Annotated in this window: 40 protein-coding genes and 2 pseudogenes (2 of these 42 running past the window's edge); 24 read left to right on the top strand and 18 right to left on the bottom strand. The window is 57.5% G+C overall.

Features of this window, described 5'->3' with window-relative positions; genetic code table 11:
• On the bottom strand, nucleotides 1-395 hold the 5' portion of the coding sequence (locus MKD49_RS05760) for a cob(I)yrinic acid a,c-diamide adenosyltransferase (protein ID WP_121043821.1). 160 nt of this gene lie to the left of the window's left edge; the window shows 395 of its 555 coding nt (coding positions 1-395); its start codon is at nucleotides 393-395; its stop codon lies off the left edge, out of view.
• Between the two features lie 305 nt (nucleotides 396-700).
• On the opposite strand from MKD49_RS05760, the gene MKD49_RS05755 reads away from it, so the two are divergent.
• The 7 genes from MKD49_RS05755 (at nucleotide 701) to MKD49_RS05725 (ending at nucleotide 11152) form a co-directional block, all read left to right on the top strand.
• Nucleotides 701-2116 (top strand): FAD-binding oxidoreductase, encoded by a 1416-nt coding sequence (locus MKD49_RS05755; protein ID WP_088755702.1) that lies wholly within the window; start codon nucleotides 701-703, stop codon nucleotides 2114-2116.
• A 125-nt stretch (nucleotides 2117-2241) separates the two neighbouring features.
• Complete coding sequence (locus MKD49_RS05750) at nucleotides 2242-3132, top strand: LysR substrate-binding domain-containing protein (RefSeq protein ID WP_121043818.1); 891 nt, start codon at nucleotides 2242-2244, stop codon at nucleotides 3130-3132.
• 249 nt (nucleotides 3133-3381) lie between these two features.
• Nucleotides 3382-4869: an FAD-linked oxidase C-terminal domain-containing protein gene (locus tag MKD49_RS05745; protein ID WP_252695725.1), complete on the top strand. Its 1488-nt coding sequence runs from the start codon at nucleotides 3382-3384 to the stop codon at nucleotides 4867-4869.
• A 2-nt stretch (nucleotides 4870-4871) separates the two neighbouring features.
• Entirely contained in the window at nucleotides 4872-5945 is a 1074-nt protein-coding gene (gene glcE / locus MKD49_RS05740; protein WP_252695724.1) for a glycolate oxidase subunit GlcE, read from the top strand.
• 24 nt (nucleotides 5946-5969) lie between these two features.
• Nucleotides 5970-7211: a glycolate oxidase subunit GlcF gene (gene glcF / locus MKD49_RS05735; RefSeq protein ID WP_252695723.1), complete on the top strand. Its 1242-nt coding sequence runs from the start codon at nucleotides 5970-5972 to the stop codon at nucleotides 7209-7211.
• Nucleotides 7212-7397: 186 nt separating this feature from the next.
• On the top strand, nucleotides 7398-9512 hold the full coding sequence (locus MKD49_RS05730; protein ID WP_252695722.1) for a phosphocholine-specific phospholipase C: 2115 nt from the start codon (nucleotides 7398-7400) through the stop codon (nucleotides 9510-9512).
• Between the two features lie 344 nt (nucleotides 9513-9856).
• Nucleotides 9857-11152, top strand: a complete 1296-nt coding sequence (locus MKD49_RS05725) for a dicarboxylate/amino acid:cation symporter (protein ID WP_121043809.1) — start codon at nucleotides 9857-9859, stop codon at nucleotides 11150-11152.
• An 81-nt stretch (nucleotides 11153-11233) separates the two neighbouring features.
• Here the strand turns inward: MKD49_RS05725 and MKD49_RS05720 are convergent, their stop codons facing one another.
• The 4 genes from MKD49_RS05720 to MKD49_RS05705 form a co-directional block, all read right to left on the bottom strand.
• Nucleotides 11234-11686, bottom strand: a complete 453-nt coding sequence (locus tag MKD49_RS05720) for a PPC domain-containing DNA-binding protein (protein WP_252695721.1) — start codon at nucleotides 11684-11686, stop codon at nucleotides 11234-11236.
• A 2-nt stretch (nucleotides 11687-11688) separates the two neighbouring features.
• The gene (locus MKD49_RS05715; protein ID WP_134136577.1) at nucleotides 11689-12258 is read right to left on the bottom strand and encodes a hypothetical protein; all 570 of its coding nucleotides are present in this window, start codon (nucleotides 12256-12258) and stop codon (nucleotides 11689-11691) included.
• The gene (locus tag MKD49_RS05710) at nucleotides 12255-13871 is read right to left on the bottom strand and encodes an acyl-CoA synthetase (RefSeq protein WP_371925442.1); all 1617 of its coding nucleotides are present in this window, start codon (nucleotides 13869-13871) and stop codon (nucleotides 12255-12257) included. Before MKD49_RS05710 ends, MKD49_RS05715 begins: the two co-directional genes overlap by 4 nt.
• Nucleotides 13872-13988: 117 nt before the next feature.
• Nucleotides 13989-15170 carry an acetyl-CoA acetyltransferase gene (locus MKD49_RS05705; protein ID WP_134136579.1) on the bottom strand — a complete coding sequence of 394 codons (1182 nt, stop codon included), beginning with the start codon at nucleotides 15168-15170 and terminating at the stop codon, nucleotides 13989-13991.
• Nucleotides 15171-15924: 754 nt separating this feature from the next.
• Between MKD49_RS05705 and MKD49_RS05700 the strand changes: the two genes are divergently transcribed.
• From MKD49_RS05700 to MKD49_RS05675, 6 genes are all read left to right on the top strand, one after another.
• The gene (locus tag MKD49_RS05700; protein ID WP_252695719.1) at nucleotides 15925-16959 is read left to right on the top strand and encodes a TRAP transporter substrate-binding protein; all 1035 of its coding nucleotides are present in this window, start codon (nucleotides 15925-15927) and stop codon (nucleotides 16957-16959) included.
• A 105-nt stretch (nucleotides 16960-17064) separates the two neighbouring features.
• Nucleotides 17065-18948: a TRAP transporter large permease subunit gene (locus tag MKD49_RS05695; protein WP_034329143.1), complete on the top strand. Its 1884-nt coding sequence runs from the start codon at nucleotides 17065-17067 to the stop codon at nucleotides 18946-18948.
• A gap of 117 nt (nucleotides 18949-19065) precedes the next feature.
• Nucleotides 19066-19836 carry an SDR family NAD(P)-dependent oxidoreductase gene (locus MKD49_RS05690; protein WP_252695718.1) on the top strand — a complete coding sequence of 257 codons (771 nt, stop codon included), beginning with the start codon at nucleotides 19066-19068 and terminating at the stop codon, nucleotides 19834-19836.
• Between the two features lie 10 nt (nucleotides 19837-19846).
• Complete coding sequence (locus tag MKD49_RS05685; protein WP_252695717.1) at nucleotides 19847-20647, top strand: SDR family NAD(P)-dependent oxidoreductase; 801 nt, start codon at nucleotides 19847-19849, stop codon at nucleotides 20645-20647.
• 198 nt (nucleotides 20648-20845) lie between these two features.
• Nucleotides 20846-21988 carry an ATP/GTP-binding protein gene (locus MKD49_RS05680; RefSeq protein ID WP_252695716.1) on the top strand — a complete coding sequence of 381 codons (1143 nt, stop codon included), beginning with the start codon at nucleotides 20846-20848 and terminating at the stop codon, nucleotides 21986-21988.
• The gene (locus tag MKD49_RS05675) at nucleotides 21985-22479 is read left to right on the top strand and encodes a hypothetical protein (protein WP_209582398.1); all 495 of its coding nucleotides are present in this window, start codon (nucleotides 21985-21987) and stop codon (nucleotides 22477-22479) included. Before MKD49_RS05680 ends, MKD49_RS05675 begins: the two co-directional genes overlap by 4 nt.
• A gap of 13 nt (nucleotides 22480-22492) precedes the next feature.
• Here MKD49_RS05675 and MKD49_RS05670 read toward each other — a convergent pair whose 3' ends face one another.
• Complete coding sequence (locus MKD49_RS05670) at nucleotides 22493-23389, bottom strand: LysR family transcriptional regulator (protein WP_039786956.1); 897 nt, start codon at nucleotides 23387-23389, stop codon at nucleotides 22493-22495.
• A 192-nt stretch (nucleotides 23390-23581) separates the two neighbouring features.
• Between MKD49_RS05670 and MKD49_RS05665 the strand changes: the two genes are divergently transcribed.
• The 4 genes from MKD49_RS05665 to MKD49_RS05650 all read left to right on the top strand — a co-directional run bounded on the left by MKD49_RS05665 (nucleotide 23582) and on the right by MKD49_RS05650 (nucleotide 28569).
• Nucleotides 23582-24709, top strand: coding sequence for a sigma-54-dependent Fis family transcriptional regulator (locus MKD49_RS05665; RefSeq protein WP_252695715.1), 1128 nt, complete (start codon nucleotides 23582-23584; stop codon nucleotides 24707-24709).
• 265 nt (nucleotides 24710-24974) lie between these two features.
• Entirely contained in the window at nucleotides 24975-27260 is a 2286-nt protein-coding gene (locus tag MKD49_RS05660) for an EAL domain-containing protein (protein WP_252695714.1), read from the top strand.
• Nucleotides 27257-28153, top strand: a complete 897-nt coding sequence (locus MKD49_RS05655; RefSeq protein ID WP_204725978.1) for a phosphate/phosphite/phosphonate ABC transporter substrate-binding protein — start codon at nucleotides 27257-27259, stop codon at nucleotides 28151-28153. The genes MKD49_RS05660 and MKD49_RS05655 overlap by 4 nt, the downstream gene beginning before the upstream one ends.
• Before the next feature lie 35 nt (nucleotides 28154-28188).
• Nucleotides 28189-28569 (top strand): gamma-glutamylcyclotransferase, encoded by a 381-nt coding sequence (locus MKD49_RS05650; RefSeq protein WP_252695713.1) that lies wholly within the window; start codon nucleotides 28189-28191, stop codon nucleotides 28567-28569.
• Between the two features lie 13 nt (nucleotides 28570-28582).
• Here MKD49_RS05650 and MKD49_RS05645 read toward each other — a convergent pair whose 3' ends face one another.
• Nucleotides 28583-29068: a glutathione peroxidase gene (locus MKD49_RS05645; RefSeq protein WP_252695712.1), complete on the bottom strand. Its 486-nt coding sequence runs from the start codon at nucleotides 29066-29068 to the stop codon at nucleotides 28583-28585.
• 85 nt (nucleotides 29069-29153) lie between these two features.
• Nucleotides 29154-29651: a type IV pilus twitching motility protein PilT gene (locus MKD49_RS05640; protein WP_371925440.1), complete on the bottom strand. Its 498-nt coding sequence runs from the start codon at nucleotides 29649-29651 to the stop codon at nucleotides 29154-29156.
• Here MKD49_RS05640 and MKD49_RS05635 point away from each other — a divergent pair.
• Nucleotides 29640-29897, top strand: coding sequence for a hypothetical protein (locus MKD49_RS05635; RefSeq protein WP_252695711.1), 258 nt, complete (start codon nucleotides 29640-29642; stop codon nucleotides 29895-29897). The two genes, MKD49_RS05640 and MKD49_RS05635, sit on opposite strands and share 12 nt — an antisense overlap.
• A 114-nt stretch (nucleotides 29898-30011) precedes the next feature.
• Here the strand turns inward: MKD49_RS05635 and MKD49_RS05630 are convergent.
• Nucleotides 30012-30098 (bottom strand): annotated as a pseudogene (locus tag MKD49_RS05630) (arsenical resistance protein ArsH); the annotation flags it as partial.
• 65 nt (nucleotides 30099-30163) lie between these two features.
• The gene (locus tag MKD49_RS05625) at nucleotides 30164-34258 is read right to left on the bottom strand and encodes a helix-turn-helix transcriptional regulator (protein WP_252695710.1); all 4095 of its coding nucleotides are present in this window, start codon (nucleotides 34256-34258) and stop codon (nucleotides 30164-30166) included.
• Between the two features lie 125 nt (nucleotides 34259-34383).
• Here MKD49_RS05625 and MKD49_RS26565 point away from each other — a divergent pair, with 125 nt between their 5' ends.
• On the top strand, nucleotides 34384-34857 hold the full coding sequence (locus MKD49_RS26565) for a transposase (protein ID WP_371925439.1): 474 nt from the start codon (nucleotides 34384-34386) through the stop codon (nucleotides 34855-34857).
• A 194-nt stretch (nucleotides 34858-35051) separates the two neighbouring features.
• Here the strand turns inward: MKD49_RS26565 and MKD49_RS05615 are convergent, their stop codons facing one another.
• Entirely contained in the window at nucleotides 35052-35399 is a 348-nt protein-coding gene (locus tag MKD49_RS05615) for a helix-turn-helix domain-containing protein (protein WP_252695708.1), read from the bottom strand.
• 1199 nt (nucleotides 35400-36598) lie between these two features.
• On the opposite strand from MKD49_RS05615, the gene MKD49_RS05605 reads away from it, so the two are divergent.
• The 3 genes and pseudogenes from MKD49_RS05605 to MKD49_RS05595 all read left to right on the top strand — a co-directional run bounded on the left by MKD49_RS05605 (nucleotide 36599) and on the right by MKD49_RS05595 (nucleotide 39723).
• Entirely contained in the window at nucleotides 36599-37906 is a 1308-nt protein-coding gene (locus tag MKD49_RS05605; RefSeq protein WP_252695706.1) for a HipA domain-containing protein, read from the top strand.
• A 166-nt stretch (nucleotides 37907-38072) separates the two neighbouring features.
• A pseudogene (locus MKD49_RS05600) lies at nucleotides 38073-39299 on the top strand (IS256 family transposase).
• A 76-nt stretch (nucleotides 39300-39375) separates the two neighbouring features.
• A complete protein-coding gene (locus MKD49_RS05595) occupies nucleotides 39376-39723 on the top strand; it encodes a helix-turn-helix domain-containing protein (protein ID WP_252695705.1) in 348 nt (115 codons plus the stop codon).
• Nucleotides 39724-40464: 741 nt separating this feature from the next.
• On the opposite strand, the gene MKD49_RS05590 is transcribed toward MKD49_RS05595, so the two are convergent.
• The 7 genes from MKD49_RS05590 to MKD49_RS05560 all read right to left on the bottom strand — a co-directional run bounded on the left by MKD49_RS05590 (nucleotide 40465) and on the right by MKD49_RS05560 (nucleotide 51100).
• A complete protein-coding gene (locus MKD49_RS05590; RefSeq protein WP_252695704.1) occupies nucleotides 40465-41493 on the bottom strand; it encodes a ComEC/Rec2 family competence protein in 1029 nt (342 codons plus the stop codon).
• A complete protein-coding gene (locus MKD49_RS05585; protein ID WP_252695703.1) occupies nucleotides 41486-43936 on the bottom strand; it encodes a hypothetical protein in 2451 nt (816 codons plus the stop codon). The genes MKD49_RS05590 and MKD49_RS05585 overlap by 8 nt, the downstream gene beginning before the upstream one ends.
• Before the next feature lie 416 nt (nucleotides 43937-44352).
• The gene (locus MKD49_RS05580) at nucleotides 44353-45453 is read right to left on the bottom strand and encodes a caspase family protein (RefSeq protein ID WP_252695702.1); all 1101 of its coding nucleotides are present in this window, start codon (nucleotides 45451-45453) and stop codon (nucleotides 44353-44355) included.
• 35 nt (nucleotides 45454-45488) lie between these two features.
• Nucleotides 45489-47978 (bottom strand): effector-associated domain EAD1-containing protein, encoded by a 2490-nt coding sequence (locus tag MKD49_RS05575; protein WP_252695701.1) that lies wholly within the window; start codon nucleotides 47976-47978, stop codon nucleotides 45489-45491.
• A gap of 4 nt (nucleotides 47979-47982) precedes the next feature.
• Nucleotides 47983-48819 carry a hypothetical protein gene (locus MKD49_RS05570; protein WP_252695700.1) on the bottom strand — a complete coding sequence of 279 codons (837 nt, stop codon included), beginning with the start codon at nucleotides 48817-48819 and terminating at the stop codon, nucleotides 47983-47985.
• Nucleotides 48820-48821: 2 nt separating this feature from the next.
• On the bottom strand, nucleotides 48822-49781 hold the full coding sequence (locus tag MKD49_RS05565; protein WP_252695699.1) for a hypothetical protein: 960 nt from the start codon (nucleotides 49779-49781) through the stop codon (nucleotides 48822-48824).
• Nucleotides 49781-51100, bottom strand: coding sequence for a GTPase-associated system all-helical protein GASH (locus tag MKD49_RS05560; protein ID WP_252695698.1), 1320 nt, complete (start codon nucleotides 51098-51100; stop codon nucleotides 49781-49783). The genes MKD49_RS05565 and MKD49_RS05560 overlap by 1 nt, the downstream gene beginning before the upstream one ends.
• Nucleotides 51101-51470: 370 nt before the next feature.
• On the opposite strand from MKD49_RS05560, the gene MKD49_RS05555 reads away from it, so the two are divergent.
• A complete protein-coding gene (locus MKD49_RS05555; RefSeq protein WP_252695697.1) occupies nucleotides 51471-52346 on the top strand; it encodes a hypothetical protein in 876 nt (291 codons plus the stop codon).
• Nucleotides 52347-52911: 565 nt separating this feature from the next.
• Nucleotides 52912-57671: the 5' portion of a hypothetical protein gene (locus MKD49_RS05550; protein ID WP_252695696.1), read on the top strand. Its footprint extends 13420 nt past the window's final position; the window shows 4760 of its 18180 coding nt (coding positions 1-4760); its start codon is at nucleotides 52912-52914; its stop codon lies beyond the right edge, outside the window.

Here is a 57671-nt window from a genome sequence, read left to right as displayed (position 1 = left end):
TCGGCGCGACGGCACACGGTGCGGCATACGTGCGCCAGCGCGGCCGTGCGCGAGCCACCCGGCAGGATGAATTCCTTGAGCGGGGGCAGGGTGGCGTTGTACTTTTCCAGCAGGGCGTCCAGCCGTGCCAGGTGCGCATCGGCCAGCACCGTATAGCCCGGGATGCACAGCTCGCCGCCCAGGTCGAAGAGGTCATGCTGGATCGACACCAGTTCCTCCCGCAGCGCGGCCGGCAGGGTCTCGCACAACAGCAGGCCCAGCTGCGAATTGAGCTCATCCACATCGCCCAGCGCCTGGATGCGCAGGTTGTCCTTGCCCACGCGGCTGCCATCGCCCAGTCCGGTGCTGCCATCATCGCCGGTGCGGGTGGCGATCTTCGAAAGTCGGTTGCCCATCATTGCTCCTTGTTGATCCGCCGGGGAGCTTAAGCGCAAGGCCCGTCCAAGGCAAGCGCTTCCCATGCGCTGCGAGCCGTGACGCGTCTGCTGGAAAAAGGCGTAAACAATTCACTTGATTTGTCCGATCACGCAGCATGGAGGGGGACATTTGCGCAAACTAAAGTCGGCAAGAGAGTAAAATTCATCGATTGGATCAGTGGTCAGTCCACTGGAGCGGCAGGGGACGCCGCTTCACCGGCCCTGCATCTTCCCCGCACAACACCATAAGAACACCGAGACACCAGACCCCTGAGAGACATTGCATGAACCACCTAGTTGACGCCCGGAAACTGAAACGCCCCGTGCCCCAGGCCCTGCTCGACGAGCTCAAGGCCCTCTTCGGCGAGCGCTGTTCCACCACCCTGGCCATGCGCGAGCACCACGGCCGCGACGAATCCTCCTACGATCCCATGCTGCCGGACGCCGTGGTCTTCGCCCACAGCACCGAGGAAGTCGCCGCCTTCGTCAAGCTCTGCAGCCAGTATGACACCCCCATCATCCCCTACGGCGCCGGCACCTCGCTGGAAGGCCATGTGCTGGCCCTGCAGGGCGGCGTGACGGTGGACCTGTCGCAGATGAACCAGGTCCTGGCCGTCAACGCCGAAGACCTGACGGCCACCGTCCAGGCCGGCGTCACGCGCAAGCAGCTGAACCAGGAGATCAAGGACACGGGCCTGTTCTTCCCCATCGATCCGGGCGCCGATGCCTCGCTGGGCGGGATGGCCTCGACCCGCGCGTCGGGCACCAATGCCGTGCGCTACGGCACGATGAAGGAAAACACGCTGACCCTGACGGTGGTCACGGCCCAAGGTGAGATCATCAAGACCGGCACCCGTGCCAAGAAATCCTCGGCCGGCTACGACCTGACCCGCGTCTATGTGGGCAGCGAAGGCACCCTCGGCATCATCACCGAAGTGACCGTGCGCCTGTATCCGCAGCCGGAAGCCATTTCGGCCGCGATCTGCTCCTTCCCCAGCGTGGCCGATGCGGTCAACACCGTCATCCAGACCATCCAGATGGGCGTGCCGCTGGCGCGTGTGGAACTGCTCGATGAAAACGGCGTGCGCGCCATCAATGCCCACGACAAGCTGAACCTGCCGGTCAATCCGCTGCTGCTGTTCGAATTCCACGGCAGCGAGAACGGCGTCAAGGAGCAAGCCGAGCTGGTGCAGGACATCGCCAAGGAATTCCATGCGCTCGGTTTCGAATGGGCCACCCGTCCCGAAGACCGCACCCGCCTCTGGACCGCCCGTCACAACGCCTACTTCGCACTGCTGCAACTGCGCCCCGGTGCGCGCGCGATTTCCACCGACTGCTGTGTGCCGATCTCGCGCCTGGCCGAATGCGTGCTGGCCACCAAGGCCGATTGCGAAGAGCAGGGGCTCATTCACGCCATCATCGGCCACGTCGGCGATGGCAACTTCCACGTGCAGATGATGGTGGACCCCAACGACCCGGCCGACATCGCTCGCGCCGAAGGCGTCAACGCCCGCATGGTGGCGCGTGCCCTCGGCATGGACGGTACCTGCACCGGCGAACACGGCGTGGGCCTGCACAAGATGGATTTCCTGATCCAGGAACACGGTGATGGCGCCATTGCCGTCATGCGCGCCATCAAGCATGCGCTCGATCCGAAGAACATCATGAACCCCGGCAAGATCCTGCGCTGGGAGCAGTGAGGTCGATGCATCACGCAGGCCAGGGGAGAAAAACTTAGTTTTACGCGCTTGGCCTTTTAGTTTTTCGGCAACGCAATGTTAGTTTTCATCAGTTTTGCTTGAACCGCAGCAGGAATCCACCATTCATGGCCACCCGCCTTCCCCCCGTTCACGCCCTGTCCGCCTTCGAAGCGGCAGCCCGTCACAACTCGTTTGCGATTGCCGCCGAGGAACTGTGCATCACCCCGTCGGCGCTGTCGCACCGGATCCGCCTGCTGGAAGACTTCGTGGGCGAGCGCCTGTTCTATCGCGATGGCCGTTCCATCGGCCTGTCCGAGTTCGGCCGCCGCTATCTCGATGTGGTGCGCAGCGCCTTGCGCACGCTGACCGATTTCCCGATGCCCCACCGCAATGCGGCCGTGCAGCCCAAGATCAAGGTGATGCTGCCGCCGACCTTCGCGCGCCACCTGCTCATGCCGCGCATCGCCGATTTCACCCAGCGCCATCCGGAGATCGTGGTCGAGCTGTACCTCTCGGTACCGCTGTATGACCTGTCGCTCTCGGAGAGTGATGTCGAGATCCGGTTCGGTGCAGGCAACTATCCCAACATCATCACCGAGAAGTTGTTCGAGGAACCGGCCTTCGCCGTGGCCAGCCCCGGCTACCTGAAGACCCTGCCGCCGATGAAGTCGCCCTCCGACCTGCAGCATGCGACCCTGCTGCGCTCGGCGCTGGAACCCTGGCAGCCCTGGTTCGAAGCGGCTGGCCTGAAGGACTGGGTGGAACCCTCGTCCGGCCTGCGCGTGGACGACCTCGGCCTCTTGCTGGAGGCCGTGCGCCACGGCTACGGGATTGGCCTGACGCGCCAGCACTTCGCCGAAGAACTGCTGGCCCGGGGCGAGATCGTGGAATTGTTCGATGTGCGCCTGCGTACCCCGCCACATGCGTATTACGTGGTCTACGAGCGCGCGGTGCGCGAGCGGCCGGAGGTCGATACCTTCATCAGCTGGATGCAGAACGCCTTCCGCAACATCTGACCCGGCTTTGCATCGCCCATCCCGTCCGGCCGCCCTGAAAATAATTCACGGCGGCCGGAAATTCTTTTCAGTGGGCCGCCAGGCAACACGGCACCGTGCAGGGCGGCAAAATTCGTTACACTTGTCGGACTGAAAAAGCCCGTCCCATGCGGGCTGACAACAAACGAGACAGCGTGAGCCGCAGCACCGGATGCAAGAAGAGGGACATCCAGCGCCGCACGCCTGCCTAGCTTACCGCCGAGGTCCAGCATGAATGCTCCCGCCCAACCGTCCTTCGCGCCGGCCCGCCAGCGCGAAGTCGTCGATGCCCTGCGCCGGGTCGCCCCCGCGCACTGCGTGCTGTTCGACGAGGAAGACACCCGCCCCTACGAATGCGACGGCCTGGCCGCCTACCGCCAGTTGCCCATGGTGGTGGTGCTGCCCGAGAACGAGGCGCAGGTCATCGCCATCATGAAGGCCTGCCACGCGCTGCAGGTGCAGATCGTGCCGCGCGGTGCTGGCACGGGCCTGTCGGGCGGGGCCATGCCCATCGCCGATGGCGTGGTGGTCTCCACCGCCAAGTTCAACCAGATCCTCAAGATGGACAAGTACTCGCGCACCGCTGTGGTCCAGCCCGGCGTGCGCAACCTGGCCATTTCCGAAGCGGCCGCCCCGCACGGGCTGTATTACGCGCCGGACCCGTCCTCGCAGATCGCCTGTTCCATCGGCGGCAACGTGGCCGAGAATTCGGGCGGCGTGCACTGCCTGAAATACGGCCTGACGGTGCACAACGTGCTGCGCGTGCGCATGGTCACCATTGAAGGCGAGGTGGTGGAACTGGGCAGCGGTGCATTGGATGCGCCGGGCCTGGACCTGCTGGCCGTCTTCATCGGTTCCGAAGGCATGCTGGGCGTGGTCACCGAAGTGACCGTCAAGCTGGTGCCCAAGCCGCAGGCCGCGCGCGTGATCATGGCCTCCTTCGACGATGTGGTCAAAGGCGGCAATGCAGTGGCCAACGTGATCGCCGCCGGCATCATCCCGGCCGGACTGGAGATGATGGACAAGACCAGCTCGCGCATGGTCGAGCCCTTCGTCAAAGCCGGCTATGACATCGATGCCGAAGCCATCCTGCTGTGCGAATCCGATGGCACCGTGGAAGAGGTGGAAGAAGAAATCGGCCGCATGACCGACGTGCTCAACGCCAGCGGCGCGACGGCCATTGCCTGCTCGCAGTCGGAAGCCGAGCGCCTGCGCTTCTGGTCCGGCCGCAAGAACGCCTTCCCGGCCGCCGGCCGCATCTCGCCCGACTATTACTGCATGGATGGCACCATCCCGCGCAAGAAGCTGGCGCAGGTGCTCTTGGGCATCGCCGAGATGGAAAAGAAATACGGCCTGCGCTGCGCCAACGTCTTCCATGCGGGCGATGGCAACCTGCATCCGCTGATCCTCTTCGATGCCAACATCGCCGACGAATTCCACCGCGCCGAACTGTTCGGTGCCGAGATCCTGGAGCTGTGCGTGGAAGTGGGCGGCACCATCACCGGTGAACACGGCGTGGGCATCGAGAAGATCAACTCCATGTGCGTGCAGTTTTCACCCGCCGAGCGCGAGGCCTTCTTCAAGTTGAAGCGCGCTTTCGACCCGGCCTTCCTGCTCAATCCGGACAAAGCCATTCCCACCCTGCATCGCTGTGCCGAGTACGGCAAGATGCACGTGCAGCGCGGCCAGCTGCGCTTTCCCGATCTGCCGAGATTCTGACCATGCAAGCACAACAAGACATGGACGCCGTGCTGGCCTCCTTCCGCGAACGCATCCTCTCCGGCCGCGCCCTGCAGATCCGTGGCGGCGGCACCAAGGACTGGTACGGACAGGAGCCCGCCGGCGACCTGCTCGACACACGCCCCTACAGCGGCATCATCGACTATGAACCGACCGAGCTGGTCCTCACCGCCCGCTGCGGTACGCCCCTGGCCGAGATCGATGCGGCACTGGCCCAGCACAAGCAGATGCTGGCCTGGGAGCCGCCGCGTTTCGGTGGTGCGGCCACCGTCGGCGGCATGGTCGCGGCCGGCCTGTCCGGTCCCTCGCGCGCCAGCGCAGGTGCCGTGCGCGATTTCGTACTGGGTGCCGTGCTCATGGATGCACAGGGCGAGCAACTGCACTTCGGCGGACAGGTCATGAAGAACGTCGCCGGCTATGACATCTCGCGCCTGCTGGCCGGTTCGCTGGGCACGCTGGGACTGATCCTGCAGGTCTCGCTAAAGGTCTTGCCGCGTCCCATCGCCAGCAGTACCCGCGTCTTCGAGATCAACCAGGAAGGTGCGCTGCGCCTGCTCAACCAGAGCGCAGGGCAACCCCTGCCGCTGGTGGCCAGCGCCTGGGTCAACAATGTGCTCACGATCCGTTTGTCGGGCGCACAGGCGGCCGTGGATTCAGCAATCAAAAAGATGGGTGGCACCGAATTAAGCAATCCGGAAGATTACTGGACCGACCTGCGCGAGCAGACCCATCCTTTCTTCGCCGACCCGCAAGCCCCGCTGTGGCGTCTGTCGGTGCCGTCGGTGGCCCCGCCCATCGACCTGCCGGGCCGCCAGCTGATCGAGTGGGGCGGGGCACAGCGCTGGCTGCGGCCTGAGGGAAATGTGGATGCCGTTGCCATCCGCGCCGCCGCACTGGCCGTGGGCGGACACGCCAGCCTGCATCGTGGCGGTGACAAGGCCATCGGTGTCTTCCACCCCTTGCAGCCGGCGGTGGAAACGATCCATCGCCGTCTCAAGCAGCAATTCGATCCGCAGGGCATCTTCAATCCCGGCCGCCTGTACGCCAGCCTGTAAGCGCCTCTTTTCCAAGCGATCATCATGCAGACCAATTTGGCTGATTTCATCCGCAACTCCCAGGCCGGCGAGGAAGCCGACAGCATCCTGCGTTCCTGCGTGCATTGCGGTTTCTGTACCGCCACTTGTCCCACCTATCAACTGCTGGGCGATGAACTGGATGGCCCGCGCGGCCGCATCTATCTCATCAAGCAGGTGCTCGAAGGCAAGCCCGCCACGGCCGCCACGCAATCGCACCTGGACCGCTGTCTGACCTGCCGCAACTGCGAATCCACTTGCCCCTCCGGCGTGCAGTACGGGCGCCTGGTCGACATCGGCCGCAAGGTGGTGGAAGAGCAGGTGCAGCGCCCCTTCGGCGAGCGTGTCTTGCGCACTGTCTTGAAGGAGCTGGTGCCGCGCAAGTGGATCTTCCGTCCGGCCATGAAGGCGGGGCAGATGGTGCGCCCGCTCTTGCCCAAGCTGTTGCAGAACAAGGTGCCGCTGCCGCAGGATGCGGGAAGCTGGCCGACGCGCACGCATGCGCGCCAGATGCTGCTGCTGGAAGGTTGCGTGCAACCGTCGATGGCCCCCAACATCAACAGCGCCACCGCGCGCGTGCTCGATGCCCTCGGCGTGCAATTGTTCGCGCCGCCCAAGGCCGGCTGCTGCGGGGCCATCCGTTATCACCTCAATGACCAGGACGGCGGCCTCGACGACATGCGCCGCAACATCGACGCCTGGTGGCCCTACATCGAAGGACGTGACGGCGTGCGTGCCGACACCATCGTCATGAATGCCTCCGGCTGCGGGGCCACCGTCAAGGAATACGGGCACCTGCTGCAGCACGATCCGGATTACGCCGAGAAGGCGCGCCGCATCTCCCGCATGACGCGCGACATCAGCGAGATCCTGCCCGAGTTCGAAGAGCAGCTGCAGCACAAGCTCAAGGATTTCAACGGCAAGCGCGTGGCCTATCACCCGCCCTGCACCCTGCAGCATGGCCAGAAGATCCGCGGCAAGGTCGAGGACATCCTGCGCGCGGCCGGCGTGGATGTGCAGCTGTGTGCGGACAGTCATCTCTGCTGCGGTTCGGCCGGCACCTATTCGGTACTGCAGCCCGAGCTTTCCTATCGCCTGCGCGACAACAAGATCAGCAAGCTGCAGGCCACCGATCCGGACATGATCGTCACCGGCAACATCGGGTGCGTCACACACCTGCAATCCGGGACCGACACGCCGGTGCGGCACTGGATCGAATTGCTGGACAGCGCCCTGCAACAGGCCTGAGGACGCGGATAGTCAGGATAGTCAGGATAGTCAGGATAGTCCGGATGACATCGTGATGCGTCTCACGATGTCATTGTCCTGTCAGATCAAAAACTTAGACTTTCGCCTTCACCGATACCAGCGGTGTAGTCAGGCGAAGCCCGCAAGGTCTTGTTGCGCCTGGCTGCCCGCACGAGGACCAGGATCATGGGCGGAACCAGTCGACGCGATTTCCTAAGATTGTCGGCCAGCGTGGCCGGTGCCGCCAGCGCCGCCGCGCTGCTGGCGGCCTCGATCAGCAAGGCCCTGGCCATTGCGCCCCGGGTGCGCACGGGCAGCATCGAGGACGTCGAGCACATCGTGGTCTTCATGCAGGAGAACCGGTCCTTCGATCACTACCTGGGGCATCTGTCCGGTGTGCGCGGCTACAACGACCGCTTTCCGGTGACGCTGCCGAACGGCCATCCGGTCTGGTTCCAGCCGCGTCAGGAGGATCCCGCCGCCGTCATCGCACCGTTCCGTTACGACACCACTGATCCGGCGATGAATGCGCAATGCGTCGGCAGCCTGCCGCACACCTGGGCCACCACCCAGGGTGCCATCAACGGCGGACGCGCCGATCAATGGGCGCAGCAGAAGGGCAATCTGTGCATGGGCTATCACGTGCGCGAGGACATTCCCTTCCACTATGCCCTGGCCGATGCCTTCACCGTGTGCGACCAGTATTTCTGCTCGATTCCAGGCAACACCCATCCCAACCGCATGTACCTGATGACCGGCATGATCGATCCGCTGGGCAGCGGCGGCGGGCCGCTGCTGGACAATACCGACTACATCGACAACCAGTTCAGCAGCACCAAGCTGCCGCCCTTCACCTGGACCACCTATCCGGAACGGCTGGAGCAGGCCGGCATTTCCTGGCAGGTCTACCAGCAGGGCACTGACTTCGACAAGTTCAGTGGCAACTACGGCACCAACATGCTGGCTTCGTTCGAGAACTTCGTGCATGCGCCCATCGGTTCCTCCCTGCACGCGCGCGGCATGAGTACCCGCAGCGTCGCGCAGCTCAGGGCCGATGTGGAGCAGGGCAAGCTGCCGCAGGTGTCGTGGCTGCTGCCGCCGGCGGTGTATTCCGAGCATCCGGATTACACGCCGCTGTATGGCGCGCGCTATCTCTCCGACATCCTCGATGCGCTCACCGCCAATCCCGAGGTGTGGAGCAAGACCGTGCTCTTCATCATGTATGACGAGAACGACGGCTTCTTCGACCACGTGGTCCCGCCGCAGGCCCCGACGGTGCCGGGTTCCGGCAAGAGCACGGTGGACATCGCGCTGGAGCGCCATGCCGTGGTGGCCGCGAGCCAGCAGGGCAAGTTCACCGCCGACCAGCTGCCCTACGGGCTGGGCCCGCGCGTGCCGATGTTCGTGGTCTCGCCGTGGTCGCGCGGCGGGCGGGTCAATTCGCAGGTGTTCGATCACACGTCCGTACTGCAATTCATCGAGCGCCGCTTCGGCGTCATCGAGCCCAACATTTCTCCCTGGCGGCGTGCGGTGTGCGGCGACCTCACATCGACGCTGGATTTCAGCCGGCGCGATACCTCGGCACCGCGCCTGCCCGATACCACCCACTACCTGGCCGATTCCGACCTGCAATGCAAACGTCCGGTCGCCATCAGCGCGCCCGCACCCGGCGCCGCGCTGTCCTTCGCGCCGCAGGAGGCGGGCGTGCGGACTGCCTGCGCCTTGCCCTATGCGCTGCACGTGCATGGCAGCCGCGAGGGCGGCCGTTACATCCTGCGCTTCGACAATGTCGGCCGGCAGGGCGCGCATTTCCAGGTCCACGACGATGTCCTCGGTAGCGCACCGCGCGGCTATACCGTGGAGGCCGGCAAGCAGCTCGGTGACAGTTGGCCGCTTGCTGCCGGAGGCCGTTACCAGTTCAGCGTGTGGGGACCGAACGGCTATTTCCGCCGTTTCGCAGGGCAGGCCGGGAGCGCGTCGCAGCCGGAACCGGAACTGCGCAGCCATTACGATGCGGCCCGCGGCGTGCTGAACGTCAGCTTGCTCAATCCCGGCCCGGCACCCTTGATCGCCACGGTCACCGATCTGGCCTACGGCCACTCCCCGCGCGTGCTGCACGTGCCGGCCGGGCAGAGCGTCAGCAGCGCCTGGGATCTGGCGGCCAGCCACCACTGGTACGACCTGCAGTGGCAACTGCAGGACCGGCCGCACTGGCTGCGCCGGCTGGCGGGCCATCTGGAAACCGGCCGCCCCAGCATGAGCGATCCGGCCGCCACGGCACCGGTGACGACCGCACTCTGAAGCCCCTGCAGGCGGGTGTTTCGTGGCTGACAAAGCGCTGACAAGTTGGCCTCAGGCATGTTGGCAAAATCGCCACATTCCGGCTCCTGTGGACGGTTTGCTGCGTTTTGGGGCAGTTTTACCTGCTTAGCCTTGACGGCGGGGGGCATAAGTCAATAAGCTTCGTCCTTTTTTCCGCGCGGCGGGAAAAAACGGTCAGGGTTTCTCATCAGAAACTGACGCTTTCTGACCATCCAAAAGCATGGCGCCCCTGTCACCGCACCGGCCGGCGCCGCCCGCAAGCCTTACATCATCGTCCTCTCACCGGTGCCTGGTGCCGGTGGCGAGCGAGGGCAGGAGAACACATGAAGAAACGCATTCCACAAGCCGCCTACATCTTTGCAGCCATGCTGCTGGGCATTCTGGTCGGCTACCTGATTTTCAATCACTACGACAAGGGCGAGGCCAAGGAGCTGGCGGGTTATATCTCGATTGCCTCGGACCTGTTCCTGCGCCTCATCAAGATGGTCATCGCACCGCTGGTGTTCTCGACCCTGGTGGTGGGCATCGCCCACATGGGCGACGCCAAGTCGGTGGGCCGCATCTTCGGCAAGTCGCTGGCCTGGTTCTTCATCGCTTCGCTGGTGTCGCTGGCGCTGGGCATGATCATGGCCAACCTGCTGCAACCGGGCGCCGGCGTGGCGCTGCCGTCGCCGGATGCTGCCGGTGCGGGCCTGGCCACCAGCAAGTTCACGGTCAAGGAATTCTTCAACCACCTGGTGCCCAAGTCGATTGTGGAAGCCATGGCGCAGAACGAGATCCTGCAGGTGGTGGTGTTCTCCATGTTCTTCGGCATCGCCCTGGCGGCGCTGGGTGAACGCGGCAAGCACCTGCTGCTCGTCATCGACGACCTGTCGCACACCATGCTGAAGATCACCGTCTACGTCATGAAGTTCGCGCCCGTGGCCGTGTTTGCCGCCATGGCCGCAACGGTCGCCGTCAATGGCCTGGACATCCTGGTCAGCTTCGCAGTCTTCATGCGTGACTTCTATTTCTCGCTGGTGCTGCTGTGGGTGATCCTGATCGCAGTGGGTTTCGTGTTCCTGAAGAAGCGCATCTTCCACCTGCTTGCGCTGATCAAGGAAGCCTTCCTGCTGGCCTTCGCCACCGCCAGCTCGGAAGCGGCCTATCCGAAGCTGCTGGATGCGCTGGACCGCTTTGGCGTCAAGCGCAAGATCTCCAGCTTCGTCATGCCGATGGGGTATTCCTTCAACCTCGACGGTTCGATGATCTACTGCACCTTCGCTACGCTCTTCATCGCGCAGGCCTATGGCATCCACATGCCCATCTCCACCCAGATCACCATGATGCTGGTGCTGATGCTGACCTCCAAGGGCATCGCCGGCGTGCCGCGCGCCTCGCTGGTGGTGATCGCCGCCACGCTGCACCAGTTCAACATCCCGGAAGCGGGCCTGCTGGTGATCCTGGGCATCGATACCTTCCTCGACATGGGCCGTTCTGCTACCAATGCGGTGGGCAACTCGATCGCTTCGGCCGTGGTGGCCAAGTGGGAAGGCGGCCTGCTGAGCGAAGAAGAAGCCGCGCGCGCCGAAGTCGAGATCGAACAGGAAGCCGAAGCCACGCTGCATACGGAAGCCTGATCCGATAGTTAGTCCAAGAATGAAACAATGCCGCCCGGTGATGAGCCGGGCGGCATTTTTCATGGGCGAAAGGAAAGTGATTCAGGCCGGCAGCGCCTCGGATTGCTTGACCGCAATCCATTCCTGCAAGGTGATCTCGATGGTGATGAAGGACAGATTGGCGCCGCGCACGAAGCGTCCGGCAAAGATGCGGCCCTCGGTATCGGCCACCACGCCCTGCAGCGGATGCGCGCTGCCCTGTCCATCGCTAAAACCGATTTCGCCGAAGACGTTGAGGATTTCCACACCCGGCCCGTTGATCTCCATCGCACGCACCCCGGCCGGGGTGGCGTATTGCAGATGGGCATCGATGAGGCTGCCGATGGCGCCCCGCACGATGGCCTTGTCCATGCCATGCTGGCGGCACAGCGCTTCCACGCTTTCGGTCAGGTCCTGGTTGGGTTTGAGCCGGGCCATCACCAGCTTGCCGAGCTGGCCCTGTTCTACGTGGATGTGGTCGTCAAGGGAGTCGCTGTCATGGGCGGGGAGCGTCATCATCATTCCATGGGTGTCGGATGCAATAGACTGAAGTGCGTCTCTTCATCGCTGTTGACGACGAAGGCGCTGCGGGAGAACAGGCACAGGCGCAGGATGAGCGGATCGTCGCCCACCTCCACCGTGTCGAGCAGCAGATGGCCGCCATGCAGCGTGCCATCGCCATCGATGAAACCTGAGTGGCAATGCAGTAAGACTTTTCCATCGGCGTTCTGGCCGATGGTGATGGCGCCGGTCACGAAGCTGATGACGCCTTCCAATACATGCGGTGGTCCATAGTCATAAGGCCGGCTGGCGTCGCCGGTCTGCTCGATGCGGTGGTAATGCAGCCGCCGCGCAGTCCCGCCGCACAGCCGTCCCACGCCGCCGCGCTGGCCATAGCGTGCCAGCACGCGCCGCAAGGCCGGGCCCACCGGCGTGCCTGGTTGCAGGGTGATACGAAGTTCCTCGGCCGGATCGGCCTCCAGATCCAGCGTGCGCGGATAGCTCGGCTGGCCTGCATGAAGGAACTTGCGCACCGCCAGGAAACCGGCGCTGGCCTTGGTCTCGCCAGGTTGGCTGGCGCGTTTCATAGCCGGTAGTCGCCTTGTTCTTCGAGCAGCGCCTTGATCTGTTTCTTGACGATCTTGCCGTAGCCCGACTTGGGCATGCTGTCCCAGTAGACGAAGCGGCGCGGCCATTTGTACTTGCCGATGCGGGTTTCCAGATGCGTCAGCAAGGCCTCGCCATCGGCGTGTTGGCCAGCCTTGCAGACGATCACCGCCAGCCCGCTCTCGCCCCACTTGGGATCGGGCACGCCCAGCACCGCCACTTCGGAGACGGCCGGATGCGTCAGCAGAGCTTCCTCGATCTCGCGCGGATAGACGTTGGAGCCGCCCGAGATGTACATGTCCGAGGAACGTCCGGTGATGTAGAGGAAGCCATCCTTGTCCACATGCCCGAGGTCGCCGGTGTGGAACCAGTCATGCTTGAAGGCCTTGGCATTGGCCTCCGGATTGTTGTGATAGCCCATGAAGACGGCCGGTCCGCGCACGCAGATTTCGCCGGTCTCGAAGGGCGCCAGTTCCTGGCCATCGTCGTTGAGGATGGCGACCTGCATGCCGGTGCGCGGCATGCCGCAGGACCCCGCGCGCGCCTGCGGATGGGCGTCATCCTCGAAGTGCAAATAGGACGGCAGGAAGGTGATATTGCCGGTCACTTCGCCCAGGCCGTAATACTGCACCAGCACCTTGCCCAGCTTCTTCAATGCATGGACCTGGTCGGCGCGATACATGGGTGCGCCGGCATAGATGACGTGTTTCAGCGAGCTGTGATCGTAGCGGTCCACGGACTCATCTTCGACCAGGATCTTGACGATGGTGGGCACGGTGAAGAGATTGTCCACCTTGTATTTTTCCACCAGCTGCCAGGCTTCCTCGACCACCAGCCGTTCGGAAGAGAGCAGGATGCTGGCCGCACCGCGCGCGGTATTGACCACCGCATGCACGCCTGCGCCGTGCGACAGCGGTGCCACCACCAGCGAGCGCGATTGATGCGTGAGGCCCGGCATCAGGTCGGCCAGGTGATTGGTCACCACGAAGGCCATCTGGCCGTGCGAGAGCATGCCCGCCTTCGGATGGCCGGTGGTGCCGGAGGTGTAGAAGAACCACAGCGGATCGTCGTAATCGACTTCGGCCTCGCGGAAGGTGTCGCCGCTGCCATCGGCCACCAGCGTTTCGTAATCGAGTTCGCCCGGCCGTGCGTCGGCCAGGGCCACCACGTGTTCGAGCGTGGGCGAGGCGGATTTCACCGCATCGACATACGGTGCGAAACCGCGGTCATACAGCATCACGCAGGCGCCGCTGGACTGGCCGAGATAGGCGGCCTCGGGCGGCGTGATGCGGAAATTGGTCGGCACCCAGACCACGCCCATCTTGAAGGCGGCCCAGGCACTCTCGAAGATCTGCTGGTTGTTGCGCGAGTGGACCAGCATCTTGTCGCCCTTCTTGACGCCGCGCCGGGTGAGGGCGTGGGCCAGCGCATCGACACGGGCATTGATCTCGCGCCAGGGGATCAGGCGGTCGCTGCCATCGGCTGCACCTTGCGCCAGGATCAGTCCCGGCTCTTCCGGAAAGCGGCGCGCCACGTCCGAGAGCAGGCGGCCCAGGTTCATCACTTTGCTTAACATCGTCTCACTCGTCCCGATTCTTCTGATGGAATTCTGATGGAAATTGGCGTGCTGCCTTGTGTTTTTTGCACATCACTTCATGCGACGCGCCATTCTTCAACGACAGAATGGCGCGCCGGGGCTGCTACCGCATTTTTAGTTCACACGCTCCAGAATGCTCACATAGTTGGCCACCGCTGCGCCGCCCATGTTGAACACGCCGGCATAGCGCGCATTGGCGATCTGCATGTCGCCCGCATCATGGGATGCCTGCATGGCCGCCATCACGTGCATCGAGACACCGGTGGCACCGACCGGATGGCCCTTGGACTTCAGCCCGCCCGACGGATTGACCGGCAGCTTGCCATCCTTGGCGGTGATGCCTTCGGCAATCACGCGTGCGCCCTGGCCGTGCGGGGCCAGGCCCATGGCTTCGTATTCCAGCAGTTCGGCCACGGTGAAGCAGTCGTGCGTCTCGACCAGCGACAGATCATCGAGGCTCAGGCTGGCTGCGCCCAGCGCCTTCTTCCAGGCCAGCTCGGCCGCTTCGAAGCGGGTCGGATCGCGGCGCGACAGCGGCAGGAAATCATTGACGTGGACCGCCGCGCGGAACTGCACCGCGCGCGGCATGGACTTGGCCACATCGGCAGCGCTGATGACGAGGGCAGCTGCACCATCGGAAATGAGCGAGCAGTCGGTGCGCTTGAGCGGACCGGCCACATACGGATTCTTGTCGGAGACCGTGCGGCAGAAATCGAAACCGAAATCCTTGCGCATGTGCGCATAGGGATTGACCATGCCGTTCTTGTGATTCTTGGCCGCGATCATCGCCAGCGCATCGGACTGGTCGCCGAAGCGATCGAAGTAGCTCTGCGCGATCTTGCCAAAGACCCCGGCAAAGCCACCCGGAATGCCCGCTTCTTCCTTGGCGTAGCAGGCCTTGAGCAGCACCTCGCCCACTTGCGCGGTAGCCAGCTCGGTCATCTTCTCGAAGCCGATCACCAGCACGTGTTTCGATTCGCCGGCCTTGATCGCCTGCAGGCCCGAATGGATCGCCGCCGAACCGGTGGCGCAGGCATTCTCCAGGCGCGTGGCGGGTTTGAAGCGCAGCTGCGGCAGCGTGTTCAGGACCAGCGAAGAAGGGAAATCCTGATACAGGAAACCGGCATTGAAGGTGCCGAAGTGCACCGAGTCGATGTCTTCCGGTTGCAGTCCTGCGTGTTCGATGGCGGCCTTGGCGACCTGGCCGATCAGCACTTCCGGATCGATGCCGTCGAGCTTGCCGAACTGCGAATGGTTCCAGCCGGTGATGCAGGGTGAGGATGCAGAAACAGTCATGGGGTTGTCCTTGTGTCCGTAGTCACGGGGTCAATGGAGCGGGGTCGCTCCGTTACACACAGGGGCAATATGCAAAATCGGTGCCACGCGCAGGACCGCTCGCACCACCGCATGCAGCCGGTGTCGAAGGTCCCTTGCCTCGGCATCGCGCAGCCGGTGATGGCACATCGCGCCAGGTGCCGGCCTGCATCTTGCCCGTCTCCTGAGAGTGCCGGCGCAAAGCCGCGCCGGGTCTCGCTTTGTTGTTGATGTTGATGCGTGCTGATGTGTCCGGCAGGCCGCCCGCTCATTCCCGACATGCAGGAAAAATCCAACGGAACAGGGCAGTGCCCGCCGACCGCATGAAGATATCACGTACTTTACGTTAACGTAAATCATTGCGCTGCAGCAGCCAGCAGGCAGCACTATTGCCGGTGAGCAGCATGAACAGGTGTCGACGCCTGCGACAGTGCAGCGACACTTCTGCGACAGGTGTCGCAGTCACGCTGCGCGCAAATAAATGGCGGCGGCGATGATTGCGCGCTTGTACAGGCCCGCCCTTATCGCAGAGAATACAGGCGCAGTGCCGTTGAGGGAGAGGGGGAGCGCCATGCCGACAAGGGAAGACCGGAGGCTTGGCATCCAATTTGCTCTGTCGAGGCACAGGCAGTGTTGACCACCCGGAACAGGGAGCTGCACGCCCGATCCAGCACCCCTGGTAGCGCCGGATTCAGCGATTTTCAAAATTACAAACAGACAGACAGGAGACAAGCAGATGGAACAATCCACTGGCAAGATCACGCGCCGCCATTTTCTGAAGACGGCTTCGGTGGCCTCGGCTGCCGCCGCTACCGGCCTGGTACCGACCTCCGCGCATGCGGCCGAGTTCACCTTCAAGTACGCCAACAATCTGCCGGTGACACACCCGATGAATGCGCGCGCCAAGGAAATGGCCGCGGCCATCGCGGAACAATCCAAGGGCCGCATCGAACTGCAGCTCTATCCCAACAACCAGCTGGGCACCGATACCGACATGCTCTCGCAGGTGCGTGCGGGTGCCATTGATTTCTTCACGCTCTCGCCGCTGATCCTGGGCACGCTGGTGCCGGCTGCGCAGATCTCCGGCATCGGGTTTGCCTTCAAGGATTACAGCCAGGTCTGGCCGGCCATGGATGGCGAGCTGGGTGCGCACGTGCGCAAGCAGATCGAAGCCAAGTCCACGCTGTTCGCCTTTGAAAAGATCTGGGACAACGGCTATCGCCAGATCACCAACAGCACCAAGCCCATCAAGGCGGCCGACGACCTCAAGGGCATGAAGCTGCGCGTGCCGCCCAGCCCGCTGTGGACCTCGATGTTCAAGGCCTTCGATGCGGCCCCGACCTCGATCAACTTCGCCGAAGTCTATTCGGCCCTGCAGACCAAGATCGTGGAAGGCCAGGAAAACCCCATGGCCATCATCTCCACCGCCAAGCTCTACGAAGTGCAGAAGTACTGCTCCATCACCAACCACATGTGGGATGGCTTCTGGTTCCTGGGCAACAAGAAATCCTTCGAGCGCCTGCCCAAGGATCTGCAAGACATGATGGCCCGCATCATCAACGAAGCCGCCATGAACCAGCGTGCCGACGTGCGCAAGCTCAACGATTCGCTGGTCGATGAAATGAAGGGCAAGGGTCTGGCCTTCAACAATGCCGATGCCGATTCCTTCCGCGCCAAGCTGCGCAGTGCCGGTTTCTATGCCGAGTGGAAGAAGAAGTTCGGCGACGAGCCCTGGGCCCTGCTGGAAAAGTACACCGGCAAGCTGGCCTGAGCGCTTCGTTTGCCGGGGCTCATGCCTGCATGAGCCCGTGCGCCGGAGTGCTGCCCTCGCCGTGAGGGCAGCGCTCCCGCCCTGAATCCATTTCGCTGGAGCTTGATGATGGAAGCTGCAATGACTTACCGCGCCCCGGTCAACATGAACCCGGCTGCGCGCGCGCTGGTCGCATTCAATCGCATGGTGATGCACGTGGTCGGTGCCGTAGCCGCCGCCCTGGTGGTGGCTGAAACCGTGGTGCTGCTGACCGGCGTGATCTACCGCTATGCGCTGCATGACCCCCTGGTGTGGTCGGATGAACTGGCCTCGATCCTCTTCATCTGGCTGTCGATGCTGGGGGCCGTGCTGGCGCTGGACCGCGGCGAGCACATGCGGCTCACCGCCATCATCAACAAGTGTTCCGAGAAGGGCCGCGTGTGGCTCGAAACGGTGGCCGCGCTGGTGGTCTGCATCTTCGTGCTGATGGTGATCCACCCGGCCGTGGACCATGCGGTGGAGCAGATGCCGATCACCACACCGGCGCTGGAAATCCCCGATGGCCTGCGCGCCGCAGCCCTGCCGGTCGGTGCGATCCTGATGCTGCTGGCGGCGGTCTCGCGCATGGCGGCCATGACGACGATGCGACTGCTGCTCTCGGCACTGGCCGTGGTGGCCGTGATTGCGGGCGCGCTGTGGCTAGCCAAGCCCATGCTGCTGGGCATGGGCAATTACAACCTGATCGTGTTCTTCGTGCTGCTCATCGGCGTGTGCGTGGCCGGCGGCATCCCCATCGCGTTTGCTTTCGGTACGGCCACCATGGCCTATCTGGCCCTGGCCACTACGGCACCGCTGATGATCGTAGTCAGCCGCATGGATGAGGGCATGTCCAGCCTGATCCTGCTGTCGGTGCCGCTGTTCGTGCTGCTGGGCTCCTTGCTGGAAATGTCGGGCCTGGCCAAGACCCTGATCGACTTCATGGCCGCGCTGCTGGGCCACGTGCGCGGCGGCCTGCAATACGTGCTGCTGGGGGCGATGTTCCTGGTCTCCGGCATCTCCGGTTCCAAGGCAGCCGACATGGCCGCGATTGCCCCGGCGCTGTTCCCCGAGATGAAGAAGCGCGGTTCCAAGCCGGAAGAACTGGTGGCCTTGCTGTCCTCCTCCGGTGCCATGACCGAAACCATTCCGCCGAGCCTGGTGCTCATCACCATCGGTGCGGTCTGCAGCGTGTCGATCACGGCGTTGTTCATTGGAGGACTGATGCCGGCGGCCATTGCCACCATCGCCATTGCGGTCGTGTGCTGGATGCGGGCGCGCCGCGAGCCGATGCCGGATGTGCAGCGCGCGCCGGTCTCGCTGATCGTCAAGACCCTGATCGCGGCCATTCCGGCGCTGGCGCTGCCCATGCTCATCCGCGTGGCCGTCATCGAAGGCGTCGCCACGGCGACCGAAGTGGCCACTATCGGCGTGGCCTATACGGTGGTGGTCGGGCTGATCATGCACCTGTTCCTGAAGCACCTGAACTTCAAGCGGCTCTATCCCATGCTGATCGAATCGGCGGCCTTGTCGGGTGCCATCCTGCTCATCATCGGCATGGCTACCGCGATGGCCTGGGCGCTCACGCAATCGGGATTCTCGGCCAAGCTGGTGGCGCTGATGCAGGGCGTGCCGGGCGGCGGTGCCGGGTTCCTGCTGATCACCATCGTCATCTTCATCGTGCTGGGCAGCCTGCTGGAAGGCATTCCCGCCATCGTGCTGTTCGGGCCGCTGCTGTTCCCGGTGGCGCGTTCGCTGGGCGTGCATGACGTGCACTATGCGATGGTGGTGATCCTGGCCATGGGCATCGGCCTGTTCGCACCGCCTTTCGGGGTCGGCTTCTATGCCGCCTGCGCCATCGGCAAGGTCTCGCCGGATGGCGTGTTCAACCGGGTCTGGGGCTACCTGGCCGCGCTGGTGGTAGCGCTGCTGGTGGTGGCCTTCGTGCCCTGGATTTCCATCGGTTTCCTCTGATCCCCGCATGAGTCTTGCGAGCGATCGGGAAGCTTCCTTGATTGACCTGTCAATGACGAATTAAAAACGGCGGCCCCCTTTCCCTCTTCCGGGGCCGCCTCCATCCACGGAGACAATATGAATCGCAATGATAGCGGCGCCCGCGTGGCGCTCGTGACGGGCGGAGCCATGGGCATCGGCGCCAGCATTTCTGCACAACTGGCCGCCAAGGGACACACCGTCCTGGTGGCCGACATCAACCTGGAAGCGGCGTCCAAGACCGCCGATGCGCTGGTGGCTGCCGGCCATCGCGCAGCCGCGCTGCAGATGGATCTGGGCAGCCCGGAGGCGATTGCCCAGGCCTTCGCCCACATCGAGAAGGATTACGGACGCTGTGACGTGCTGGTCAACAATGCGGGCGTGGCGCGCACCTATTCCTTCCTGGACTATCCCCTCGACAACTGGCTGCAGACCATGAACGTCAACGTGACCGGCGTGCTCTTGGCGGGCCAGCACGCGGCGCGGCTGATGGTCAGCAAAGGCTGGGGGCGCATCGTCAACATCTCTTCCATCTCGGGCATCCGCGCCGGTGCCGGCCGCACGGCCTATGGCACCTCGAAGGCGGCGGTCATCGGGCTCACGCGCCAGATGGCCATCGAGCTGGCGCAGTACGGCATCACCGTCAACAGTGTCGCACCCGGTCCGGTCGACACGCCCATGACCCAGGCCATGCATTCGGAGCAGACGCGCGAGAGCTATTACCGCCTGGTCCCGATGCGTCGTTATGGCACCGCCGATGAGATCGCCTCGGCGGTGTGCTATCTGGCGGCGGAGGAATCGGCCTACATCACCGGTCACGTGATTCCGGTCGATGGCGGCTTCGTTGCCGGTGGCGTGCTGGAAATCTGAGAGGGCATCGATGGACAAGCTCATGCAAGACAAGGCCATCATCGTCACCGGTGCCGGTTCGGTGGGCGAGGGCTGGGGCAACGGCAAGGCCGCTGCCGTGCTGTATGCGCGCGAGGGCGGCCGGGTGCTGGCGGTAGATCGCAGCATCGAAGCCGCATTGGAGACCCAGGAGATCATCCGCCGCGAAGGTGGCGTGTGTGAAGTGCTGGCGGCGGACGTCTCGCGCAGTGCCGATGTGAAAGCCATTGCAGAGGCGGCCATGGCGCATTTCGGGCGGGTCGACGTCTTGCACAACAACGTCGGCATCGCTGAAGTGGGCGGGCCGGTGGAGACCAGTGAAGAAAGCTGGAACCGGCTGGTGGCCGTGAACCAGACCAGCCTGTTCCTCACGCACAAGTACGTGCTGCCCATCATGGAACAGCAGAGGAAGGGCGCCATCGTCAACATTTCCTCGATGGCGGCGTTGCGCTGGATCGGTTTTCCCTACCTGGGCTATACGGCGACCAAGGCGGCGATCCTGGCCTTCACCAAGAATGTGGCGTCGCAGTATGCGCCCATGGGCATCCGCGCCAATTGCGTACTGCCCGGCATGATGGATACGCCCATGATCCGCGAGCCGCTCAAGGCTTCCTATGGCGGCGACATCGAGGAAATGCGCGCCAAGCGCAATGCGCAGTGTCCGATGGGCTTCATGGGGGATGCGTGGGATGTGGCGCATGCCTCGCTGTTCCTGGCGTCTGACCGCGCGCGCTACATCACCGGGCTGGACATGATTGTCGATGGCGGGCTGTCGTTGCGCTGTGTCGGGTGAGTGCGGCTCGTTGAAGCTTGTTTGTTGACCGCGGCCAGGCGGGCGTGGAAGCCGACCTGCTGCGGTTTGATGCCCGGACGTGCAAGAACGTCCGGGCTTTTTTCATCGTCCCGGCAATGATGAAACTTGTCTCCCGGAGGAAATTCGCATATCTTGTTTGCTTGTTTAGACAAAAATTGTCATGAAAGTGGATCAAGAATGCTGCTCGAATTCGGATTCAAGAACTTCTTGTCCTTCAAGGAAGGGACGTCGGTTTCCTTCAAGCTGGATTCCAAGACGCCGGAAACGGTCCGTTCAGGACGCGACTTCGCGACAGTCATGTGCGTCAAGGGGGCCAATGGCAGCGGCAAGACGCATCTCCTGAAAGCGCTCGCCTTTGTCGGCAGTTTTGCCTCCAGTTCATTCAGCGAAAATCCTGACGCCGAGATCGCAATCGATCCCTTTTTCTCGTCCAAAAAGCCCACCGAGTTTTACGTCGAATTTCGCACGGAGGAGGCGCAGTACTTGTACGAACTGTCGGTGACCAGGAAGAAGGTGGTGCGTGAAGCGCTCTATGAGACGGTCAAGCGCAAGACCCTGTTGTTCGAGCGTCTTGGCGACGAGGTGCATCCGGTGAAGCGCCTCCATTACCTGTCTTCCATCAAGATCCGTTCCAATGCATCCGTGATCTCCATTTCAAATCAGCACGGAGGCGATGCGCTCAAGGGCGTGCACCAATTCTTCAGCCGCATCCGCTTCAATGTCACGCAGTCCGGATTCTCGACACGCGGAAGGATTTTTGACGCCAACACGGTCTCACGATTCTTTGTCGATCAACCTACGTATCTGCGGCAGGCAGTGCAATTCCTGCAGGAGTGCGACGTCGGCATTTCCGATATCACCATCTCTGTCGAGGAAAGCGTCGACAAGGAAAAGCGCTATTTTCCGGTCTTCCATCACAAGGTGGGCAACAAGACAGAAATGGTCACACCCAGCACCGAATCGAGCGGAACGCTTTATCTTTACCGCCTGATGCTGGCGTATTTCCTCACCATTGCCGAGGGCAGCGTCCTGGTGCTGGATGAATTCGATATCTACCTGCACCCCCATATCCTGCCCAAGATCCTGCGCCTTTTCCTCGATGAGGAAATCAATGGCCATGGCGCGCAGTTCCTCTTCAGTGCCCACAACTCGGAAATTCTCGATATCTGCGGCAAGTATCGGACCTATCTGGTCAACAAGGAAAACAACGCCAGTTATGCTTACCGGCTCGATGAGATCCCCGGAGAAATGCTCCGCAACGATCGATCCATCATTCCTGTGTATAACGAAGGCAGAGTAGGGGGAGTCCCGCGCTTATGACGAGGTTCAAGAATCAGGCCAAGCAGAATTTCCTGGCGTCGATACCGACGTGCAGCATTGAGCATCCGTCAGACAACTTGTCAGCGCGTTGCAAATTCAACTTCTCGTATTTCGAGCATCAGGCTGCGGGCCAGGATTTCAGCCAGTGGTCCAGGGAGCAGCTGGTGGCTTTCATGCAGAAGCTCAAGGAGTTCACCAGGGAATCACTGGACTACTGGACCAGGCAACCCGTTGGCAAGACCGGAAGCGTGTTGTCCTTGTATGGCGGTTTTCCGGCGCGGTCCGAATTCGTCCATCCCAAGCATGTGCCGCACGAGGCATGTTGGGCGCGCTTCCGGCTGGATTGGTCTTCACGGCTTTGCGGCTTTGTCATTCCCAAGGCGTATGCGGGCAAGCAGCACAACGGCTACGCATTCTGCGCCAACACCTTCTACGTCGTCTTCCTTGATGACCATCACAAGTTCTATCTGAGCAAAGATCGCGGTTATTGATTGCGAGCAGGGCCTAGCCGGTCTGCATCTTCCCCCACACCTCCACCGCCGTCTCCGCAAACGTCCGTATGCAGGGATTGGTATTCTCCCGGTTCCAGATCACCGCCACCTCCACCGTCGGCGCACCGATCAGCGGTTTGAAGACCGTGGTGTCCAGATGCATGGCCTGCATCGAGGTCGGCACCAGCGCCACGCCCAGGCCTTCACCGACCAGGTTGACGATGGTCTGCTGCAGGTTGGTCTCCAGCACGATGCGGGGACGGAAACCATGCAGCTGGCAATGCTGCTGGATCAGGTCATACACCACCGGCGCAATCGGACGCGGAATGCTGATGAAGGCATCCTCGGCCAGCTCGGCGGCCGAGATGTCGGGCTTGTGCGCCAGCCGGTGCCCGCGCGGCAGCACCGCCAGCAAGGGCTCGGCATAGATGGTGTGGCTGTCGAGCCGGCGGCAATCCTCGGGGCGATACATGATGCCCACGTCGATCTTCTCATCCTCGAGGTCGGTGGCCAGCAGGTTGGGCACGTATTCGCTCAGGCGCATGTCCACCTCCGGATAGGCCGCCGAATAATGGCGCGTCACCGCCGGCAGGATGTTGTAGGCCGAGGACATCATGAACCCCACCTTCAGCGCACCGCTCTGCCCGGTGCTGGACGAGGCCGCATTGCGCTTGGCCCGCTCCAGTGCCTTGAAAATTTCTGTGGTGTCGCGATAAAAATATTTGCCCGCTGACGTCAGCTGGATGGCGCGTTTGCTGCGGTCGAACAATTGCGCGCCCAACTCCCTCTCCAGCGCCGCAATCTGCCGTGTCAGCGGCGGTTGCGAGATATGCAGCAACTCTGCCGCGCGTCCGAAATGGAGGGTTTCTGCTACGGTGCGGAAATAGGTGAGGTGTCTCAATTCGATCATTTGATACCTTCAAGGTATTGATTCTGTCTGTACATTGTATTGGAAGTCATGGATCGGACTGGCTATTCTTTGCCGCAGACGTGCCGTTGCGACACGTCTCCGGGCCCGCCCCAGGCGGGTTCCCGCGCATAAAGAACCGGTCCCGAGGGAAGCCGGCTCGATAAAAAAAGCAGTCCAAGACAGGAGACCATCATGCCGACCACCCCGGTAGCGCAGCCCTTGCCTGACAGTGACGTTTGCCTCACCCCCGCACCCCTTTCGGCTTCCACGCGCCACGCCCCGCGCTATCGCGACATCGGCCAGCTCGCCGCCGGCGACGAGCTGATGCGCGACCTGGTCGAGCGCGGCAAGCGCCTGATCGATCGCGGCATTCCCGTGCTGATCCTGGGCGAGACCGGTACCGGCAAGGAATACCTCGCGCGCGCCCTGCATGACTACAGCGCGCGCCGCCGCGCCAGCTGGATCGCCATCAACTGCGCCTCCATCCCCGAGAGCCTGGCCGAAAGCGAATTGTTCGGCTACGCCAAGGGGGCCTTCTCCGGTGCGCTGCCCGGCGGCATGAAGGGCAAGGTCCAGCAGGCCGATGGCGGCACGCTCTTCCTCGATGAAATCGGCGACATGCCCTTCGCCCTGCAGACACGCCTCTTGCGCGTGCTCTCCGAACGCGAAGTGATTCCGCTGGGAGCATTGCGTCCGGTACCGGTGGATGTGCAACTGATCTGCGCTACCCACCAGGACCTCAAAACCCTGGTCGCCGAAGGCCGCTTCCGTGAAGACCTGTATTACCGCATCGCCGGTGGCGTACTGCGTCTGCCGGCCCTGCGCGACCGCAGCGACCGGCCCGCGCTGGTGATGCAGATGATCGCCGATGAGCTTGGCCATGCGGCCGACGAGAGCATGCTCGATCCCGCCGCCCTGCAGCGCCTGCTGGCCTATCCCTGGCCGGGCAATCTGCGCCAGCTGCATGCGGTGATCCGCTACAGCTGTGCCGTCATGAATGACGGCCGCATCACCCTGCGTGATCTGCCGGAAGAACTGATGCAGTTCCAGCCCGCCACGCTGGCGCAGGTGCTGCCGCTGCACCGTCCGGCATCGCGCCTGGCCGCCGGGAGCAGCAGCCAGGCCAACGCCGCCGATCCAGGGCGTGATGAACGCACCCGCGTCATCGAAGCCCTGAACGGCAGCCGCTGGAACATCTCCGCCGCCTCGCGGCAACTGGGCATGTGCCGGGCCTCGCTGTACCGCAAGCTGCGGCAGCTCGATATCCCGCATGTGCGCGATCAGGCCATGCCTGCGCATGCTGCCTATGCGGTTGCCTGAAACGATATAAATCATTTGCGCAGCATCTGGTGCAGGGCAAGAGCGTTCCCCGGCGCGCTTGCCAGCATTAAATTTCTGTTAATGCTCGTGCGTTTGTCATTCACTTGAAATAAATGCCCGCTACCCTCAGCCAGTCAAAAAGGGACAAGCGAAGGTGCCGGTCTCGGCACCATGATCAGGCGGGTGGGGATTGCGTAAGCCGTTATCGTTCGAGCCGCAAGGGCTGCTGACCAGACTGCTCGCGGGCAGGGGCGTGTCGGCGGGCATGGTGCTGCTCGCCGCCGGCGCATTGTCGCTGCTGTGGTATTTCACGCTGATCCGCATCGAGAATGAAAAACAGCTGGCCATCGCCGGCTCGGTGGCCGACAGCCGCAACGTGGCCGCCATCGTCTCGGCCAATCTGGATGAAGTGCTGGGCAAGACCCTGCTGTATTCGCGCATCGGGCAGTCCATGCTCAATGGCGAGCAATCATCCTCGGCGTATTTCAATCCGCTCTTCAATGGCGACTCGGCCTACCTGCGCGTGGCCATGTTCGATGCGCGCGGACGGCTGGTCTATTCCTCGGCACGCCAGAAGAGCGAGCCGGAACTGAGCCGTCTCATCAATGCCGGTTTCATGAGTACGCTGACCAGTACCGGCGAACAGAACCAGATGATCATCAAGCCACCCCTGAACCGCGACGGCTACAGCTGGCGCGTGCCGCTGCTCATTCCGCTGCAGGATGGCAAGGGAACGCTGCAGGGATTCTTCGCCGCCATTCTCGATCTCGGCTATTTCCTCAAGACCTATGAAGAGGTCAGCGTCGATGGTGCCAGCCGTATCGAGATCATCAACACCGCCGGGCTGCAACTGGCCGAGCTGGCCGGGGGCATCCTCTCGGGCGGCTCCAACTACGCCGGGCAGGAGTACGCCACCTTCCTGCTCACCGGCAAGGGCGATGGCCTCATCCATGCACTGCGTCCGGGTGATGCGGCCCAGCATGTGGGCGTGCAGCGCCGGCTGGCGCATTACCCGTTGGCGGTGGTGGTCAGCCGCGACCAGCAGGTGCTGCTGGGCAAGCTGTGGCCGGCGCACCGGCAGTATTACCTGCAGGCCATCCTGATCTCGCTGCTGGTGGTGGTGCTCTCGGGCGGCCTGATCGCGATGGCGCACCGTCGCCGTTTCCTGTACGAGCAACTGCTGTATTCCGAGCGCGAGAAGAGCGGCCTGATCCAGCAGCTGGAACAGGAAAAGAGCCGCGCCTACCAGCTCGCCTCGCACGATTACCTGACCGGCATCCCCAACCGCATGCTGTTCTACGAACTGGCCGCCACCGAACTCTCGCGGGCGCGGCGCAGCCGCAACCTGTATGCGCTGTTCTTCCTCGATCTCGACAAGTTCAAGCTCATCAACGACACGCTCGGCCATGCCGTGGGCGACGCCCTGCTGCAGGAAGTGGCACGCCGCCTGCGCGCGGCCGTGCGCGAATACGACCTGGTGGCGCGGCTGGGCGGCGATGAATTCGTGGTGCTGGTGTCCGAGATCCGCAGCGAGGAAGTGGTTGCCGAGATTGCCGACAAGCTGGTTGAAACCCTGCGCGCACCGTATCCCGACCTGCTGGGCTGCGATGTCGAAACCGCGCCCAGCATCGGCATCGCGCTGTATCCGCGCGATGGCCAGAGCATCACCACGCTGATGACCAATGCCGACTCGGCCATGTACACCGCCAAGAGCACTGGCAGCGGCCTCTACCGTTTCTACGATGCCTCGCTCAATGCGATTGCGGTGCGCGGGCTGGAGTTGCTGGGACGCTTCCGCCAGGCCCTCAAGGAAAACGAATTCTGCCTGCACTACCAGCCCAAGGTGGCGCTGCAGGACTATCGCGTGGTCGGCATGGAAGCGCTGATCCGCTGGCAGCATCCCGAGCATGGCCTGATCTTTCCCGGCGAGTTCATTGGTCTGGCCGAAACGCATGACCTGGTCCAGCCGCTGGGCCACTGGATCATCGAGGCAGTCTGCCGGCAACTGGCGCAATGGCGTGCCGACGGGCTGCCGCTGGTGCCGGTGGCCATCAATGTCTCGGCCAAGCAATTGAATGACGAGCGCCTCATCGCCACCGTGCGCGAATCGCTGCAGCGCCATCAGCTGAGCGCGCATTGGCTGGAGATCGAGGTCACCGAGAGCTGCTTCATCGCCGACCTGGAACAGGCGCGCCAGACCCTGGAAAAACTGCGCGACGAGGGGCTGCGCATTTACCTGGATGACTACGGCACCGGCTATTCCAGCCTCAGCCACATCAAGGCGCTGCCGGTGTATGCGCTCAAGATCGATCGCTCCTTCGTGCGCGACATCCGCAACGACAACAGCGACGGCATGATCGTCGCTTCCACTGTCACGCTGGCCCGCAATCTCGGCTTGAAGGTGGTGGCCGAAGGCGTGGAAACCCGTGAACAACTCATGCACCTCAAGCTGATGGGCTGCGACGAAGTGCAGGGGTTCTATCTGCAACGCCCGGTCGCCGCCGCACAGCTGGTGCCGCTCCTGCAGAAAGGCAGCTTCGATTTCTCATGATGACCCGCATCGCTTCCCTGTCCCTGGCCGTTGGTGCGCTCTGCTGCCTGCTGTTGGCCCTGCCGTCGCTGGCCGCCAACCGCAGCGCCTGTGAACGGCCGCAGCGGCTGCGCTTTTCCTTCGTGCCGCAGGGGCGCGACGTCGACCAGCAATCGGCCCTGGCACCGCTGGTGGAAGAATTGCGCGAACGGTTGAAGATGCCGGTGGACGTGATCATCCCGACCTCCTACGGCGGGGTCATCGAAGGACTGATCGCCGGCGCCATCGATGTCGCGCGGCTGGGGCCGGCGTCCTACGTGACGGCGCGCAAGGGCGATCCGCAGATTACGCCTTTTGCTTCGATGGAGCAGGTGGAGCCCAATTTTGCGGCGCAGGGCGGCGTGTCGTCGGTGTATTACGCGCTGCTGATCACGCGCCAGCAGGGACCGTATGACAGCGTGGCCTCGCTCAAGGGACGGGTGCTGGCTTTGGCCGACCCCGACAGCACCTCGGGCGCGCTGATCCCGCGCCACCTCTTTGCGCGCCAGTACAAGCTGCAGTTCGACCAGTATTTCTCGCGTATCGGCTATTCAGGCAATCATGAGAAATCGGTCATGGCCGTGCTGAACCACAATGCCGATGCGGCTTTCGTGGCCAGTACCAATCTCTCGCGCATGATCAGCGACGGCCAACTCAAGAAGAGCGATGTGCGGGTACTATGGCGTTCGGGGCCGATTCCTTTCGACCCCTTCGTCTATCGGGGCCAGCTGTGCGCCGATATCCGCAACAAGATCCGCGAAGTGTTCCTGGACAAGAACGCGCTGCGCGTGAAGCTGGCCCTGGACAACCTGCGTGCCACCCACTTCGTGCCGGTGCACGACGCGGCTTACCAGATCATCCGTGCATTGCCGTAACGGCGGGCTGCACGGCGCTTTGCAGGAGAGAAGCTGTGCCCAAGGTGTTCGTCTATGGTTCGCTCAAGCGCGGGCAATCCAATGCGTTCATGATGGACGGTGCGCAGTTCGTGGCCCCGGCTCGCAGCGTGCAGTGCTGGCGGCTGGTGGCCTTGCCGCATTATCCGGCGCTGGTGTGGGAGCAGGGACCGTGCCGCATCGCCGGTGAAGTCTGGGAAGTGCCCGACACCATGATGGCGCAGCTGGACCGCTTTGAGGAAGTGCCGGTGCTCTACACGCGGCAGGAGATTGAGGTGGAGCTTGAAGCGCCGGACCCTGCGCAGCCGGGCCGCTTGCTGATGGCCCATGCGTATTTCATGCCGGCCGCGCTGGCCGCTGCCGGGCGCGAGCTGCACGAGGGCTGCTGGCCGGCATGAAGAGGGGAGTGACTTATTCGGCCAGCAGCGTTTCGATATCGGAAATCATTTCCTCAGGACGCGTCTGCGGCGCATAGCGCTTGAAGACGGTGCCGTCACGGCGCACCAGGAACTTGGTGAAATTCCATTTGATGGCCTTGCTGCCCAGGAGGCCCGGTGCTTCCTTCTTCAGGTACTGGTAGAGCGGATCGGCCTGGTCGCCATTGACATCGATCTTGGCGAACAGCGGAAAGCTCACGCCGTAATTCTTTTCGCAGAAGGCACCGATTTCCTCGGCATTGCCCGGCTCCTGCGCCCCGAACTGGTTGCAGGGGAAGCCCATCACTTCCAGCCCGCGTGCGTGGAACTGGCGATGGATGGCTTCCAGGCCGTTGTATTGCGGGGTGAAGCCGCACTTGCTGGCGGTATTGACGATGAGCAGCACCTTGCCGCGCAGCTGTTCCAGCGGGAAGGGCGTCTGGTCGGGCAGCTTGGGCTGGAAATCGTAGAGAGTGGTCATGGATCGTTCCTTGAGGCTAGCATCGGTGTGGCCGCCATTCTAAACCGCTGCGGGCGGGCTTGCTCGGGGCCGCCCGTACCGGGGATCAGGCCTGCAGGCCGTGTTCGCGTGCGCTCGCCGCATTGATGCGGCCCTGTTGCACCAGCAGCGACAGGCTCGCCTGCAGTGTCTGCATGCCTTGGGCGGCACCGGCCTGCATGGCCGAAAGCAGTTGCGCACTGCGTCCCTCGCGGATGAGGTTGCGCACCGCCGCCGTGGCCACCAGCACTTCATGGGCCGCCACCCTTGCGGCACCGTCAGCGGCCGGCACCAGGATCTGGGCGACCACGCCCTGCAGTGCCTCGGCCAGCAGGGCGCGCGCGGTGTCCTTCTCGCCTTCGGGGAAGGCATCGATGATGCGATCCACTGCGCGCGCGGCCGAGGCCGCATGCAGTGTGGCCAGCACCAGATGGCCGGTCTCGGCGGCGGTCAGAGCCAGGCGGATGGTCTCCGTATCACGCAGCTCGCCGACCAGCAAGACATCCGGATCCTCGCGCAGCGCCGCCCGCAGGGCCTGCGCGAAGCTGGCGACGTGGGTGCCGATCTCGCGCTGGCTGACCAGGGCGCGGCTGGGCGCGTGCAGGAATTCGATGGTTTTGCTTTTTTAACGGGAAAAGATAAAAACATATCCATTTCCCAAGAGAGTAGTTGGCACTTTGCAACAATTGAGGTAAATAGAGAGATTCCACTTTCACTACATGATTGCAACGCTAGTCAGGGAATTTGGTATTGTTTTGACAATTCCTTGCAATATTTTCTACAGGAAACATGTTTGGGTCAGTTGCTGTAGCGAGTGATCGTAGTTAGCCCCCTCCGCAAACGTTTAAATTTGTTTTAGCCGCCACTTTGTTGATTTGCTCGCGGATTTGACTCTTTCCATTTGACCCACCTTCCATTGCCTGCTCTTGGACAGCTCCTCGGCAGTTTCTCGCCGCTCACTGTATCGGTCGATCAAAAATAGGGAAATATCGCGCGTCAACAACATGAATATGAATAGATCATAGAGAATTTAGTTGATGTCTGCGACATACAATAACAACAGCAATGACCAGTTAGTTAAAGCCACTCGCGCTGTTCCACTGAGACATCGGCCCGTTTTGCATCAAATTCATAGGTTTCGGCTATCCGCTCCAAGCAAGCTGCGGTTCTGGGCCAGTCAAATCTAAGAGCTTCAGCGTCTTTCCGATATCGTGCCACGAGAGTTCGCTCCAATGCTCCTCCGTCATGTGGCATGCGTACAGTTACACCACGGCGGTTGTATACGCCACATTCAAAACCTTCTTCTAGTGATCGGCTTCGGACCAACTCAATCACATCCCGAACTTGCTCCGGTGGCCACGGACTATCTGACTGCTGTTTCGCGGCCGAGAGAATTTCACCAATCTTACTGTCTCCAATCGCAGAACGGCCTGCTTCCGATAGGAGCTTACGTGACTGCTTTACCCACAACTCCAGAGCATTTCGATCTATAGTTCCATGATCATCGGCGCCAGGTACGTGACTCAAATCATGTATTACGTTGTATGCCTGCCCCGCTAGGTCACGCATTTTTTCAGCATCACCAAGTTCAGGTTCGATCACACCACTACCCTCGTCCGGTAGATATATAAGTTTGACAAGGGACACAAAGAATTCCGGATCCCGAGCTAAAGCGCGCTGCAGTATCCGAGTAGAGCGTTGCGAGTAACGTAAAAGTTGAAAATAGATCCACTCTAATTCCACGATATCTCGTTCATCAACGCTCGAATTAACCTCGAGATAATCTAGAAGAATCCCGACGTAATAGCTGAACATTGTTGCAGCATTATCTTCAAGGGGCTGCGTCGCCTTGGCCGCGGCACGCAATACAGTCACGATCAATTGACCATCCGGCTTCATCTGAACACTGTTCGCGATCCAGCTCACCGCATCAATGGCACGGTCCAACTGCAACATACGATCTACGACATAGCTTGCATCAGTTTCTTTGGCAATCAAATGTATAGGTAACGTATGCCAATATTTATCGCTAAAGTCTTTTCCACGAGCCTCAATCTCTTCCCAAATTATTTTGTTAGCAGGAAGCGCTTGTACGATACGCAGTTCGGCCGCTTCGTCCCAATTCTGCGCCACAGCTTGCTTCCAAATTGCCCGAATCCACGAATCGCCTTCGGGTTGAGCTCTGAATTTAAGCATATACATAATACCCAAGCCGACTTCCACATCCGTCGAGTCAGAAGCTTCGAGGCCCCGTTTCATCATCGCCTGCTTCTGATTGTCAGAAAGGCTTGAACTGGCTATAGCTACGCCAAACGCCCGCTGCATTGTTATCGTGCGTGCAAAGGAGAACAATTCATCCTCCGACAGGACTGCCAGTAGTTGCTCTGCCGCGTCGCACTGTGCCCTCTCTAGCTCAGCTTGTTGTTCGCTCCAATCGATGTCCGGCTTCAGCTCCGCCGCCCCCGGGCGAAATAGCCAGCGAACACGCTCGCGTATCCCAGTTGGCTGAAGGATCTCAAAGACCTCGTCGAGTGGTTTCAGGGCGTCTTCCCCCATTGCCCATTGCGCGTCATGGAAAGCCCTGTGTTTTGCTAACAGTGAGCGTAGTTCATCGCGCATAATTTCAACTTGCTCAGGATCCGCCAGTTTTTTGGCGACGCGCGTCAATTGATCGACAGCTATCGCGCGCCAAGAAGCGTCGAAGCTAGGCCAAAGATCGAGTAGCGCTAGCCAGCGCTTATTATCTTCTCCTGCATGCTCAAGCAGTCGTTTCCCAATAGCATTAGCGGACGCGGCAATAGCTGGCAAGGTAATCTCTTCCGGTTCAGCTGGAGTGAAATCGCGCCACTTAGGCTTTGCCGAAGGATGTTGGACATCATGAAAACGTGGTGCCAATGCAAGTAGTAAAGTCCAGCCGACATTCGGATGCGTAAGTATTACGGTATCGATTACCTTTAGCCGCTCTGCTGGTTTTGCGTAAGTTTGTGGAGACCAAATGGTAAAAATTCGTTTCAGCGATGCAAATGGCCGGTTACTCCATTTACCGCCAGGATCTATTTCATGCAAGCGCGCTAGCAGCAGCGCGCACTTCGGAAGATGGGTCGGACTCCGAGCTAGTATTTCTAACGCCCATAGCAAGCCCGACAAATATTCGGTTCGTTGAAACATTCTTTCTTCACTGCGGAACAGCGAATTAATTGGCGGGTTGTCCCCCTCAAGACTGGCTTCTATCGCGTCTAGAAATTCACGAGGCGCAGCCTCTGCAAGATTTTCGAAGTCACGAGAAAGTGACCACCAAATTGAGGCGTCTGCATTATCAAAGATTTTTCGGATGGCACGATCAACGGACATTCCGATATTGGAAATCAGCGTCGCTCGTTCTGGATAGATCGCCATCACAATCATTGTTTCCGTTAATCCGGAACGGATTGCTGGTGAAGGTTGAGCCTCAAATTCGTTCTCCCCTTCGTAATACATGCTCTTCTGCTCGCGTGAAAAGCGAGGGTCGACGGCGGTAAGCACCGCATTGAAAGTAGTTTCGAACCTAGCGAACTGGCTTGGGGTAACCTGCCCACCGATCTGAGTCCAAAGATCTCGAAGCGATACAATTTTCCAGAGTTCCCCCGAACGGATGAGGGGGCCGCCAATAGCGGTTAGCGGCGCCAATACTTCCTCGACCTGAGCGTACGGACACCCCGCTAGATCGCTGATAACCTGCTGATCCTGCACCGAAGTTCCAACCCAAGCTCCTGCGAACATGGCAGCTATAAGTTCAGCTGGCGCACTTTCCGCCCAAGCCAATCGGCGATGTGGAACAGCCGGCATCAATCGGCGTAATACCGTAATACTTCGCCCAGAAGCACGCGAGTAATGACGTGCTAGCTCTTCGCTAATGCCGGCTCGTACGAGGGCCATTTGAAGATCAAATTTCCACGGTCTACGTAAGATCCGAAGCCCGATTTGATTTGAAACACCCGGACCGTACGCGGCGAAAACATGATGGCCGTCATCAACTAGGCGTTGTGCGAGGCCCGGTTCAGGATCAGTGAGAACGACTATTAATTGGGTACCTAACCCTACAAGCTCTCTTGCCGTGTCATCGTTGTCCACTACCACGCAACGACTATAATGTGATAGGCGATAATTCTCCGGCAAAGAGCTAATTGCTGCGAAAAGAAAAGATCGCGCCTCATCTGGAGCGTCTGCTTGCATTGAGAGCAGTTTCGCAGGCTCTCGTAGCCACTTCAACACGGCGATTTGGTCGTCATCTCGCCCAGTTAGGAGAACGTCCTCTGTCAGTGGTACTTGAGTTGCACCAATCCACTCAGACCATACTTCCTCTAGATTGCGCAGCCCCGCCGGACGGCGGCCGATTTTGACAGACAACCACTGAGCTACTGCAGGACACACCTCGAGCCAATGAGTGAGATCGTCACTGTCGATCACAATTACATCACGCCATATGCCGAGCGCCTTTTTTTCGGTCAGCCAGCTAGTTTTCCCGCTAAATCGCTGTGGAGTTACAAAGACGAAGGCAGTTTGTGTAGGATCTAAACCAAGTGGATCTTTGGTGCGTTTCTTGAAATCAGTCTCGGCTTTTGTCCGAATGGAGGTGCGCTGCGCGCCGATCTCCCAGCATGAATTTCCGCTTGGCACGTAACTCACGCCACTATTAGCCTTACAAATGCCGTCCCATCCGCCCTGCTGAACGCTTTCGTCTGAAGGGAAGAGTATCTCGGCTGACGGCCCCACCGTCGCATAGATCAGGCGGCGAAGCAGCTCCGGCATGGAGCTCTGCCCATCTCGACGCTCTGCCCACTGGGAAAGATCCGTCGCGTTCACCCAGCGCATGATGCCCCCAGCTCTAGCGGAGGGATTGGGTACGAGTCTGGATTTTTCTACAACACCTCCAGCGACGAATTTAAGCCCCTCCGCTTCAAGTGCCTCCCGAACAGCCTGTGCATTATTTGCCGTCGGGGTACGAACTCCACGCTCAAAATCGGCAAGTGTGGAGGTTGCAATGCGGGCTTTAGCAGCGAGTTCTTGCTGGGACCATGCCAAAAGTGCACGAGCCGCCTTCACCTGCTCAGGAAGTAGTAAGTCAGTCATCGAGCACCCGATGTCATATAAAAAATATGACATCATAATAATTAGCTGATTTTGGGTTGTCAATTTTCTTTATGAGCACATCGCACAAGCTTTCTTGCGGGCAATCTTTCTAGGAGTGTTGCATCGGCACGGACGGAGGAAGATGACATAATTGCAAGAGCGCGACTTGGTGAGGCGCGGCACGCGATATCACCTACATCCGAATAGCATCCGGCTTTGTCTACCTGGCCGTTGTTTCGGATGCTTGCAGCCGCAAGGTAATCGGCTACGCTTTATCTAAGCGGATCGACACGCCTTTGGCACTGGCCGCGCTGACGGTCGCTTACAGAATTCGCAGGCCGGCGCCTGGTAACTGTATTCACAATACGGATCGTGGGTGCCAATATGCCAGTGCCTTATACCGGGATTCTTTGGGGGAATTTGGTCTGATAGGGTCGATGAGTGCGCCAGCCAATCCATATCACAACGCGCAGGCGGAGCGCTTCATGAAGACGCTTAAGGTCGAAGAGGTTTGTCTGGCCGGATATGAGAAATTCGATGACGTGGCAGTGAGACTGCCGTACTTCATCGAAGAGACTTACAACGAACGGCGTATGCACTCGGCGCTGGGCTATCAATCACCTAACCAGTTCGAAGTACACCTTGCTCGGCAAGCGGCTTAGTTTCTCGATCAACCTTGGTCCAGCCCGACGGGTTCACTCCAAAAGCGATTCAGTTTTTTTAAACAGAGAGGCTGCTTATTCGCAATGACGCCTTGGGATATAGTCAGAATGTGCGCATATCTAGGAATAGTCGCGCATATCATGGAATTTCACACATGAAAGATCCAATCACACGAAAAAAATCTCCTGAAATATCAGTCTGATCGCAGATTGCCTCTTTCTTCGAGAGCTTCCCTCAAATATGAGGTCAATTTTTTCAAATCTTCCTTCGTAAGCTTCGCGGCTAAGAGGATAAATTCGGCCAATTGTTCATTTGGCTCGAAAAGGTAACTGAGCGGCACATCCAAGGCCTTCGCTAAGCGGAGGGAGGTTCCCTGATCAGGTATATGAACTCCCCGCTCGTACTGATTGACCCTCGGGCTTGCAGAATATTCATCTATACCAGCCGACACTCCCAAACCAAATTGGGTGAGACCAGCAGCCTGCCTAGCACTCTTAAGCCGCCGTGGGAAAACGCCAGAAGTGTCTTTTTTCGAACTCATCCTAAGAGTGTCTTAGGATGCTATTGACGTTGTACTAAGAGTTACTTAGTATCCATTCTTCCTTTCTTCCATGAAGAACATAGAGCGTCCTGATTTTCCTGTGAATCTCAGTTAGCCGTGTTGTCTGATTACTGTAACCAATGAACGTCTGTGATATTCGGCCACTTTCAACTTACATCGGAGTTGGCGGTGCCTCTAAGAAAGTTAAAGCCATCTCCATGAAGGTCGATGGTAGTTTGACGGTGGAGTGGCGTCGAGCACCTGGAAACCGACACAATCGCAATATCCCGCTGCGAGGAAGTGAGCCAATAGAGCAATTTGCGCATTGGGCAAAATTACTAATCGACACATGGTCTCACGACCTGGAGCATTATCTATTTGAATCTGACATGGCTACTACGCAGCAGATCATTGGCAATGCGGTAACAGGATTTGCAATTCATCCATCCTTGCCTGCTACCGAGCTTTGAGCACTATTGCCATTGACGTCGATGGAGTCCTGCTGAACTATAGCGCCGCGTACGCTATTGCTTGGCAGCGTGCATTCGGTGTCCTCCCATATCTACAAAATCCTGATGCCTATTGGCCCAGAGAGCGGTGGCGAGTCGAACATCTTACCGGCCCCAGATTGGAGTACTTTCGGTCACATTTCGATGAATCATTTTGGAGTTCTCTGCCGGCCTATGACGGCGCAATCGATGCATGTTTTCGATTAAGGAATGCAGGATTCAATCTGGTCTGTGTGAGCGCCATAGATCCCTGCTTTAGACAAGCCCGTGAAAAAAATCTATATGAACTAGGTTTTCCTATTGAGCGAATATTCTGCACCGAGGGAATTGATGGCCCAGTTAGTCCAAAAGCTATAGCGCTGACTGAAATAGCACCTGTAGCTTTCGTTGACGATTATTTGCCCTTCATGCGGGGAATTCCATCGCAGATTCATACTGCCTTAATTTTACGTGATTCTTCAGGCAGCCCAAATGTCGGTGACGATCTAGGTCTAGTGGATTCTAAGCATGCGTGTTTTGCCGAATTTGCTGATTGGTGGTTAGCACGTCGCATCTATCTACAGAGATAGCTAATGTGGCTGACATTGATGCCGCCATCGACTACGGCCTCACCATTTAATATAGACATCAAAATCTCAATCTGGACGCTGCTCTTTCAGGGCCTGATCAGATTCAAATTTCCGGATTCACGTGAATAAGACACTATCGCCTCGCTATCTGGAGATATGGCTTCATAGTGTTCATGTTGGTTGGCTCTGTGAGCTTGAGGGAACTAGTAGATTCATTGCCACCGAGGACTATCTAGATGACAGGCATCGAGCCACCTTATCAGCGTCTATCATAATGCCTGGTGGTGACGCGCTTTCTCGTAGCTCAGTAGATAGTCATACGGATCCACCTCTATATCGCGAACGTAAGCAGATGCCTCCGTTTTTTGCAGGGTTAATGTCCGAGGGGACATTGCGCTTAAGGCTGGCAGCAACGCGAAGGGAGGATAAGGACAAAGATGACTTTGGAATATTGGCCGCTGCAGGTCAAGACTTGCCGGGAGCGATAATCGCAGTTCCGGCAGATCTCTCCAAGCTCCCGCCATCCCTATCAAAGATGGAAATAGGTGGCTACTCCAAAGTATGGGCCCCGATCGCTCCGGAGGGGGCTATTGCCGGAGGAGCCTTGCTTTCTGGGGTTCAAGATAAGCTTGCGCTTTTCTACTCTCACGACGACCAGCTTTACCGAACACCTCAGACAGGAGAACTTTCGAACGTTGTCGCGAAGTTACCAAAGGTTGAAGACGACTCCCAGGTAAGAAACGAGTATCTGTGCATGACATTGGCTCGATTAGCAGAAATAAACGTCGCCCAATGCCGACTAGTTCCCATGAGCGAAATAGTCGGATTGCCTGATTTAGTCCGGCAACTTGGACCGAATACACATTTCCTTGCAGTGGACCGTTTTGATCGTAGCCCGGAAGGACCAGTGCATATCGAAGATGCTTGTCAATTCCTTGGAATGTTGCCTGGTCAGAAGTATGCAGGTGTCAGAAAATTTGTTTTGTTCCTTCAGATGCTAAATCGACTCGGCACAAAAGGTATCTCCGATATTCAGCAGTTCTTTATGCGTCAGGCCGTCAACACGCTCATTGGAAATTCTGACGCGCATTTGAAAAACCACAGCGTTCTATATCGACACGAAATCTTTCCAGAACTCTCTCCGGCCTACGACATTGTTTGCTTATCCGCACTTCCAAATTTCAGGTCGCTACACACTAACGTTGCAATAGACAAGTTTCAACGCGAGGAAACTTTAGATTTATATTGTGCCGTAGCTCAAGAGGCCGGAATCGCTCAATTGGCTGTGAAGGTGGCGGTAAAGCGCGCAGTGGAATTGGCGCTCGATCGCTGGCCCACTGCACTTCAAACTTCGGATGTTCCAGATAGGATCAGAAATGAGATTCTCTGCCGCTTGCGCACATTGCCTTTGGCTGTCAGCCTCAATTAACCATAGGCGGGACTGACGGGATCTGTGAATTTCGGAGATGAGGTAACTGCATATTTCGAAGTCTGGTGGACCCAGTTCGGCCTGAGTTGAACACTCGAATGGGCCTGTACATAATTTTGTGTAAACGGACTATTGGCAGGAAACTGTCGCCTTGTCCAGAGCCACAATGAGCAAAAAGAAACACGACGTACCAGAAGAATTACTGGCTGGATTGCTAGCCAATTACAAGAATCCCGAAGATTTAATAGATGAAGAAGGCCTGTTGAAGCATCTCACCAAGCTGGTGGTGGAGCGAGCCCTGGAAGCCGAACTGAGCGAGCACCTGGGCCATGAGAAGCACGGGAGCGTAGCCAATGAGTCGGGCAATACCCGAAACGGCAAGAGTCGCAAGACGCTCAAGGGCGAATTTGGCGAGTTGCCAATCGAAGTTCCTCGGGACCGTCATGGCAGCTTCGAACCGAAGCTGGTAACCTAGCATCAGACGCGCTGGGCCGGCTTCGACGACAAGATTATTTCGCTGTATGCCCGTGGCATGACAGTAAGAGAGATTCAGGCGCACCTGGAAGAGATGTATGGAACCGAGGTGTCACCCAGCCTGATTTCATCGGTCACTGACGCCGTTGTCGATGAAGTCAAAGCCTGGCAAGCCAGGCCATTGAATCCAATTTATCCCATCGTTTATTTGGACTGCATCCATGTCAAAGTGCGTGAAGGAACGGTGCGAGTAAAAGCCGTCTACCTAGCCATCGGCATCACCATGGACGGTGAGAAGGAGGTGTTGGGACTGTGGCTAGCGCAAACGGAAGGCGCCAAGTTCTGGCTGCAGGTTGTCACTGAGCTGCGTAATCGGGGTGTGCAAGATATCTTCATCGCTTGCGTTGACGGCTTGAAGGGCTTCCCGGATGCCATCGAAGCTGTGTTCCCGAAGACCACGGTGCAGCTGTGTATCGTCCACATGGTCCGGCACAGCTTGAATTACGTCTCATGGAAACGACGTCCGGAGGTGGCGGCTGACCTACGATTGATTTACCAGTCGGTAACCGCCGAAGAGGCCGAACTCCGACTCGGTGAATTCGAAGAGAAATGGGATGCAGAGTATCTGCCTATCGGCCAATCCTGGCGGCGCAACTGGCCCCGTCTGATTCCGTTCTTCGACTTCCCACCAGAGATTCGAAAGGTCATCTATACGACCAATGCCATCGCGTCGGTCAACATGAGTTTGCGCAAGCTGACTAAGAACCGGGACTCGTTCCCCAGCGATGAGGCGCTGATTAAACTCTTCTTCCTGGCCCTGTGCAACATCAGTAAAAAGTGGACGCTGCCCATCCGAGATTGGAAAGCTGCACTGACTCGGTTTACTATCCAGTTCGGTGAACGTATCTCTATGAATTAAACGAAATCCCGTTTACACAAAAATTCGGACACGCCCTCTTAGTATAACGTCAATAGCATCCTAAGACTCTCTTAGGATGAGTTCAAGAAAAGACACTTCTGACATTTTCCCGCGGCGGCTTAAGAGCGCTAGGAAGGCTGCTGGTCTCACCCAATTTGGTTTGGGAGTGTTGGCTGGTATAGATGAATATTCTGCAAGCCCGAGGATCAATCAGTACGAGCGGGGAGTTCATATACCTGATCAGGGAACCTCCCTCCGCTTAGCGAAGGCCTTGGATGTCCCGCTCAGTTACCTTTTCGAGCCAAATGAACAATTGGCCGAATTTGTCCTCTTAGCTGCGAGACTTACGAAGGATGATTTGAAAAAATTGACCTCATATTTGAGGGAAGCTCTCGGAGAAAGATGCGATCTGCGATCAGACTGATATTTCAGGAGGTTTTTGTTCCCATGATTGGATTTTTCACATGTGAAATTCCATGATATGCGTGACTATTCCTAGATATGCGCACGCTCCGACTCTATCCCAAGGCGTCATTAAGCATAAAAGCCTATCTGTTCTATTGTCGCATTTCCGAATACCTTCCTAGCCCAGGCCGAGGAGTTCATTTCAGGATTGTGATCAAGTCTCCGCCCACCGTTGTCAATGTGTTTCCCTTCACCTGTCCGGGGCCAGTCCCGCCAGGGTGCCCCGTCCAGCCCGTGCCCGCCATCCAGTTCTCCCACGAGCCCCCGCGTTACATCACGTCATGCTGCGTCGCCGGTAAGCTATCCGCAATCGGCCATGTTCAAGAAAGAGCTCTTTTTTGTCAAAAAATTTGGGATCTTTCGAAAACTACCGCTTGATTTATCGCATTCGGGAAAAGATTCCTGAAAAAAACTTATACTGCCCGCGTTAAAGGACAATGTTTGATGCTCATCCGAACTGGGTGCCCAAAGTTGGGAATACGTTGGATTTATACCGTAATTTCGAGGAGGCAAACGTGGTTATCGGTAAAAAGAATCGTAGGTGAGCTCTATGTTCGTCTCGACGTGGAGGGTTTCATGTAAGTCACCTTCGCCGTCACTGGGAGAACGCCTGAAAGAAGTTTGCATTGAACTGGGCCTTAAACCGCAAGGGTGGTAGCTCCGACAATGCCTTTATCTAGGCAATCAAGGACCTCTATGGTCATTTAAGAACGATGCGAACAAAGCATTCGGCTGGGTTCGGGAACGTCGCAGTAAACCCTGGCCAGTCAGCAGGCGGATTTCGCCAGTTGGCCGTGCGCTCGTTGTCGTAGTTAAATATTAGCTCAGGCTGTTCGGTACTGGCGACTAGGCGGGCGATCAAAACATGATCTGGGTGGCCGGGGCCCTTTCCGCTAGTGGATATAAGAAAGCGCTTACACTGGAGAATCTTCAGTAGCTTGTCGGTTGTATTGGCCTTGCTGCCGTGGTGCGATACCTTTAGAAAATGTACGACCGGTGCCGTGTCCCAGTACGTTTCAATAGCGTCACCGACAACCGATGCGAATGCGTCGCCAGTTAGAATCGCACGTTGCTCGTCGAACTCCAGCAGGAGAGCAATGCTGCTGCCGTTCGGGATCGATCCATCAGATCGAGAGGCTGCAGTGGCCAAGTCTGCGAATGCCGAGGGCGGCCATTCGTCCTTGCGCCCCAATAGGTCTCTAGGCGGCATCGGATCGCTGGTTTCAGGGACAATCTTGCCATCTCCCCATTCGGCAGCAAGCCTGGAGAGGCGGTCCCGGTCAGGCGACAAGACCCAGACTTTCAGACCACCTGGCATTATGAGCGGGTGCATGTCGCCAACCTTGATTGGTCCACCGCCAAACTGAGAATTCCAAGGATGTTTTCCTTCGATTAGCTCCGCGAGCGTATCGGCTTCGGCGCTCCCGAGGACATCGGCGGGCGTAATGTGTCGGAAGCCATTAAACCAGATATCGCTAATTTCGAGCCAGCCCGGTTTGGCCCGCAGCAGCTCGATGACACCCTCGATGTGGTCGAGATCATAGTGGGTTACCACGAGAGCTTCTAAGCGCACACGGCCGTTGCTCTTACACCCTTCCAACACGTGGAGAATATTGGGTAGAGTGCCTCTCGGCCCGCCGTCGATCAATATGTGGTGTGGTTCAGTGTCACCATAACTGACTAGCAGTGCATCTCCATGCTCTGCCTGGATTGCTCTTACTTCAAACATCGGGCGCCTCCTCAGCTTCGCTTCCTCCCAATGCATAATCAGCGTCACCGAAAGCAACCAAGACCATCCCAAATACACTGTCTTTTGCCAATAACTCCCTCCGAATGCGATTGACCAATGATCCGATTGAGACGACCTCCGTTCCGGCAGCCGCTGCGCGCAGTCCTTCGACGAAACTTAGCGTAGCGGCATTGGTGTAGCGACCAAGTACTTCCGTCAGTGCAGCGATCACTACTCCGGCCCCGGCATTCATCAGCAGCAAAGGTAGACTGCTGGTGGGAACCGGAGCGTCGCCGGAATTGCAGCCTATCGCCACTACGAGTGGACGGCCCCGGCCGACGTGGTGCTCTTCGATCGCTCCCCTAAGAAGCTCTTCGTCCTGCGCAATCTGTAGCTTTTCACCATCAACGTGAGGAATCAAAACCAATAGCACCGGGTTCGATCGGACCGCCTGCCTCCAAGCATTCCACGATGGCTGGGCTGGACCCAAGGTTGCTGCAAGTTGGGCAACACGAACAGGGGTAAAGCCTTGCGCAACTTCAGCGTCCTCGAAATCGTCGGCACGATTCGATGCTGCAAACGCAGCCTGGCTCAGATCGAAAATACGGCGACGCTCGGATAGTGGTTTTGGATCGCTAAGGAATACCGATGTGGGCTTTGTTGAACTCCACGTCTGCCGCTCGACGACAGTGGTTATGCCAAGAAAATTCATCGGGCACAGGTTGGTTGCGTTTTCGCGAATCGCACAGGGGTGCCGCGGTACGCCTTTGCGGAGACAACCTTGGCGGTCGGGGCAAAGTCCGGCCTTCGCATTCTCCGGCATTGTCCCAGTATACAGATACTCGATTGGAAAGACAGCGTTAGACGGTGTCAGCAGCTGCACTCGTTCAAGCTGGGCCGGCCATTCGGGGATGTTGTTTTTGATGGCCTTAAACAGGGTTCGTCCCTTACTCGCCAGATTAAACAATGTGTCACCGAGCTTCTTACTGGGAAATTTGACGCTGGTCTGCAGCGTCTCGAGAAAATCTTTGCGTGCATTGACGATGTCGTGGCCATCCAGCACCGTCAGCGAAATGCCAGCGGATGAAATAACAGTTGCGCTCGGTTGGCCGCCTAAGCTGTCGTTCACAAGCATGGCAAGATCGAAGGAGGACTTTTCAAGCTCCAGAGGGGTAGTAATGGTTTCGATAAAAAAGTTAATCGCAGAACCTGGCTCGCCCTGCATACGCGCGGTTTGTACAATGCGCGAGCCATCGCTGACGAGAAATCGTACGTCGATAGGCTGTGTCGGCAGGACGTGGTAGTGGAACTGCGCGGAGGGACTGGCACCAGACCGAGGCACATCGATCGAAACCGTTACTGGTGGCTTTCCCAGTTCGGTCATGTGGACTTGTAGGCGCTTACTATCGCCCTTCCAATACACTTCATCGTCTGGAAACGCTGGCCGCGTGCCATGAAGTGGCGACTTTGGTCGTACGTTGACAAGTAGCTGCACCAAGCCCGCTTGTGGAAACATATCTAAATAGCTTCCGTCCTGGATAACGTCCGCATGCAGTACCCGCACTACCGGTGGCAGATTGATATCGGTGATATTAGCGACCTGTATCGCTCGAGGGGCCTTGAACTCGGGCTGCTGTGCCTGGGGTGTAGTTTTGGCCTCGAACCATGGATTGAAGAAATTGCGGTTGCTGATGATAAAGCGCGTTGTGCTTGCAATAATCTCTCCCTGCATCGTGCATAGTCGATTGGCTCCTAATAGGGCATCGTCGACCGGGTTGTCATTCAGCCAGATTTCGGCAAACACGGCGAGCCATAGGCGAAGGTCGTCAATATTAGATCCGAGACGTATGGCGCATGCGGCTGACGTCGCTCGCCGAATATCGGCCGCATGCCTAAGAGCCAGATCGGCATCATCTTCAAGAACGATGGCTAATTGCGGATTTTGCTGACGCGAGAGCAATTCGGTTAAAGACCCGATGGCAATATCAAAACGCGAAATGTAACGCCACCGCTCATCAGGAGAGGCCTCAGCAATCAAATCGGCGGTGCGGATGCTGGCTCCATCACGTTCCGCTGTGGACAGGAAAAAATTCAGGTCAGAACGAAAGCGGTGGTTAGCTTTTGAAGGCCACTCACAGAAGATGCGTTCACGTGGCATCACCTGTGCCAAATCGTTACGGATGTCCATCATCCGATCTGCGGCATCCCAATTCCATACTTCCTTGCCGATTCTAAGTCTCGGTACACTCAAGCGTTCAAGTACAAACTCGAATGCAGTAGCAATCTGGCGAGCACGTGGCGCAGGTAACCATTGATGCGCAGATAACACCGCTGCATCTCCCCCCCAAAGCAGTATTCCCGACCGCCGTGCCGACTGCTGCATCGCCGTGTATGTAGTCTCCGGACGATGCCACCATGTCCAGTCGCCAGAAGCCAGCAGCACGCCGAGTCCGGCACGTACACGTGGCGCCAGCAGCCCGGATTCTTGACCTAACCAAGTAATGTCATCGGAAAGCATATAGAAAATTAGAAAGCGGAATTACTGCCATTATGTAAATAATGCCACGCGAAAATTATGCGCTTCGACCTCGTGCGCGCCAAGTCCGGACCGGCGCTTTTTTGAGCGCAAGCAAACACCGTAGTCGAAGCGCTCCAATCAGGCCGTCCAAGTTCGTCGAGGAGGCGGTTTAATCAAGAGCGGCTGATGCGACTTAGCTTGCAGGTCATACTTCTAATATGACTAAATATGGCCTCTATGCCTGCGCTAGTTGGCTTACCGTAGCCATAAAGATCGGTTACTGTCTCTAATGAAGAACTGCACAGTAAGCACCTTAAACGAGAAAAATTAACTGGTCGCGCTCAAGAAATCTGTAGCATCGCCAATTGCGGATTGTTCGAAAAATCCTTCTTCGCCGTTCCAATTAAGCTACTAAAATTGATATTCAGGCCTCCGCCGCCTTGTTTAAGTGTTCGAAGTGCTGCATGCCATGCAGCCTGACCGTTGGAATGAAACTGGAGACGGGACAGGTCTCCACCGGCGCGGCTCCAAACTTCTTGATCCCTCGGACCGAGTGGGTAGAGGTCAATAAGGATATTCTCTAATACTGTCCAAGGGTCCCCCTGTTGGGCCGTTCCCATAGCATCGGGCCGGTGCGGTGTCTTCCTTCCGACTTGGTTCAGTGCGATAGCGAAGTTTAATTCAAGGTTGTCAGCCTTAAAAATAGGATGTTGGTCGTTCGGGTTTAGTTTAGGTACTTCTTCGGATATGTAGTTAAACAGGTCGAAGACTTTGATGAATCCACTCGCGGTCTTGTCGGCAGCCCCGCGCAGCCCTGCCAGTAAGGCGGTCGTGAAAACGCTGTTCCTTGCGCCCCTAAAGACAGCTGACTCTTCGTCAGAGCGACATGATGCCATCAGTGCACGTCCGCTACCGACCGCTAGCTTTGCGAAGATATTTGGGCTATAGCCAGACTTGAACTCGTGCCCTTCTTCGTTGGTTAACTTTTTCGAGATCGCAGCCCCCCCAGCATGACAGGCGTCAATGAAGACCAACAGTCGCTTCGCCTTGATACGTGAAAGTGCCTCGGCTAACTCATTCGAACTAATAGACGTGCTTTCAATGTTAGCGAGGTCGCTATCAACAGTGAGCAGTACGCTGTCCTCCTTATCGAGGCTATCCACGATGGCACCGTGGCCCGAGAAGAAGACGCAGGCAGTGTCATCAAGACCCACGCGAGCAGCCAACTCGTCTAGAGACCTTAAAACAGCCACGCGAGTTGCATTTACGTCTACGAGCGTGACAACGTTGGCGGGGGCGTAGGCACAGTAATTAGGTGATGCTAGCGTCGCTGCGACGTCGTTGACGTCGTTCAGAATTGCAGCCGGCAGTCTAGAGATTTGATGATAGTTGGCCACGCCAACGAGAAGAGCATGCCCTTGAGAGTAGTCAGTTGGGTTCATATTTTCAACGATCGGTACGTGGGTATTTAGCAGCATCAACGGCGACCAACAATATCCGTGTCTTCAGCATAAAGGGGAAGCTTCTCGTTCAAAGGAAAGTCACGACGCATCACATTAAGGAGCGCACGGCTCGTCGGGAGGGCACCATAACGAATTGAATTCAATGCGGCGCGCCAACGTGCCGCCCCATTTTGATATGCTCCCGCCAAGTCAGAATTCTTGCCTCCGGCACGAGACCAGAGTTCACTGCAATCCGGGCCGCTTGGATAGAGCTCACAAGCCTCTTGCTCAAATGCCTTCCACTTCTCAGCAGCGCTTGGTTTTGAGATTCCGAGCGCCCAGCTAGTATAAAAGTTGAGTAAGTTCGCGCACAGCCTGAGTCCTGGCATGAGAGCTGAGCGATGGGCGGCTGGACGGCCGACGAGATATTTAGCAGCTCCGTCCCAATGTCGCGATGCAATAAGCGCACCCAATCGCTCGGAATTGATTTGCGAAAGAGTGAGATCCCTTATCAAGAGGTAGTCCAGCCATTTGATGAACTCGTCTTCAGGGAACGAAGGAATAGCACTTACGATTGATAAGAGCGCATCACATTTCGCCGATGATCTTTCAAGCACAGATCGCAAGCTTGAACTCGACATGATGGCACTCTCCAGAACGGCTTCAGGAGGAGTTGTCGCCGCGCCATTCGCGGCGAGATTTAGCCAGCCGGTCGCGGTTGCTTGTAGATAGCAGTCGCGCTGCGAAGCGGGTAGAAGCGACCAAAGTCGCTCCCGCTCAGGCACTGAACTGAGGTTAGCCAAGGGGGTTTGCGCTAACACCTCAACGAGTCCCGTGTGAACGAGCCTCCCATTGGCGATTTGAGCCATTACATTGTCGCGGACAGCTGTTGCGTTACTCGGTGCGCTCCACAGGGAAGAGTTCTTGCAAATCGCTGCCGCCCACAACATTTGTTCCGTAACATTGTCGCAGCAGATATCAGTCAATATTTGGGGATGAAGCGCGGCTATGTCTGCACACAAGCGAACCAACCGCGAATCCTTGTGCGTTAGCGTGCATTCCAATACCTGAAGAGGGCTTGCATAACGGAGGGCCGATTGTAATCCGGCTATGTAGTGTGGGTCTTTGTCCACATTGAGCTGCTGACCCGTCGCTTCAACGGGGGGCAGCATTGAGGCGAGCACGGCACCGTATGCTTCCAACCAACGTTTCTCGAGAAGGGGTAAAAGCAGGGCATCCGGATTCGGGGCACGGAGATTTCGGGGCGTATTTTCCGTAAATCGCTGCTCAACTACTCCATCACTCGGTAAGGCGCTTACGGCCGCCGCGAATGCGGCTTCGCTACACTCGGCCCATCTCCAGATCGCCTCAAAAATTGGGGACGTGTCTCGAAGAGCGGCGGACGTTAAACCTGCAGTCACTGCAGCGCGCCACGACGGCACCGCAAGATTCTTGTCAACTGCCGCCATCAGCAGTTCCATTGAATCGCTGTCATCCACCAGCGCAAATTCGAGAGTGCTCACGAGAAGTTCAACCGCTGACCACAACGATTGGGTGTTGACAAAACCAGACAGCTCTAAATTCCTCATTGTCAGTAACTGCTTACATCCTGCGCTTGGAATCAGGGCTGTGGACCGAGCTATGAGATTATCCTTAATGCTTGCGCCGAGCAAAGGCTGATTTGAGATTCCATCAACCAAACGTATGGCGGCAAGTAAATCATCGAAGCTTTCGCCATCGGAGAGTAAAGTGCGCAGCCGCTCAAGCCTGCCCAGTTCTCTAAGTGTATGAATCTCAAGCCCGAGGTCCACGGCAAGACCCAAAATGGGCTGAATGTCGAGCTGGCCGGCAAGAATCCTCGCAGACTTAGAAGACGCGGTCCGATCGTCTGGCTGGACTACGCGGTGTTTCGTCCAGCGAGCTTGAAGCTGTTCGGGCGTACATATAAGTATGGGAGCAGGATGCTCTACCACGTCATTTGGACCGAAGCTCAGCCGGAACGCAAACGTTCGTCTCAAGGTTGGCAAGAGGTTTTTCCACAGTGAATCGACGAGCAGCTCGAAACCGTTCACGCCGACTCGCACCACGGGCCCGTGGCCTTCGGACGTCAACGCATTGGCTGCACCAATCAGGTCAGCAGCGGGCGTGTGCCACGTGTCGGCAATGTCAAGCTCAAGCGGCGCAACTGAACCGAGGCAATCATTAACCGAATGAGCTAGCAATCCAAATAACGTGGTTAAGCTTTTAATCTCGCAAATACTGTCTAAGCTGACGATTAACGCGTGTGTCAATACCATGCCCCCACGCGACGCGCCCGAATCCAAGAAAGTCCGAGCGAGAACATAATGTTCGTCGATCGGAAAGCCACGAACGAAAGGCGCCCAAGCTTGGACCCCAGGGGGCACTGCGTCGGGCAAGTCAAGCTTTGACGCGATAGCAGCGGCTATTCGTGCATTCGGACTCGATGCTCTAAGCCCATGACCGCGGCCCGGAACCTCGCCGTAGATAGCTTGCTCGACTCGCATTCTCTTAGCTCCCGTCGGCCATCAACCTTTGGATCGGGAGCGTGATATCGGAGTTTTTTTCACCATTGGGTAGTATCACGTAGCCAAATTCTTCGGGGCCGAGGGTCGCATACTCTGAATCTGCATCCGACTTGCTGAGTGCGCGCCCGAGAGCGGACAGGCCAATAACAATAGGTGCCGTCCAATTGCTGCGTACAAAGGACCATAGCATAGGAAGCCGAGACTCCAGGAGGTCGGCCGGCAGCTCTGTAGTTTCAAGTTCGTCCCAGCAACTCAGCAAGACGGTCAAGCGAGGTTTCCGAAGTGGGCTATCCAAATGGTACTGCGCCAAGTAGAGCAGCATTTGAAGGAGCTCCACGATCCTAGCTTGGTCTGACGGCTCGTATGCTTCTGCCATATCTAGCGGATCAACTTCAGTAAATGACTGCAGCGGCCGTGAGAACAGGTCGTCTTCAAACCGAAGCGAATGCAGTCTGATGAACAAGACCCAGTCCGTAGCTTCTAGAACGCGTTGGCGCCAGGCAGTCGGAATCCTGCGCTGCGTGACTAAGCTTGTGACCTGTTCACCACCGTAGTCTGGCCAAATCAGTTCGGCGCAGCGACCGGCCTCGTCTGTGATGGGCCAGACGCTCTCGACGTAGGCGTTAGTTGGTGTATGGTCGGTTGCCTTTCCCTCAGTCAGGCAGCTAAGCGCCGTGGTGAACGCCTCCAAATTCGTTGGTGCACCCGACATTTTGAGCGCACATGCTTTCACCATGAGCCGCTTCAAAAACTGCGCTCCGTAGTGGGTCTTCCCTACGTTTGATTCGCCTACCAATAAAATGGAGTGTTGAGCCGCCACCACTATCTCCTACCGAAACGAAAAAGCGGGTCGTGACCGAAGCCGTCTGTCGAGGGCAAATCTACCCCCGAGCGTTTTGTACCAAGAATCCAATTAAATAGCTCGCCGAAGCCCTCTGCAGCATCAACCTTACCGCGCGGGTACACGCTGACAGTAAACTCTGGAACGTTTGATGAGCCCGACGCCACTGCTTTTCTTATCTGCGCCTCCATGGCGGGAGCAACATCCACGTCTCCCTTAGTCCAGACTAGTGCGAGACGCCGGCCGCGTGCGCCGGCCATTGCACGCTGAGCAAGAAGCTGAAAGTCGTTTCGAGCGGCTCCCATTTTGGTTCCAGCCAGTGCTTGACGGTCAGCAATCAGCAGTGTGATGTCTGCGTGTCGGGCAATCCAACGAGCACCTTCCGCGTCGTCTGCCAGCTCGTTGATAGCCCATTTTTGAAACCATTCTCCAGGTGCATCCGCAAAAAGAAAGTCGCGCAGAGAGCCGTCTTCACGGCGAAAGCCTAGGTGAAGCATCCCGGGGGCTCGAGCCGCCCCGCTGGGCGTGTGGGGAGGAAATCGCGGGGGCTGGCCCGGTTTCCAACGCAGACAGATCGCCACAGCCTCCCAACCTGCCAGCGTATATGAGTTGCTGAAAGCATGGGAATAAGTAGTCAGTGCACCTTGACCTAATAGCAGGTAGAACGCACCTAGAATGGTTGTTTTTCCGGCGCTTTCTGGGCCGACGATAGCGACAGTGATAGGCTTGACCTTGCCGCTTATGAAGTTTTGGTCGGACTGCCCCATCGCAAAGCCGCTCCAGGGGAGCAGCATTTGTTCGGCGTAAGACGGTGCGGCTTCGTCGACTTTGCTGACACGCTGCCACTCAGGACACATCTCGAGCCGGATATGGCCCAGCGTGCAGGTTGTATTGTCATCAGCATAACAATTGGGGTGGGGACACCTGTCCATCTTGCGCATTACTTCTTCTTGGCCCGGTTGATGGGGCGGTCGTTGGTGGCGCGTGCGGTCTGGAGCTCACGGAACAGGTACGTTCCCCACTCGGACGGGCGCATTTTTTTAGAAGCGTCCACACCGCAGAGGGCGCGGAGGGTCGTCGCATCAATTGTGCCCGAATCCTGCGGGTGTCCGATTAATGAAAGCAGCAATCCTCGACCAACAGGAGCAGTCACGTATTGAGCAGCCAGCGCGCGTAAAGGTCGCATGAACTCGGTTGTCCTAGCTTCGAGAACAAGGCTAGCGAACTCGCGCTCGCCATTGCTCTTCTCACCCGTTGCAGGATTGAGGCAACGGACAGCCTCTCGCAGGAATGCTGAGACGCTCGCTGGTGAGTAAGTTGGCACCTGTTCATGTAGGTCAAGCGCCATCAAAGCCGAGGCTTCAAATGGTGGCAGATCAAGGTAACTCGCATGAGCGCTCGGCGAATATAACGCTTCCTTCCACCAAAGCAGGTTCGTGCGGCGCTGTAAACCTGCCGTCGCACCGCTGAAGCTAGATAAAGCTTTATCAACGTGAGCGGTGACAGCTTTCGCCAATGTAGACAGTGGCCCAGAAAGGTCAACTTGGGCCGGCGCAATCTCGTCGGCCATCTCGTCCAAGACGTCCGCAATAGCGACACTCATCTTGTTAGCAAAATCGAGCGCCCAATTCTGAGGATTGTTCTGAGGGCTAAACGGGTTTTTTGGATCGGTAGCCCAAGGACTTGCGGCGGAATGGATTTTCACCTGAAGCCCATTCCGATCGATAGTAGGTGCCTCGTAGTCAGTAGAAACTGGGACTGGGGGCGAATACTGCAACGGATCAATCGTAATGGTCTCCGGCGTCGCCCATTCAGCCTCGGCGCGGGCATCGACCTTTGTCTCAATTTCCCCAACAGCTTCGCGCCAGATATCGGCTTCGTCTGAAGTTTCGGAGTGAGCCAGAGCATTGCGTGCCGTGTTGACGAAAGCGACGGCGATAGCATCCTCCGTACGAGCCGCTTGCATGATTGCGTCTAGTAGAATAGCTCGCAAAATCCCGACGGGACGTCCACTGAAGGCGTTTGCAACTGTTTCCCATTGTTTTCGGAGCGCAACCATTGCCTCTTCTACGGTTGGGTCCGTTGGCGCAATATTGGGGTCGGCTGCCACCATCGTAAAGCTGGCGGTTTTGGAGGGCGTCTTTCGAAGCGCGGCCGACAGGTCTTTCGCAGTTGACCGAAGCTTGTCGAGTTTAGTGTCATCGCCTTTGAGGTCGATAGCGCCAACCTCGATAAACTTTAACAGAAGTTCTTGTTCCATCTGCTAGCCTTCCAGCCTTGGTTGTGTGTGCGTAAGGCAGCTTGCCCCCGGCTCAGTATCGGAACCGCCCCATGTGTACTATTCACTTCATCGCGGTGATGTATTTGTGGTCAGATTATACACAAATCGATTTTCACCGGTTTCTCCCGTTGCAAGGGCAGGCAGAGCTCGCGAACAGCCCGTAAAGAAGAGCGTTTGCTGCGCAATTGCCTATCCGCTTCCAGCGATCAGCAGAATACAAGTCCAGGAAAGACGCGCTGTTGCTTGGCTCGCGTGACCGCCTCTATACATTCAAATGCTATTTGAATCTGCTATTTTTCAGGATGTCTTCAATTTATGAAGGCAACCTTAAAAAACTTCCCATAAGCCTATGAACAACGAAAAGCTCGAAAAAATAAAAAAGATCTTAGATATTGTGGTTCTGATTAGCGGATTCGGAGCTGCGTTCGGCGGAATTCTGGTTTTCCTATATTGCTTCACGGAGGGTTTCGTTCTTCGAAATTTATCACTCTCCGATACCTTCATTTTATTCTACGCACTCTTCGTTTTCACAACCATATTCATCATTGGTTTCTTCTACGGCACGTTCTGCATTGTATGGTTTGCACGTGGAATGCAACTCCTCGCTAGAAAGTTCGGAAAGACGCCTCAGACGTTCGTGTCTCCGGAACTCGGCTCTTGGGGACTAGCGATCACCTCCTTGTTCGGATTTACGCTGTTTGTGATATTGCCCATCTTGGGCGAGCCTTTGAAGATGGAAGAATACCTTCACATCGTCGCGTTCTTCTGCATTAACGGTCTTTTCTTCACGGTTCTATTCTTAAGTACACACTCAACTAATCAGATGGAACGATCCAAGCGAATCATTGTGCAATCAACGATCCTTGTATCGACAATTTTTATCTTCAAGCCTGCACTTTTAAGTATGTCATTTACTGCGGTCGGATTGAGATCCAATGCCGGCGATGTGCTCATCATGGATGAAGCAACACAGAAGGAATTGGCGGGATACTTCAATGATCTGGGTAGGCGTTGGAAGGCTTGCCCTGAAATCACCGGACGACATTGGATAACTAAAGATGTACGCGCGGTGTGGCATGGCATTGGAGATGTGAGTTATGTGCGGTTATATGGAGCGCCAGAAAACGGCACTACTCGGCGATCAGAGCCATTGGTCTCAATCGGTAGCAGCGGCATCAAACTGATGCGAGAAACAAAAGACCCTTCTATTTGCAGTCCAGCGTAATATCAACCGTTGTACACGTAATTTGAAGCGATTGACGTGGGAGGGAGTAACGCGTCGACCGGCACGGCCGCGTGGTACCTTTCTCCATGAAAGTAGCTGAAGTCGTTAGGCGTGATCGCATGTTTTGTATATGGGTGAGGGGGGGGGTATCGAGCTAGTGCATATTGACTACACTGCGGCGCCCCTTCAGTTGAGGAAATCACTAGAACCAGTTCACCAGAACTAGAAGTGGATCTCGAAATTTGTGGTGACGTCTATTTCTTAACTCCATGGTGTACGCATCACGGTGGCTTTACCCCAGCATGATGGGCACTTTCGATAGAATGAGCATCGGTAAGAATTCAACCTGATGCCGCCGCTCAGATTCGCTCATCGCTTGGATAAGGTAAAAATCAGGATGGCCTGCCAGCAAGGCTGGCAGAGTGGCGCGCTACATCACGGCGCTTCAACAAGTTATTTTTAGCAAAGCTATTAAACTTTTGCAAAAAAGCCAGGATGTATTGGTTGTCTAGCGAAGTTCATTGGAAATTGAGCTTTTGGCAACTAATACAACTTGGAGTAAGTGATGGCAGCTATTGTCAGCGGCAACAGCCTGGGCTTGGGTTTGACTTCTCTCAAAGCGCTTGCGCAATCTTTTGGCGGAGCAGATCGGTCGGGAGGCAGTAATGAACTCACCTATGTCAATATCTCCAACGGTAATCTGATACTCCAAGATCGTGATGATTTCTTGGCGGCACGAGGTGGTGGCTATCAAGCCATCCGTACCTATAACAGCCAAGGCCAACTGAATGACGACAACGGCGATAACTGGACAACGGGCATATATCGTCAGCAAATTAAGCTAACAGGTACGTTGAGCCAGAACGGAAGCACGCTCACTTTGCTTGAGCGAGATGGCGCCGAGTCTATTTACCATTGGAATGCCGCACAGGCTACCTACGTTCGTGACGACGGCAATGGCGCTTATGGACGTATTCGTGTACAGGGTGAAAATTATGTGTGGAGTGACCTTGGCAACAATCGCCAAGATACGTATGCACGTGATACAGGCCGGTTAGTTAGCACTACGGACGCACAAGGAAATACACTTAGCTATACCTTCGATGCAAGTGGGAATTTGAAAAGTGTGGCCAGCGCCAATGGCGAAACCACCTGGTATGACTACACCGGCAATAATCTGACGCAGATCCGCGTTGTCACTGCAGATGGTGGTGTGCACACTCGTACTCGTTACTCTTATGACGAGAAAAATCGTCTTTCTGGTGTCACAGTCGACCTGTCACCCGACGACAATGCGATTGTTGATGCGAAAACCTACATTACACGTTATACGTACGACGGAGACAGCAAGCGTATTTCTAGCGTAATCACGCCAAATGGCAGCAGGCTTCAGTTCTCCTATGTACAGTCCAATGGAGTGTGGCGTGTTGACAGAGTAACCGACGCTGCTGGAAAGATCACGCGCTACACCTACGGTGCTAACGCTACTACCGTCACGGACCCCCTGGGGTTCTCTTCAGTCTATACCTATGACGCGGTAGGACAGTTGACGAGTATTACTGGACCCGCTATTCAGGGGGCGTCGTCCGTCACGTCTTACAGCTATGATGCGCGCGGTAACGTCGTAAAGATCGTCGATCCAGAGGGGCGGGCGATCGAGATGGCATATGACGCTAACGGAAACCAAATTACTCAGAAGGATGCTGCCGGTAACTTGATCGAGCGCCGATACGATACGCAAAATCAGTTGATCGAGGAGGCACTGTCTAATAGCAATGGCAATGGCGGTCGAGAAGTTACTCGTTATGTGTATGACGCTGGAAATCACCATTTACTCCGCTTTGTCTTGACCCCCAAAGGTCGCGTGACAGAATATCGCTACGACGCTTTAGGTCAGCGCATTAGCGCATTGCAGCATCTCACTCACTATGATCTGTCTGCTACTGATCCCAGTTTAACTCTCGACGAGAGCGCAATGACGACCTGGGCTGGCCGTCAAGACGCGCGCTCGGCTCAACGTACGGACATGCAATACGACGGGCGTGGGCAGCTGAGCAAAGTGACCACTTACAGCACGGTTAATGCTGACGGAAGTGGTAACGTTGACGGCGCGGTCAACGTCCAATATTTTTATGATCAAGCTGGCCAATTATTAAAGCGAATCGCCGGCGATGGTGGTGTATTTTCCTCGACCTATGACGGGCGTGGGCGACTGATTGCTCAGGACGATGCTGGCCAACTTACTTTGACCGGCTATGACGATTTAGGTAATAGCGTTGCCACAACAGCTGCCAACGGTCTTTTGACTACTCGAGTATTTGATGCTGCAGGCCGCTTGCTGAGCGTGACGCAGGGTGGTTCGGGAATGGTAGCAGCGACCACGCATTATTCTTATGATGCTTTGGGGCAGCTTACTGAAAGTGTCGATTCGCTTGGAAATCGACAACGTGTCTTTTATGACGCTGCGGGTCGGAAGCAGGCCGAGATCAATGCTAAAGGCACTGTTACCGAATACAGTTATAACCGGGCCGGGCAATTAACAAATACCAGGATTTATGCCACTGCCGTTGATTTTTCATTGCTGACTGGTCAAGGAGGTACTGCTCTATATCCAGACTATGCGGGAATTCGTCCATCGGCCAACTCTACCGATCATATCGTTTGGCGCACTTATGACACGGTGGGCCGGATCAGCAAGGAGATCAACGCGCAAGGAGTTGTTATTGCTACGCGTTATGATAATGCCGGTCGTATTGTCAGTACCACAAATTACGCAAATCGAGTCGATGTTTCGTTGCTTGGCACCAGCCCTGTTGATGCGGACATCCAGGTTATGTCAGATGCTCAAGATCGTCTGACACGTTATTTTTACGAAGATGGCCTGCTGCGGGCTACTCTCGATGCTGAAGGATATTTGACTGAGACCAGTTACAACGACGCAGGTCAACAGATTCAAAAGATTCATTATGCGAATTTAGTGCCGGTTGACAAGCGTGCCAGCGTGTCATTGTCTGAGCTCAAGCCTTTGCGTGACACTGTTCACGATGCCATTGAACGTACGGTACGCAATAGTCGTGGTGAGGCAGTCGGAACTATTGATGCACAAGGTTATTTAACCGAGATTCGTTACGACGCCAATGGAAATATCGCGCGCACCATTCGGTATGACAATGTGGCTCAGACCAATGCTCAAGATGACCTTGGTGTGCTGCGGCCAGCATCCAATGCCCAGGATCGCGTCCAGAGCTATGAGTACGATAAAAACAATCGGCTAATCGCGGAAACCGATCCGCAAGGGAGCGTCACGCGCTATCGCTACGACTCCGTTGGTAATCGTATCGCCGCAGATCATGCAGCTGATACAAGCGAAGTGCGTCATCTTCTGTCTCGTTACGATTTACAGGGTAGATTGATTGGCGAGTTGAGTGCTGCTGGTGCTGCTCTGCTCAACGACAACATGACTGTTGCAGAGATCGATGCTCTGTGGAAGAGCTATGCTGTTACTCATGTATATGATGCCTTGGGGAATCGCATTCGCACGATACAGCCCAATGGCCAGCAGACGTCTTTCATCTACGATGCGAATGGAAAGCTGACCCATACTATCAATAGTCTGGGTGAAGTAACAGAAAACCGGTACGATACCTTCGGCCAGGTGACCACGACCGTGGAATACGGACAACGCTTAGCCAATAGCGATGCCCTAGTTTCTGGTGTGCGTTCAGAGCTAGATGCTGCGTTGTCGGCTTTATACCAAAATGACAGTGGTATTCGCGTTAGCTATCGATATAACAATCTGGGGTTGTTGGTCGAGCGTAGCAATTCTCAGTTGTCCATCCTCCGGTACTACAATAGTTTCGGAGAACTCAGCCGCGAAGATAAAGTCGCTGGCGCAGTCACTACCACTAATACGGTTCTGCGAGACCATCGTGGTCAAGCTACCGTCACAATTACAGATGCCGGTCGCACCAATCTGATCGTTCGTACGCAATATGATGCTTTCGGCCGTGCTATACAGACGATCGATCCCAGCGGAAATGTGACAAAGTCGGAATATGATCGTCTTGGGCGTCAGATAGCTCTCGCCGACGCTATAGGCGGAAAAGTAAATACTGTCTACGACGCATTTAGCCAGGTCATCAGCCAAGAGGATCATGGCGCTGTGACCAGCTACCGTTACGATGTCAGCACGCGCACGACGGTGCTGACTACGGCAGACAACGTCACAATTTCAACCACCTATAATCGGCACGGTCAGCAACAAAGCGTCACGGACGGTCGTGGCAATGTGACGCAATTTGAATATGATGCAAACGGCAATCTGATCGGGCAGACTATCGCGGGGCAGCACAGCAGTAGTCGCTATGACGCAAGCAATCGGATAATCGAAAGTATCGATGCTGATGGTCGTAAGGTTGTGATGCAATATGACGCTGCCAACCGTCTTCTTGCAAGAGTCGTTGACCCGGATGGATTGAAGCTGGTAACGACCTACGCCTATGATGCTCAAGGACATCGTGTTGGTATTACACAGCCGAATGGTTCTGTTACCCAGTTCGACTATGACGATCAGGGGCGTTTGCTACGTCAAATCGTCGATCCCAATGGCTTTGCGCTGGTCACGACTACGACCTATGACGCTAATAACAATGTGGTTGCAATTACTAGCCCAAATGGCAGTGTCACACGCTACGTCTATGACGGTGCAGGAAGGCGAGTTCAGGAGATTGTTGATCCAAACGGCCTTAAGCTGACGCGCACCTATCAATACGATGCAAATGGCAATCTTATTCACGTCACAGACGCAAATGGATATGTAACTCGATATGCATACGATCAGCTTAACCGTCTGGTATGGACTGTAAATGCTATCGGAGCTGCAAAGAAGAACATTTATGACGGTAGCAGCAAGCGCATCGTCCTACAGACCAATTATGCTAAGCCAATAGCGATTAGTAGCGCTAGCGAGATTCTGACCGCTGCGCAACTGGATGCTGCTATCGTGACTTCGGAGCAAGATGTGGCGACTTTACATCGCTACGATGCGATGGGGCGCGCCATCTGGCAGGTTGATGCTGGAGGTGCTGTTGTGAAATATGAATACGACGCTAACGGTAACGTGCTACGTCGTATTGCCTATTCCAAAGCGTTTACGATCGCGCAAATAGCTGCACTGAAGGCAGACATGTCTTCAGTCCCAGTGCCGACGGCCGATATCGCAACCGATAATATTCAACGAAGTTTTTATGATGTGCACAATCGTCTTCGTTATGGCATCGATAGTGCAGGTGCGGTGACAGAACAACTCTACGATGCGGCAGGGAA

The sequence above is a fragment of the Herbaspirillum sp. WGmk3 genome, assembly GCF_023952535.1.
GTDB lineage: Bacteria > Pseudomonadota > Gammaproteobacteria > Burkholderiales > Burkholderiaceae_D > Herbaspirillum > Herbaspirillum huttiense.
Note: the sequence above shows the minus strand (reverse complement) of the source record. Positions and strands in the feature narration are given on the sequence as shown.

What these genes read in the sequence shown, in the direction of transcription:
- MKD49_RS05755 (WP_088755702.1), top strand. Translation starts at nt 701, where the DNA reads ATGAACCACCTAGTTGACGCCCGGAAACTGAAACGCCCCGTGCCCCAG.
- MKD49_RS05750 (WP_121043818.1), top strand. Translation starts at nt 2,242, where the DNA reads ATGGCCACCCGCCTTCCCCCCGTTCACGCCCTGTCCGCCTTCGAAGCG.
- MKD49_RS05745 (WP_252695725.1), top strand. Translation starts at nt 3,382, where the DNA reads ATGAATGCTCCCGCCCAACCGTCCTTCGCGCCGGCCCGCCAGCGCGAA.
- glcE (WP_252695724.1), top strand. Translation starts at nt 4,872, where the DNA reads ATGCAAGCACAACAAGACATGGACGCCGTGCTGGCCTCCTTCCGCGAA.
- glcF (WP_252695723.1), top strand. Translation starts at nt 5,970, where the DNA reads ATGCAGACCAATTTGGCTGATTTCATCCGCAACTCCCAGGCCGGCGAG.
- MKD49_RS05730 (WP_252695722.1), top strand. Translation starts at nt 7,398, where the DNA reads ATGGGCGGAACCAGTCGACGCGATTTCCTAAGATTGTCGGCCAGCGTG.
- MKD49_RS05725 (WP_121043809.1), top strand. Translation starts at nt 9,857, where the DNA reads ATGAAGAAACGCATTCCACAAGCCGCCTACATCTTTGCAGCCATGCTG.
- MKD49_RS05720 (WP_252695721.1), bottom strand. Translation starts at nt 11,686, where the DNA reads ATGACGCTCCCCGCCCATGACAGCGACTCCCTTGACGACCACATCCAC.
- MKD49_RS05715 (WP_134136577.1), bottom strand. Translation starts at nt 12,258, where the DNA reads ATGAAACGCGCCAGCCAACCTGGCGAGACCAAGGCCAGCGCCGGTTTC.
- MKD49_RS05705 (WP_134136579.1), bottom strand. Translation starts at nt 15,170, where the DNA reads ATGACTGTTTCTGCATCCTCACCCTGCATCACCGGCTGGAACCATTCG.
- MKD49_RS05700 (WP_252695719.1), top strand. Translation starts at nt 15,925, where the DNA reads ATGGAACAATCCACTGGCAAGATCACGCGCCGCCATTTTCTGAAGACG.
- MKD49_RS05695 (WP_034329143.1), top strand. Translation starts at nt 17,065, where the DNA reads ATGATGGAAGCTGCAATGACTTACCGCGCCCCGGTCAACATGAACCCG.
- MKD49_RS05690 (WP_252695718.1), top strand. Translation starts at nt 19,066, where the DNA reads ATGAATCGCAATGATAGCGGCGCCCGCGTGGCGCTCGTGACGGGCGGA.
- MKD49_RS05685 (WP_252695717.1), top strand. Translation starts at nt 19,847, where the DNA reads ATGGACAAGCTCATGCAAGACAAGGCCATCATCGTCACCGGTGCCGGT.
- MKD49_RS05680 (WP_252695716.1), top strand. Translation starts at nt 20,846, where the DNA reads ATGCTGCTCGAATTCGGATTCAAGAACTTCTTGTCCTTCAAGGAAGGG.
- MKD49_RS05675 (WP_209582398.1), top strand. Translation starts at nt 21,985, where the DNA reads ATGACGAGGTTCAAGAATCAGGCCAAGCAGAATTTCCTGGCGTCGATA.
- MKD49_RS05670 (WP_039786956.1), bottom strand. Translation starts at nt 23,389, where the DNA reads ATGATCGAATTGAGACACCTCACCTATTTCCGCACCGTAGCAGAAACC.
- MKD49_RS05665 (WP_252695715.1), top strand. Translation starts at nt 23,582, where the DNA reads ATGCCGACCACCCCGGTAGCGCAGCCCTTGCCTGACAGTGACGTTTGC.
- MKD49_RS05660 (WP_252695714.1), top strand. Translation starts at nt 24,975, where the DNA reads ATGGTGCTGCTCGCCGCCGGCGCATTGTCGCTGCTGTGGTATTTCACG.
- MKD49_RS05655 (WP_204725978.1), top strand. Translation starts at nt 27,257, where the DNA reads ATGATGACCCGCATCGCTTCCCTGTCCCTGGCCGTTGGTGCGCTCTGC.
- MKD49_RS05645 (WP_252695712.1), bottom strand. Translation starts at nt 29,068, where the DNA reads ATGACCACTCTCTACGATTTCCAGCCCAAGCTGCCCGACCAGACGCCC.
- MKD49_RS05615 (WP_252695708.1), bottom strand. Translation starts at nt 35,399, where the DNA reads ATGAGTTCGAAAAAAGACACTTCTGGCGTTTTCCCACGGCGGCTTAAG.
- MKD49_RS05595 (WP_252695705.1), top strand. Translation starts at nt 39,376, where the DNA reads ATGAGTTCAAGAAAAGACACTTCTGACATTTTCCCGCGGCGGCTTAAG.
- MKD49_RS05590 (WP_252695704.1), bottom strand. Translation starts at nt 41,493, where the DNA reads ATGTTTGAAGTAAGAGCAATCCAGGCAGAGCATGGAGATGCACTGCTA.
- MKD49_RS05580 (WP_252695702.1), bottom strand. Translation starts at nt 45,453, where the DNA reads ATGAACCCAACTGACTACTCTCAAGGGCATGCTCTTCTCGTTGGCGTG.
- MKD49_RS05575 (WP_252695701.1), bottom strand. Translation starts at nt 47,978, where the DNA reads ATGCGAGTCGAGCAAGCTATCTACGGCGAGGTTCCGGGCCGCGGTCAT.
- MKD49_RS05565 (WP_252695699.1), bottom strand. Translation starts at nt 49,781, where the DNA reads ATGCGCAAGATGGACAGGTGTCCCCACCCCAATTGTTATGCTGATGAC.
- MKD49_RS05560 (WP_252695698.1), bottom strand. Translation starts at nt 51,100, where the DNA reads ATGGAACAAGAACTTCTGTTAAAGTTTATCGAGGTTGGCGCTATCGAC.
- MKD49_RS05555 (WP_252695697.1), top strand. Translation starts at nt 51,471, where the DNA reads ATGAACAACGAAAAGCTCGAAAAAATAAAAAAGATCTTAGATATTGTG.